This window comes from Larkinella soli (genome assembly GCF_003703975.1).
Classification (GTDB): domain Bacteria; phylum Bacteroidota; class Bacteroidia; order Cytophagales; family Spirosomataceae; genus Larkinella; species Larkinella soli.
The window spans coordinates 1-57,671 of the sequence record NZ_QTJY01000015.1; the positions used below are offsets into that span (position 1 = coordinate 1).

Sequence of the window (57,671 nt, forward strand, 5' to 3'; positions counted from 1 at the left end):
TGCAGCAGGAGCAGCCCGAGGACTTCGTCATTGCCACCGGTGTCACTACCACCATTCGGGATTTCATCAGAATGGCTTTCGGCGAGGTGGGGGTAGAACTGGAATTCAAGGGGGAAGGCGCGAAGGAAGTCGGCCTGATCGCCAAATCCACGAATCCGCAATTCCCGCTGGAAGCGGGTAAAGAAGTGGTCTGTATCGACGAGCGGTATTTCCGGCCGACGGAGGTGGATCTGCTGCTGGGCGACCCCACCAAAGCCATGACCAAACTGGGCTGGCAGCCTAAGTACGATCTGGTTGCGCTGGTGAAGGAGATGGTTTCCGCCGACATCGACCTGTTCCGTCGTGACCAGTTGCTGGAACAGGGCGGTCACCGCGTCATGAATTATTACGAATAACCCGACTAACGAATATCAAATAGAAAAAGCCCGCCGAACGGCGGGCTTTCTTGTATAGTTTAAAGCGCCCTGGCGCTTACACCTTTCAGCTTAAACAGGAACTGCGTAGTAGTACATCCGGGAACTATTCGGATACATACCGATCAGCATCAGGCCTTCCCCTTCTTTGGTAGTGGTCATGGCAGCCTGAAGGTCTTTCACCGTCTTCACAGCTTTGCCGTTGGCTTTCAGGATAATAAACCCTTCTTCAATGTCGGTTTCAGCCATTTTTCCGTCACCGATCCGTTTTATCCGGACACCTCCGCTGACACCGAGCCGTTTGGCATCGGCCGCAGAAAGGTCTTCAAAATCGGCGCCCAGCGAGCCGAGGCTCGTGGAAGCGGTGGTGACTTCACTGCGTTTGATGATGTCACGGCCACCGTTCCGATTGCGGAGTTCTACACGGAAGTCGCGCAGTTCACCGTTCCGGTTTACGGTCAGGGCGATCACGTCACCCGGACGACGACGGCCGATGATTTCACGCATCTGAGCGTCGGAATCCAGAGGCTGACCTTCCATCTTCACGATGACGTCGCCTTTTTTCAGCCCGGCGGTAGCGGAAGCACCGCCTTCGACCACTTCGTTGACGTAGATACCGCGACCCACTTTAGCGCCTACTTCCTGAGCACGACGGCTGTCCAGTTCGATGGGGATAATGCCCAGATAACCGCGCTGTACGTTGCCGTATTTCAGAAGGTCGGCAGACACTTTCTTCACCAGTGACACCGGCACGGCAAAACCGTAACCGCTGTAATAACCGGTGGCGGAAGCAATGGCGGAGTTAATACCGATCAGCTCACCGCGGAGGTTGACAAGAGCTCCACCGGAGTTACCGGGGTTGATGGCGGCATCCGTCTGGATAAAGGCCTCGACCGGAGAATCCGGTTTCGGGTCGTTCTGATTGACGTTCTGGTCCAGAATACCGATCCGGCGACCTTTGGCGCTGACGATACCGGCCGTTACCGTTGACTCCAGGTCAAGCGGATAACCGACGGCCAGCACCCATTCGCCCAGTTTCAGGGCATCGGAATCACCCAGCGTAATGGCCGGCAGATTCTTGGCATTGACCTGAATGACCGCAAGGTCGGTCAGGGGGTCGGTACCGATCACTTTGGCTTTGAAGCTGCGTTTGTCGGTCAGAATCACTTCCACCTCATCGGCATCCTGCACCACGTGGTTGTTGGTCACGATATAACCGTCCTGGCTGATAACCACACCCGAACCGGATGCCTGCCCGCGCTGACGCTGCGGAGCGCCCCCACGGCCACCACGTCCGAATTCCTCACCGAAGAAGTCACGGAAAATATCCGGAATCTGCTGCTGGCGGACCGTACGGGTTACGGTAGTCTTGATGTGAACGACCGCCGGCGTTGCCGCTTCGGCCGCATAGGTGAAATCACCCGGAGCTGCCTGCGGACCGGTCAGAGCGGCCAGTCGACCCAGGGGCGCCGAAGCGGGTGATCCTGATTCGTTAAAAATGACATCCCGCTTATTGAACCCTAAGAAGTTATAGGCGGCAAGGGTGACAAAGCTCGACAAGAGAGCGATGACCGTTAAGATTTTCCAGTTGCTTTTCATTTGACTTGATTCAGAAATAGGTCGTCTACTGCTTTGTTTCAACTAATGGGATAACGAAATCCGCTCTCCTGAAAATTCGCTGACGTATCCCAATTAACAAAATTTAACAGCTGAATGTTAAGGGCCGGAGGCCTTGTTTCTGCGGATTAAATTTAAAGACTTATCCGAATTTTCGGGCATTGAAAGTAAAAAAGCCTGTGGGGATTCACACAGGCTATGTCCGTCGGTCAGGGCCGGCTCAGCCGCCGATTTCGATCTGGCGGGCCGGTTTGACCTTTGCCTCTTCCCGTTTTGGCAACTCGATCTTCAGCACACCGTCATTATAGGAAGCCTGAATCTTCTCGGTGTCGATGGACGTCGGAAGCGTAAAGGTCCTCTGAAATGAGGAGTAGCTGAACTCACGGCGGGTATACTTCTCTTCCTGTCTGGCTTCACTGGTTTCTCCGGAAGCCGAGATCGTCAGGTTGTTGTGATCGAGGTTCAGTTTGAAGTCTTCGCGCTTCAGACCGGGCGCGGCCACTTCGATCCGAAAACCGTCCTTATGTTCGGCGACGTTCACGGCCGGCAGATGGTTCACAGTCTGGTTCGCGGCAAAAAAGCCGTCCAGATCACGGCCGAAGAAGTTCTCGATCAATGAAGGCAGATGGCTGTTTTTTAACATCGGATTCATGGCGTTATCCTCCTTTTAATGGTTTGATTTGTTGTTTTGAGATACAGACACTACCCGTTTTGACAACATTCATACCAATCGAAGGTTGGTCCGGAGACTACGCCAATTTGACTGTTTTATGTACGGTTCAGGGAAAAACACAATGTCAGACTGTCAGTTTAGGTCTGCAACGGCCTGACATTTAGAGACATACGGAAATGTTCTTCTGCCGCCCTCAGCAGAGTATGATTTAAAGACAGGCTTTTAAGAGGTAATCCACGGAAAGGAGTTGAAGAGGCAATGGTTCCCGGCGCTCAGTTAGCGGCCTGTTTGAGCTGGAGCTGTTCGCAGGCTTTTTCGGCCGCCGACTGTTCGGCTTTTTTCTTGCTGTAGCCGCTGCCCTGGGCGAACGGTTCGTCGTTGACCGTCACCTGGGCAATAAATTCACGGAAGTGATTGTTTCCCCGTTCGGAAACAATGGCAAACTCGACCTTTTTGCCTTCCCGCTGCGCCCATTCGATCAGGCGGCTTTTGTAATTGGCGTTGTTGTTGATCAGCGCATCGAGGTCATAGTGTCCCAGAAGCTCCTTGAGAATGAACCGGCGCGTGAACCGGAATCCCTTGTCGAGATAAATCGCGCCGACCAGGGCCTCCAGGGCGTCGCCATACATGGACGTACGGGCAGGCACCATGCCCCGGTTCCGGCTTCCGTCGTATTCGATCAGGTTTTCCAGACCAATCTTACGGGCAATGCCGTTCAGCGTCTCGCGGTTGACGATCCGGGAGCGGATTTCGGTCAGGAAGCCTTCATCCTTGTACGGAAATTTCTTGAAGAGAAATTCGGCGATCACCATACCGAGCACGGCATCGCCCAGGTATTCCAGACGCTCGTTGGATTCCTTGAAACCCTTGATGGCGGTTTCCTTGGAAGCGGAGGTATGGCGGAAGGCCAGCTGGTACAGGCCGACGTTGGAAGGAGCCTCGCCGATGATGTGTTCCACGGCACGCCGAAATTTACGGCGCTCGCTATTACCCGACCGCGACCGGAAAAAACCCAGGATTGGCCCGAAGACGGTGTTGGTTAAAGCAGCTTGCACGCGGCTGGTTTTGACTCAAAGTTTACGAAATACTACGGAGAAATTGTGTCCCCCGAAGCCGAATGTATTGCTCAGGGCCACGTTGACCGCGCGTTCCTGTGCCTTGTTAAACGTAAAGTTCAGCTTGGGATTGAATTGTTCGTCGTCGGTAAAATGATTGATGGTGGGCGGAACCAGGTTATGCTGCATGGCCATGAGACACGCGATGGACTCGATGGCCCCGGCAGCGCCGAGCAGGTGGCCCGTCATCGATTTGGTCGAACTGATATTCAGTCGGTACGCATGTTCGCCAAACACTTTCTCGATGGCCGTTGCTTCACTAACATCGCCCAGAGGGGTCGAAGTTCCGTGAACATTGATGTAATCGATGTCTTCAGGGCCGATTCCGGCGTCGTTGAGGGCATCTTTCATGACGTTCAGGGCGCCGAGTCCTTCGGGGTGCGGGGCGGTAATGTGGTAGGCGTCGGAAGACATCCCTCCGCCGATGAGTTCGGCGTAAATTTTAGCTCCCCGCGCTTTGGCGTGTTCGTATTCTTCCAGAATGATGGCTCCGGCGCCTTCCCCCAGAACGAAGCCGTCGCGGTCTTTGTCGAAAGGCCGGGAAGCGGTTTCGGGGGAGTCGTTCCGTTCGGAGAGCGCCCGCAGGGCATTGAACCCGCCGACCCCGGCTTCGGTCACGGCGGCTTCGGACCCTCCGCTGATGGCAATGTCCAGACGGCCGAGCCGGATGAAGTTGAACGCATCGATCATGGCGTTGGTCGCCGAAGCGCAGGCCGAGACCGTTACGTAGTTGACCCCACGAAATCCATAGCGGATCGACAACAGGCCCGAAGCACTGTCGGCAATCATTTTCGGTATGAAGAACGGATTGTAGCGGGGGGAGCCGTCGCCGGTGGCATAATTCTTCACTTCGTCCTCGAAGGTCTTCAGGCCCCCGATTCCGGAGCCCCAGATCACACCGGCTTTGTCCAGATTGATTTGTTCGGGATTCAGCCCGGCATCGGCAACGGCCTCGTCGGCCACGATGAGCGCATACTGGGCGAAGGGGTCCATTTTACGAGCCTCCTGGCGAGGGATGAACTGGTTGATGTCCAGCCCTTTGACTTCACAGGCAAACTTGGTCCGAAACTTCTCGGCATTGAATTTAGTAATCGGGCCGGCGCCACTCACACCGGCAGATAAGCCGTTCCAGAACTCTTGTACTGTATTACCAATCGGCGTAAGCGCGCCAAGACCTGTGATTACTACTCGTTTAAAAGGCATAAAATGAACTGCAAAAAGGAAAGCTTATTTCACATTCTCTTCCAGATACGAAATCGCCTGACCCACCGTACCGATGTTCTCAGCCTGATCGTCCGGAATCGAGATGTTGAATTCTTTTTCAAACTCCATAATCAATTCGACCGTATCGAGCGAGTCAGCGCCCAGGTCGTTGGTGAAGCTGGCCTCCGGCGTTACCTCCGACTCCTCAACACCCAGTTTCTCAACAATGATAGCCTTTACTTTGTCTGCAATTTCTGACATTTCTGTATGCGTTTGGGGTTAAAAAAACTGTGCAAAGAAAGAGATTTAAAATAGTATTGTCAAATAATTTTTTCGACCAAAAACCGCTGAAAAAACGCCTGATTTTTAATTAATTATTCAGATTTACAGGCGATTATAAAATTAAACTCCGTTCGTTTCACCCTGCCTCCCAATTGCTCCCGGCTCCCATCCCGGAGATGAAAGCCTACTATATAAGTATACCAAGTTGCTTTTTACACCCCGGAAGACAAAGCCGATCCGATTGTGTAGTTTTGCATCAAAATCTGAAAAAACGTGGACATCCCCAAGCTGAAGCATACCGATTCCGGCCGCTTTTTCCTTATCGCCGGCCCCTGCGCCATCGAAAGCCGCGACCTCGCCCTGCAAATCGCCGAACGAATCGTGGAGATCACCGACCGGCTGCGGATTCCCTATATTTTTAAAGGCTCCTACCGGAAAGCCAACCGCACCAAACTCGACTCCTTTACCGGCATCGGCGACCTCCCGGCCCTGGAAATCCTGAAGGAAGTGGGCGACACCTTCGACGTACCGACTCTGACCGACTTTCACGAGTCCCATGAAGCCGACATGGCCGCCCCCTACGTGGATGTCCTTCAGATTCCGGCTTTTCTCTGCCGCCAGACGGATATGCTCGCGGCAGCCGCCCGAACCGGCAAGGTCGTCAACATCAAGAAGGGACAGTTCATGGCCGGCGATTCGATGGGATTTGCGGTCGAAAAAGTGAAATCGGTCCGCCCCGACTCCGTCGTTTTCCTGACCGACCGGGGCAACTCCTTCGGCTATGGGGACCTGATCGTCGACTACCGGAACATTCCGGCCATGCAGGCCCAGGGCGTGCCGGTCGTGATGGACTGCACGCACTCGCTTCAGCAGCCGAACCAGTCGTCGGGCGTGACCGGCGGAAAACCCGCCCTGATCGCTACCATCGCCAAAGCCGCCATCGCCGTCGGGGCCGACGGTCTGTTCATTGAAACCCACCCCCGGCCCTCCGAGGCCAAATCGGACGGGGCCAACATGCTGCCGCTGGACCGGCTGGAAGGGCTGCTCGAAAAGCTGGTGCGGATTCGGGAGGCCATCGCCGGATAATCGGAATTTCGATGGGTCCGGCAGTAGAATCACTTTCGCCGGCACTCTCTCCCATGAAGCCTGATCCAAGCTCCGATGCAGACCCGTTACACCACCAATCCGACCGATTTCCGGCAATACGATACCGAGCGCATCCGCCGGGAGTTCCTGATCGAACGTTTGTTCGAACCGGATGCCTTTTCCTTCGTCTATTCGCACTACGACCGCATGATCGTCGGAGGAGTGATGCCCGTCACGGACCGGCCGGCGCTGCCGACCTATGACGAACTGAAGGCCGATTTCTTCCTCGAACGCCGGGAAATGGGGGTGATCAACATCGGCGGAGCCGGAACGGTGACGGTCGACGGGCGGAGCTTCGATCTGGATAAGAAAGACTGTCTGTATGTCGGCCTGGGCAGCCGCGAGGTGGTTTTTACCAGCCGCGACGCCGGCCATCCGGCCCGGTTCGCCCTGATCTCGACCCCCGCACACCGCCCGTGTCCTACCGCCCGGCTCACGGCCGCCGAAGCCTCCCCGGCCGACATGGGCGCCCCGGAAACCGCCAACCAGCGGACCATCTACAAATACATCCATGCCGGTGGGCTGGCCGGCAGCCAGCTGGTGATGGGGCTCACTACGCTGAAGCCCGGCAACGTCTGGAACACCATGCCGCCCCATACGCACGACCGCCGGATGGAAGCCTACATTTATTTCGACCTTTCGGAAGACCAGCGGGTGTTTCATTTCATGGGTCACCCTCAGGAAACCCGCCATCTGCCGGTGGCCGACGGGCAGGCCGTGATCTCCCCGCCCTGGTCCATTCACGCGGGGGCCGGAACCACCGCCTATTCCTTTATCTGGGCGATGGCCGGTGAGAATTATACCTTTACGGATATGGATTTCGTTTCCGTGAAAGACCTTCGGTAGGAGGGAGTGGCAACAGGCCGGGCACAAAACTTTTTAATAAAACGGAAAGTTTTGTATGCAATCTTTGGCTATTTTTAGATATTGTTGCCTTTTAACAACTCTCAACCCGATCAAGCTTCTTCATGCACGTCCGACGATTACAAGCTCGGCCGAGTCAGGACTCTGAGACAGACGTCACCCTGCGGCTCAAGGCGGGGGATGAACAGGCTTTTGAAGAGGTCTTCTTCCTCTATTATAAGCATCTCCACGCCATCGGAATCAAGTTTCTGAAAGACCCCGAGCGGGCCGAAGACGCCGTGCAGGACATCTTCCTGAAACTGTGGGACCATCGCGACGCCCTGAACGAAACCTGTTCCATCAAGGGCTTTCTGTCGATTTCGATGAAAAATCACGTCCTGAACGTGATCCGCGACAGCCACCAGTCCATCTGGGAGTATCTGTCGGCCGAAACCGAGGAGGCTTATGGGGAAGACACCACCGGCAACGCCTTCCAGCTTCAGGAGTACGGCGAAATTCTGGAGCAGGGGCTGCGTCAGCTGCCGCCCCAGCGCGCCCGGGTGTTCCGGATGCGGGTGTTCAACGGGCTCGATAACGAACAGGTGGCCCGGCAGCTTTCCATTTCAGTCAACACCGTCAAGTTTCAATTCTCGCAGGCTTCCAAATTCCTGAAGGAATACCTCGGCAGGCACGCCGACCTCGAAGGCATCGTGCCGATGCTGCTCCTCTTTGAACTCTTCTCCTGACCGGTTTACAATTTTTTTTTCTTCCTGATCATACTTCCATCCCGGCTTTGTGTATCTATTAAGGAATGAATTGAATAATTCCTGAACTCATCCCAATGGATGCACAACTTTTACAGAAATATTTAAAAAACGAGTGTAGCCCCGACGAAGCGCTGGTCGTGCTGGCCTACCTGTCCGGAACCGATGGACAGCAGCATCTGAAACAGCTTCTGGATGTGGACCTGCAATCGCTGGAGGCTCTGCCCCTCGACGAGGCCGAAAACCGCACCGCCCGGCAGCTGTTCAACCGGATGCAGATCCGGAAGCAGGCCACGGCCGGGGTGGTTCGTCCGCTCCGGCGTCCGGAACGCCGGTTTACGTGGCTGGCTGCGGCTGCGGTCACGCTGCTTCTGCTGGCGACCGGCGGCTGGTGGGCCTACCGGCAATTGACTCCCCCCGAAACCGTCACGCTCCGGACCGATTACGGCCAGACCCGGCGGGTCGTTCTCCCGGACCGGTCGGTGGTGACGCTGAACGGCAACACCTCCATTACGTACCCGGAAGAGTGGTCGCCGGAGACGCCCCGGGAGGTATGGGTCGAGGGCGAAGCGTTCTTCGAAGTAGTTCACACCCTTAACCACCAGCGGTTTACGGTACACCTGCCGTCCAACATGAACGTGGAGGTTCTCGGCACCCGCTTCAACGTCTACACCCGAAAATCCAGAACCCGCGTGGTGCTGAACGACGGACGCATTCAGATGAAGGTGTCCGACGATCCGAACAACCACCTCGTGATGAAGCCCGGCGAGATGTTCTTTGCCGACACCCAGGCCAAAGTTTTTTACAAAAAAGCCGTCAACGCGCAGGCCCAGTCGTCCTGGCGCACCGAAAAACTGGTGTTCGACGGCACGACCCTGCAGGAAATTGCCCAGTTGCTGGAAGACACCTATGGCCTGGAGGTCGTGATCGCCGACCGCGAACTGCTGCGCCAGAAGTTTTCCGGAACCATTCCCGGCAAAAACGTAGAAACCATTCTCAACGGTTTATCCCGCCTGTTCGACATGAAAATTACGCGCCAACCTGATCGAATCATTATTCAGCAAAACTGAACCCTCTATGAAAAAAGCAGTATCCTTTCTGATAGGAGTCATTCTGGCCGGAACCTTACCGGCCTATTCCCAGATGCTGGTGTCCTACAACCATCGGGGTGCGCCCCAGGCTAAAGAGATCGAAGCGCCGGTGGTTACGCTGAAAGCGGCCCTTTCTGAACTGGAACGGCAATACCGGGTTTCCTTCATTTACCGCACCGATCTGGTCGATACGAAAGTCATGATGACCAGCCACCGCGAGCGGAATGTCGAAGACGCCCTGTCGAACCTGCTCGCCGACAAGGGCCTTACCTACGAAAAAATCCAGAACAACTTTTATATCATTCTGGCCAGCCGGGACCGCAACGCCCGGTTTCTTAGGAAGGTCAGCCAGATCGAAAAACGCGGGCTCCCCACCGCCCCCGAAGGGGAAGTCGCGGTTCCGACGGAACTGAACGTGAGCCGGCTGGAGCGGATCGGCTTCTCGATGCTGTCGGCCGAGCGCCAGGACATTCAGGTGCAGGGCCGGGTGTCGGACCGCAGCGGGCAGGGAATCCCCGGCGTGAGCGTCGTCATCAAGGGAACCACCCGCGGTACGACCACCAACGGCCAGGGCGAATACTCGCTCAGCGCCCCGAACAACGCCACCCTGGTATTGAGCTTCGTCGGCTATTCCTCGCAGGAGATTCCGGTCAACGGCCGCTCGACGGTCAACGTAACGCTTCAGGAAGACATCCGGGCGCTGAGTGAAGTGGTCGTAGTCGGATACGGTACGCAGAAGCGGGCCGCCGTTACGGGCGCCATTTCGTCGGTGACGTCCAAAGAAGTGGCCGAGTTGCCGGTCGTCAACGTGCAGCAGGCCATCCAGGGCCGGGTGCCGGGGGTGTCGGTGGTGAGCAACGGGGCGCCGGGCGAATCGCCGGTGGTCCGCATCCGGGGCATCGGGTCCATCAACTACGCTTCCAATCCGCTGTATGTCATCGACGGCTTTCCGACCGGTGACCTCAATAACTTCGACACGCGGGACATTGAAACCGTCGATGTGCTGAAAGACGCATCGGCCGCGGCCATCTACGGATCACGGGCGGCCAACGGCGTCATCATCATCACGACCAAGCGGGGCAGCACCGACGGCCGGATGCACGTCAGCTACGACGGCTACGTGGGCACCCAGAGCGCCTGGCGCACCCTCGACGTGCTGAATACCGAAGAGTACATCCGGTACGGCACCGCCCTGCGGACCAATGCCGGCCAGGCCCTTCCGGCCCGGTTCAATGCCATGAACGATCCCATTTATCCGGGCGCGACCCAGACGTATGCGCAGACGAATACCGACTGGCAGGATCAGCTGTTCCGCTCGGCGCCGATGACCCAGCATAACATATCGCTTTCGGGCGGAAACGACCGGTCGCGGTTCTATTCGTCGGCCGGGTATTTCAGCCAGGAGGGGATCATGCTCGGAACCAGCTACCGGCGCGGTAACTTCCGGATCAACTCCGACCACAAGATCAGCAAGCGGTTCACCTTCGGTCAGTCGCTGACGATTTCCTACGACGATAAGTATAACGAGAACAACAGCGGGGGACGGACGCAGATCAAGCACATGCTGCACATGACCCCATATATGCCCGTTGAAGACCCGACCAGAGTGGGCGGCTACCGCGGTCCGGACGGCTCCGACGGCAGTGACCCGCAGAACCCGGTGCGGATTGCCGTGCAGGACCGGGACAACACGCAGCGGCTGAAGTTCCTGGGGAGCGCCTTCCTGGAGGTCGGCATCACCGACTGGCTGAAATACCGTTTCACGGGCGGCATCGATTATGTTCAGGCCCGGCAGTACATCTTCCTGCCGATCTACAACGAGAGCTTCAACGCCCGGAATCCGGCCGTGGTCACCGACAACCGGACGACCTACACCTCTCCGCTGTTTACCAACCAGCTCACCTTCGACAGAAACTTCGGCCAGCATCACCTGAACGTGGTGGCGGTCGCCGAGCGGCAATCGGGAACGTCCATCATCCTGAACACCAGCGGCCAGGCGGCTTCCAATACCATCCGCGAGCTGACCGGTCTGGCCAACCAGACGGCGCAGGGCAGCCGCGAGAAATACGTGCTGTTCTCCTATCTGGCCCGGGCCAACTACGATTACGCCAACAAATACCTGTTGAGTGCCTCCTTCCGCCGGGACGGTTCGTCGCGGTTCGCCCCCGGCAAGAAGTGGGGGAACTTTCCCTCGGTTTCAGTGGGCTGGCGGATCAGTGAGGAAGCCTTCATGAAGAACTCGCCCGCCGTATCCGAACTGAAGGTGCGGGCCAGCTACGGCTCGATGGGCTTTAACGAGATCGGTAACTATCCCTGGCAGGTGGCCGTCAGCCAGACGACCAACGCCGTCCTCGGCGGTGCCGTGACGCAGGGCACGTACTTCGACCGTCTGGGCAACACCGATCTGCAGTGGGAGGTGACGAAGATGGGCAACATCGGTATAGACCTCGGTCTGTTCAACAACAGCATCACGCTGTCGGCCGAAGCTTATGACCGCAAAACCGACGGGCTGATTCTGAACCAGCCGGTAGCGCCCTCCATCGGGTATTCCAACTCACCGATCGCCAACGTGGGCAGCATGCGCAACCGCGGCTTCGAGCTTCAGCTGGGGTATAATAAAACCTCCGGCGACTTCCGGTTCAATGCGTCGGCCAACCTCGGCCTGGTTCGGAACAAGGTGCTGAGCCTCGGCCCCGAGATTTCCCCGATCCTGACGGGCAGCAACGCCGACTACGGCGGCTACGACATCACCCGCACCGAAGCCGGGCAGCCGATCCAGTACTTCTACGGCTGGAAAGTGGCCGGTATTTTCCAGAGCGACGAAGAGGTCAAATCCGCAGCGAAGCAGGATAACGCCAAACCCGGCGACATTCGCTTCGTCGACATCGACGGCAACGGGGTGATCGATGCCGGCGACCGGACCAATCTCGGTAACTTCATCCCCGACTTTACCTACGGGGCCAACTTCTCGGCCAATTACCTCGGCTTCGACCTGTCGCTGTTCCTGCAGGGGGTGCAGGGGAACAAGATCTTCAACGGAACGAAGGTGCTGCGTCAGGGTATGCTGCGGCTGTTCAACGCCGGCACGGAAGTGCTGAACGCCTGGACGCCGACCAACACGAATACCGACGTTCCGCGGGCGGTCGACGGCGACCCGAACCGCAACAGCCGGACCTCCGACCGGTTCATCGAAGACGGTTCCTACCTGCGTCTGAAAAACCTGAGCATCGGGTATTCCATCCCGGCCGACCGGCTTCAGTCCTGGACCCGTTCGACGCTCTCCCGCGCCCGGATCTATGTATCAGGACAGAACCTTCTGACGTTTACCAAATATACCGGCTACGACCCGGAAATCGGCTCCCGCTACAACCAGACGCTGACCAATGGGATCGACTACGGGCAGTATCCGGTGGCCCGGAGCTTCACGGTCGGGATTCAGATCGGTTTTTAATGGAGAACTTCACCAACATAATTTGAACGATAGAATTTAAATTGATAAACACCATGAGAAATAAGTTCATAGGAAAGGGAATCCTTCTGGTTGGGCTGCTCCTGGGATGCAGCGAAAGCGACCTGGATCAGGTGAACCCGAACCAGATTCTCACCGATCAGTATTTCAAGGATTTGTCGGAACTGACCAAGGGCGTCAATTCCATCTATGCCATCCAGCAGTCGGCTAACCTCCTGGGCCGGGAATACTGGTTCCTGCATGACCTGCGCAGCGACGACGTGGCGACCGGCGGTGGGCAGCTCGAAACGCCCCGGAACCAGTTGCTTACCGGCGTCCATGACCCGGCCAACGGGGTGATGAACAGCGTCTGGAACGGTCTGTACCGGATGATCCACCGCGCCAACGTGGTGATCGACCGGGCCGCCCAGGTGACCGACGGCACCGCCGAACAGCGCAATCAGGTGGTGGGCCAGGCCAAGTTTCTGCGGGCCTGGGCCTACTACGAACTCGTCAGCCTGTGGGGCGGGGTGCCGCTCTATAACAGCTACGTCACGTCGGTCGGCGGTTCACAGCCCCGGGCCACCGAGGATCAGGTATACCAGCAGGTCATCGCCGACCTGAAAGACGCCCAGGCGGCCCTTCCGCTGAAGTTCGAGGGAGCCGACCTCGGCCGGGCCACCCGCGGAGCCGCCAGTACCCTGCTCGGCCGGGTGTATTTGCAGCGCGGGGAGTACGCCAACGCCAAAACCGAGCTTCAGAAGGTCATCGACTCGAAACAGTATTCCCTGGTCGATAACTACAACGACAACTTCCTGGAAGAAACGGAGTATAACCCCGAGTCGATCTACGAAGTGGCTTTCTCCAAAGTCGGGGACTTTAACTGGGATGCGGACGGCAACGGGAACGGGAACGAAACTACCCCGCGCAGCCAGGAATATGCCGCCATCGGCTGGCGCAACCTGATTCCGTCCAACAAACTGCTGGCCGAGTATGAAAATACGGCCAAAGGCGACGAGAAAACCGATCCGCGGCTTCTGTACTCGTTCTATTTCATCGGCGACAAGTTCAACGGCGACAAAAACACCCTGACCGACGCCCAGGTACAGGGCAACACCTCGGTGCTGGCCGGTAAGGAGCAGAAGATCAGCTGGCGGAAATATTCGGCCATGTATAAAACCGCCGATACCTATTATACTTCCGGGATCAACTTCCGGCTCATGCGCTACGCCGACGTGCTGCTGATGATGGCCGAGGCCGAAAACGAAGCCGGGACGCCCCAGGCCGCCATCGGCTACCTGAACCAGGTCCGCGCCCGCAAGAGCGTGGCCATGCCGCCGTATCCGACCAAAAGCTTCCCGGTGAACTCCAAAGCCGAAATCTTCCGGGCCGTTCAGCACGAGCGGGAAGTGGAACTGGCCGGCGAACAGTTGCGGAACCGCGACCTCCTGCGGTGGCGGAAACAGAACAAGCTGACCGCCGAACCGCTGACCTACTTTCAGAAAGGCAAACACGAACTGCTGCCGATTCCGCAGGCCGAAATCGACAACAACGATAAACTGGAGCAGAAAGACCAGAACCCCGGTTATTGATCCTTTATTCCTAAACCGATATTCCTGAACTGGAATTTACCTAAACCGAAATCCGGAAAGCCCTTACCGCCTGGTGGGGGCTTTTTTGTGCAAACTGGATTTTGGTAACTTACCGCCGTGTCGCCGAGAAACCCTATGATCCTGAGATTTGCCACGCTGCTGCTCACGCTGCTTTCCCTGACGGCCGGCTGCCGGAAGGAAACCCGCTTCGAACTGCTCGACGCCGGTGAGTCAGGCATCGACTTCGCCAATACCATCACCGAATCCGACACGCTGAACGTGCTGGCTTTCGAATATATCTACAACGGCGGGGGTGTGGGCGTCGGGGATGTCGACGGCGACGGGTTGTCCGACATTTTCTTTGCCGGAAATACCGTGTCCAGCCGGTTATACCTGAACAAAGGCGGCATGAAGTTTCAGGACGTTACCATCCCCGCCGGTGTATCCACAACCACCTGGTGTACGGGCGTTTCCATGGTCGACCTCAACCAGGACGGACGGCTGGACATCTACGTCTCCACGATCCACCCGAAACCAACCGGGTCGGTGCCGAATCTTCTGTTTATCAACCAGGGAAACGGTTCCGACGGGGTTCCGCGCTTTCAGGAGATGGCCGGCCGGGCCGGGCTGGCCGATTCCAGCTACTCGACCCAGGCGGCTTTTCTGGACTACGACCGCGACGGCGACCTCGACTGCTACCTGCTCACCAACGCCCTCGAATCCTATAACCGCAACAACGTCACCGGCCCCCGCAACGACGGCAGCGCCCGCAGTCTGGACCGGCTCTACCGCAACGACGGCCCTGCAGCCGGAAAGGGCAGCCTGCCGGTATTCAGGGACGTCTCGAAGCAGGCCGGGATCGTGCACGAGGGCTGGGGGCTGGGCGTGATCGTCAACGACATCAATCAGGACGGCTGGCCCGACGTCTACGTCGCCAACGATTTTCAGTCGAACGACGTGATGTATATCAACAACCAGGACGGAACGTTCCGCAACCGCATCGCCGACGCACTCAAACACCAGAGTCACAACAGCATGGGCGTGGATATGGCCGACATTAACAACGACGGTCTGAACGAGATCGCCGTGGCCGACATGCTGCCCGATGATAACCTGCGGCAGAAAACCATGTTCTCGATGGTCAACTACGACCGGTTTCAGATGGCCCGCCGGCTCGGCTATCAGCCCCAGTACATCCGCAACGTGCTTCAGTTCAACCGGGGGGCCTTGCCGGAGGGTTCGGCCGGAGCCGGAAAGGAAGCCGGCCGCGACGTTCCGCGCTTTTCGGACATCGGGTATCTGGCCGGAGTGGCCGCCACGGACTGGAGCTGGAGCACGCTGTTCGCCGATTTTGACAACGACGGTTTTCGGGATCTCCTGATTACCAACGGCTACCGAAAGGACGTCACGAACCTCGACTTCGCGAATTACAATCAGAATGCCTCCATGTTCGGGACCGACGAGACCCGGCGCAAGCGGATCACCGATCAGTTGAAGGACCTGGAAGGGGTCTACAAGCCCAAGTTCATGTACCGTAACGACAACGACGGCCGGACCTCCTCGCTGACCTTCACCGACCAGGCCGCCGCCTGGGGCCTCGACCAGCCCTCCTATGCCAACGGCACGGCCTATGCCGACTTCGACAACGACGGCGACCTGGATCTGGTCATGAACAACATCAACGACCGGGCTTTTCTGTACCGGAACCGAACCATCGACGGCGCCGGAGAAGAGGCCGGCAAAAAAGCCGGAAATTACCTGCGCATTCAGCTACGGGGCAAACCGGGAAACCTTTCCGGGCTGGGCGCCAGAGTGAGCCTGTTTTACCATGATGCCGGTCGGACCTCGCTCCGGCAGTATGCCGAGCAGGCGGTGCAGCGGGGTTATGAATCGACCGTCGAGCCGGTGCTGCATTTCGGGTTCGGCTCCGTCGCAGCGATCGATTCTCTGAAGATCGTCTGGCCGGACGGAACCGGGCAGCTTCTGGTCCGACCGGGCATCAACCGGATGCTGACCCTGGCGCAGGCCCAGGCGAACCCGGTGCCGACTGATTTTCTGACGCGAAGGCCCGGGCCGCGGGCGACGAGACCGCTTTTTGAGGAAGTTTCGAAGATTTCCGGTCTGGCCTTCCGGCATGACGAGGACGATTTCGTCGATTACAAGATGCAGCAGACGACGCTCCACCAGAAACACTCGCAGATCGGGCCGGGGGTCGCCGTGGGCGACGTGGACGGCGACGGGCTGGACGATCTGTATCTGGCGGGAGCCGCCCGCAAACCCGGGACCCTGTTTCTTCAGAAAGCCGACGGCACCTTCCGCCGGTCCGACCTGCCGGCCAAAACCGAGGAGGAAACCGGCGTGCTGCTGTTCGACGCCGACAACGACGGCGACCTGGATCTGTATGCGGCTTCGGGCAGTACGGAATTCGGCAAAGATTCGACCCGATACCGCGACCGGCTGTACAAAAACGACGGCAAAGGCCGCTTCCGACCCGACACCCTGGCCCTTCCGCCCGATGCATCCAGCGGCTCCTGCGTGACGGCCGCCGACTACGACCGCGACGGTGACCTCGACCTGTTCGTGGGCGGCCGCATCATCCCGCGCGAATATCCGCGCCCGGCCCGCAGCGGCCTGCTCCGCAACGAGGGCGGGCGGTTTACCGACGTCACCGAACAGGTGGCCCCCGGCCTGTCGCGGATCGGGCTCGTCTGCGCGGCCCTCTGGACCGACACCGACAATGACGACTGGCCCGACCTCCTCCTCGCCGGCGAATGGATGCCGATCACCCTCTTCAAAAATAACCGGGGGCAAACATTCAATCATTCAGCAACTCCATCATTCAATCATTCCACCGGCTGGTGGAACAGCCTCACCGCCGGTGATTTCGACAACGACGGCGACATGGATTACGTGGCCGGAAACGTCGGGCTGAACGGCCGCTATCGGGCCTCGGAACAGCAGCCGGTATCGCTCTACGCCAATGATTACGACAAAAACGGATCGCTCGATCCCATCATGAGCGCCTACAACGGCGGGAAGGAATACCCGGTGCATCCGCGCGAAACCCTGACCGACCAGATGCCCTCGTTCCGGCAGAAGTTTCAGCTTTTCTCCGTTTACGGCAGGAGCGGCCTTCAGGAGGTGCTGCCCGAGCCTACCCGCGCGGGGGCCATCGTCCGGCGGGCCACCTGGTTTGCGTCGACCTACATCGAAAACCAGGGAGCCGGGCGGTTTGCGCTGCGGCCCCTTCCGGTGGAAGCGCAGCTGGCCCCCGGCTTCGGAATGCGGCCCATCGACTTCGACCGCGACGGCCACCTCGACCTGCTGATGGTGGGCAACAACTACGCGTCCGAGGTGCTGACGGGCTGGTACGACGCCGGAATCGGCCTGTGCCTGCGGGGCGACGGGAAGGGCGGTTTTGTGCCGCTGCCGCTTTCCCGAACCGGCTTTCTGGCCGACGGTGATGCAAAGGGGCTGGCCGAGGTCGCCCTGAAGGACGGCCGTTCGTTGCTGGTGGTGACCCAGAATCAGGACAGCCTGCGGGCGTTCCGGCACACCGGCCACCCGCCCGGGCAGCGGGTGACCCTGCGCCCGGATGACCGGTATGCGCTGGTTTCCCTGAAAAATGGCCGCCGGCGGAAAGTAGAATTTTCGTGGGGTTCGACTTATCTGTCACAATCCACCCGATTGTTTGCCGTGCCGCCGGGAGCCGTCTCTCTGATGATTGTTGCGCGGAACGGGGCAAAACGCCGGGTGGCAGCCGTGCCTTAAACCGGCGGGCAGACCGCCCGCCAAACCACCGCATGAACCGTCGTCATTTTACCCGAACCTTATCCGTACTTCCCCTTTCTCCGGCCGTCAGTCAGGCAGCGGCCCGGAATGAACTTTTGGCCGGGCCGCCGTCGGGCGCGGAGGACCGCGCCTACTGGCTGCGCACTCTGCTGAAAGTGGCCGAACCCGTTCTGAATGCCATGGCGCAGGGCCGTTTGAAGGCGACCATGCCGGTCGAGTCGGCACCGAATCAGCAGGAGGGCCGCCGGAAAGTGACGCACCTCGAAGCCCTGGGCCGCACGCTGGCCGGTCTGGCGCCCTGGCTCGGGCAGCCCCAGGTCGGGGCCGAGAAGACCCGGCAGCAGCAGGTGGCCGAACTGGCCCGGAAAGCCATCGGTCACGCCGTCAATCCAAAATCGCCTGACTTTCTTAATTTTACGCAGGGGGGGCAGCCGCTGGTCGATGCGGCTTTTCTGGCCCACGGCCTGCTGCGGGCGCCCGCCCAGCTTTGGGAGCCGCTGGCTTCCGACACCCGACAGCAGCTGACCGAGGCCCTGAAGGCAAGCCGGGTGATCAAACCGGGTTACAACAACTGGCTCCTGTTCAGCGCGATGGTGGAAGCCGCCCTGCTGAAGTTTACCGGCTGGGGTGACGAGATGCGGATGGACTACGCCATTCGTCAGCATCTGAACTGGTATAAAGGCGACGGTGTTTACGGCGACGGGCCGGATTTCCACTGGGATTATTACAACAGCTATGTGATCCAGCCCATGCTGCTCGATGTGGTCGGGACGCTGCGGGAAGCCAAAAAAGCGGACGATACCCTGTACCAGACCGTACTGGCCCGGGCGCAGCGGTATGCGATCGTGCAGGAGCGGCTGATCGGGCCGGACGGTTCCTTTGCGGCCTTCGGGCGGTCGCTGGCCTACCGCTGCGGGGCTTTTCAACTGCTGGCCCAGATGGCTCTGATGAAGCAGTTGCCTGCTGAAATTTCACCGGCCCAGGCCCGCGCGGCCCTGACGGCCGTGATCCGCCGGACGATGGATGCCCCCGGCACGTTCGATGCGAACGGCTGGCTGCAGATCGGTCTGTGCGGCCATCAGCCTTCGATCGGGGAAACCTATATTTCAACCGGCAGTCTGTACCTCTGTTCGGTGGCCTTTCTGCCCCTCGGGCTGCCCGCCGACGACCCGTTCTGGCAGGCTCCGGCCGAGGACTGGACCGCAAAAAAGATATGGTCGGGGCAGGACGTAAAGGCCGATCATGCCGTCAAAGGCTGACGAAAAACAGGACGGATCATAGGTTCAGAAGGGGGCTTCTGGATAGAAATATGAAAAAAATGAAAGATTGATTCAATGGTAATCTCTGATTATCAGAGCCTTGTGTTGGAAGATTGATGGATTGAACCCATGATACTTTGTGCGGATTATAGTTATTAACCTGTGAATGAGATATTTTTGATTATACCACTTCACGAATCATGTCAATTTTCAAGAGAAGTATTGCTAAAGCTCAAAAGGTTTACGGCAAAATTTTCCCTGCACCTGTCCTAACCGACTTCCACTACCAGACAATGCCGTGGATCGACAAAAAAGACCCGGATATTGACGGTTTTGTCAGAAGTTTTCCGAAAGCCCCTCATTTGCCCTACGACCTTGCGGAAAAACTGAAGTCGTGGCGGAACGACGGTTTTGTCATTCTGGAGAACGTCATCTCGCAGGAACTGCTGGACGCTTACCTGGCCGACGTTCAGGAACTCATCGAACGACACAAGGAGTTCGACATCAGCATTCGGATCGACCGGCCCGAATACCAGCGTCATCCGGTCATGAAGATCAAAGAGGTACCCCGTGAGATCATCGAAGGTCAGTACATCAAGATCATGGACTTCCACAATGCGTCGGTGGCCGGCAAGAAGCTGATGCTGCACAATGCGATCGTGAGCTTTCTGCAGGCCGTTTTTCAGGAAAAAGTGGTCGCTATGCAGAGTCTGACCTTTCTGTACGGCTCCCAGCAGGAAACCCACCAGGACTTCCCGTATGTGGTTCCGCAGGTGCCGAGCCATCTGGCGGCCGCCTGGATTGCCCTGGAAGACGTTCGGCCGGGATCGGGAGAACTGCACTATTACGTCGGTTCACACAAGATCCGGAAGTTCAACTGGGGGAACGGTATTTTCTTCAATGGCGAATCCACGAAGAACCCGACGGATTTCGGCCGGTATCTGGTGGCCGAATGCGAGCGGATGGGTCTGGAGAAAAAAACGCTGCTGATCAATAAGGGAGATGTGCTGATCTGGCATGCCGCCCTCGCCCACGGCGGAGAACCCATCCTCGACGGCGAACTGACCCGGAAATCATACGTGTGTCACTATTCTTCCGCGCAGGGCTACTATCGGCACCGGCACGATCTGGTCAACGAACCCGTTCGTCACAGCTACAACAATGCGGACGTGTTCGCCGATCCGAACCTGCCGCAGTATGAAAATAGCTTCAAACGGGGCGAAGCCGTCGAAGAGAGCGCGCCGACCGTTCCGGCAGGACAAAAAAATGCGCTCTGAAGACCGAGCGCATTTTCTACTTACCAATCTCTATGTTCAAATAAAAAAGTTGATTCAGCGGTCTGAACTCCGGACCGAACTGGCCCCGGACGTATTGGCCCGGATGGAAGCGGAGCCGCGGTAGGTCACACTGCTGGCTCCGCTGGCCTGGGCTTCCAAGCGGTCGCTGACGGTCAGGCGGGCGTTGCTCGCCCCGGATACGTCCACGGCCGCACTGGCCAGTTTCAGATCGTAAGCCCGCAGCGAGGTGGCACCCGACACCTCGCCTTCAAGCCGTTTGGCCTGCCCGTTGAGGTTGATGGTCGACGCGCCCGACAGATCGACCAGGACCCGTTCGGCATCCACCTCGATGGTGGAACTGGAGGCTCCCGAAATCTCGATCGCCAGTTCTTTCAGGTTCCGGAAGCCGGTGACCGTCGAGCGGGAGGCTCCGCCGAAATCGATGGCGCTCACCGTCGGCATCGTGATGTCGATCGTCACGCGCTGGCGGTTGCGGTTCCAGGTTTTGTCTTTGTAGCGGATAGACAGTTTCCCGCCGGTGACCCGCGACTCCAGGTCGTCGAGGTCGGCCGGGCGGCCGGACGCAACGACCTTGTAGCCGCTGCCCTGCCGGACGTTGATGACGAAGGCACTGCCTAAATCCAGTTTATCGAAGTTGCTGACGGAGAAGGTGCGGCTTTCGTCCTGCATGGGCAGGTTGCTGACGATTTCGACCAGCGGGCTGCCGGAGGGGTCGACGGCCGCCATCGTTTTCGTCTCCGTCGGGATCATGAGGGAAGTAAGCGCGATCAGGGCAAGGGCGGTTTTCATACGGATAGTGTTTTGAGATGTTCGGGTAAAAGATGCAGGTCAGGCGGTAAATGTTGCACCCGACCCTTTATTGTTCCGATTTATTTGGTCCGTTGACGCTGCTGGCCCCGGACGTTTCCGAATTCAGGTCCTGAACGGTGCCGAAATCGGCCGAACTGGCTCCGGTGGCGTTGATGTCGGCCCGGCCCACCTGCATGGCGGTGGCATCGAGCTTGCAGGCGCCCGCCAGCCGCGCCGACAGACGGCCCGAACGGCCCCGCAGCGTCGCCTTCGACGCGCCGGTCAGTTCAAGGTCCAGATTGTCTGCCTTCACGTCGAGCAGCGACCGGCAGGCGCCCGTCAGACCGACCCGCAGTTTGTCGAGGTTATCGAAGTCGGTGATGATGGCCTGGGTGGCGCCCGAGAACTGGAGCGCATCCACGTCCGGCATCGTGATCGTCAGCCCGACCCGCCGGCGGTCTTTCAACTGGAAAAGGCCCTCGTTCCGGTAGTCGACGTGCAGTTCTCCGCCTTCCACCCGCACCCGCAGATCGTCGACGTCTTCCTCGCGGCCGTCGGCCACCACCTTGAAGGCGGTCCCGCGTTTTACCCGGACGGCGAAGGCCCCGCCGATGTCGACCCGGCTGAAGTTGTTCACGTCGAATTGCCGGGTATATTCCCCTTTCTGGAAAAAGTCGTCGCCCAGTTCGTTCCGCAGCACCTCGTCGATGGCGTCATTGGTGGTCAGGTCGTCGTCGTAGCGATCGTCGTTCAGCTCGCGGGGGTAGTTGATCGACACCAGTCCGTCGGTTTTGGTAAGCTTCCAGAGGGTGGCTTTCATGCGTTCAAACTCCTTGCCGCCGAACTCGTTGCGGATATGACGCGCAAACTGCTCGGTCATCCGGAACGGCCGCTCGTAGGGAACGTAGATGATCAGGTCGATGTCCTGGCCCCTGTACCGGCTGTCGGCCTTCAGCTCGAAGCTGTTGTCGAACACCAGGATGGAGTCTTTGACCGCCCATTTGTAGGCGATGGTCCGGGCGTTTCGCTGCGCCTGCTGACGCGACGGCCCCTGGGCGCTCAGGCGTTTGAACAGCTTCCAGTCCTGGCCGTCGATGCCTTCCAGTTCGATGGAGGTATGCAGTTCGTTGTTGTCGTTATAATCGTTCACATCCAGCGTCGGGATCGGAACAGGCGGCCGAACGATCTCCGTTTCTTCCACGACGCCCCGTTTGCTGAACTGGTTCACCAGTTGCGGAACCGTAGCCGCCAGACCGATGATGCCCAGAAACCAGATGCTCAGGAGCGCCAGCGAAACGCGGGTCGTTACCAGGGCCCGCTGCGAGATCAGCATGACGCCGATGATGGCCAGGGCCAGACCCGGAATGAAGATCGTCACGAAAGCCGCCAGCAGCATCGGCGGGTTAACTTCCTGCTGAAGCATCGTAAACGGCAGGCTGTCGCCGTCGAAATTGATGCCCCTCAGACCGAAAGCCGTGCCCAGCACCGCCAGCGAACCCATCATGATCCCAAAACCGACCAGGATCAGAAACACCCCGGCCAGCACCCGGACGATGGCGAAAATCCCGCGTGCCAGCGGCCCTACGGCGCTCGCCAGACCGTTGAAGATGGTGGCGATCAGCCGAAAGGGAAAGAGCAGAACCTTGGCGACGGTGCTCTCTTCGGCGGCTTCGTTCAGGTTGAGGCTGCGCTTGATGTTGCTCTCAATGTTGGAGAGCGTAATCGGCTCCCCCTGCATTTCCATTTTTTCGGTGAGCGTATTGGCCTGCGGGGAGATGATCCAAAGGATGATATAGGCCAGCAGACCCGTACCGAACAGGAAGATGAAGAGCACGAACAGGAGCCGCACTACGCCCGAGTCGATGCCGAAGTAGGCGCCGATGCCCGAAGCCACCCCGCCCAGTACCTTGTCGTCGGGGTTGCGGTAAAACTTCTTCACGCTCTTGTCGTCTTCGAGCGTCGTCGAACCCGGAAAAGCGATCCACATGGCGATGTACAGCACGACGGCGAAGCCTGAAATGCCGGCCAGAAAATCCTGTCCGAACGGCGGCAGGGCGAAAATCAGCGTGACGAAGATCAGCCGCACCCAGACCGGGTCGATGTTGAAGTAGTTGGCGATCCCGGCCGCCACCCCGCCGACCACCTTCCGGCGCAGGTCGCGGTAAAGTTTGCGCGGAGGCTGCTGCGTCGTGGAGGAAGCCGAAGCGGTCGTGGCCGAAGCACCCGCGGACGGGCCGCCCGCCGAACCGGTCGATTCATAGGCCGACTGCGAACGTGCCGAACCGGCGGAAGCCGCACCGATAATATCCTCTTCTTCGATGGCTTCAAAGTCGGCAACCGTGCCCATCGACTGAATCAGTTCCTGAACGTCCTCGTCGGTTACCGCCTGTTTTTCGCCCGTTTTGAGCTTTTTCAGAAGTTTTTCGGCAATCCGGTTTTCTATATCGGTAATAATTTCCTGGCTGTCCTCGTAAGTCGAAAAATAATGCTGGATCGACGTCAGATAGCTTTTCAGTTTATCGTAGCCGTCTTCCTCAATATGAAAGATAACTCCGCTGATATTGATACTGATGGTCTTTTTCATGACAAAAACGTGTGAAAGAGTCAAAAGGGAGTTTAGGTCAGCTATCGGTCGTTGGAGACTCCGGGTTGGTTCCTGTCGGAACGGGGGTATGGCCGTTGACGGCGCTGCGGTGCTGTTCGGTCTTGCTGACGATCAGATTGACCGACTCGGCCAGCTCCAGCCAGGTCTCGTTCAGAGCCCTCAGGGAAGACTGTCCCAGATCGGTCAGAACGTAATATTTGCGGGGCGGGCCGGAAGTCGACTCAACCCATTTGTAATCGAGCAGTCCGGCATTCTTGAGCCGGGTGAGCAGGGGATAGAGCGTGCCTTCCACCACCATGATCCGGGCCGAGGTCAGCTCGTCCAGCATATCGGACGCATAAACCTCTCCCCGTGAGATGATGTGTAGAATGCAGAACTCCAGGATCCCCTTTCGCATCTGCACCTGAGCGTTTTCAATATTCATAGCTGTATGTCGAAATAGGAATGACGAATTGCCGCCGATCGGCCGGTCGGATTCAGGAAGACCATCCGGCAATTCGATTTTAACGATTCAAAGGTAAACAAAGGTACTATGTATCGCAAGGTACTTTAGAATTTTCTTGACGCCCAAATGACGAACGGAAAAAAGAACCGGTTGAGTGGCATTTGGTCGGGGCCGGAAAGTTTCCGTATTTTTGGGCCTCCCATCCGCTTCGTAAAGACGCATGAAATTCCCCGGTCTGACGGTCGTTCTGTTTGGTTTATTTCAAACATTGTTTGCGCAACCAATAACAAGATTCGAAAATGAATGGATTCAGTACGATCAGACGTATCTGCGTCTTTCGGTAACGGCCCGGGCCACTTTCCGGTTGACGACCGGTGACCTGGAAAAAGCCGGTTTTCCGACAGCCGGCATCGACCCGCGGACCCTGCAACTCTTCCGGCGGGGGGTGGAACAGGCCGTTTATGTGGCCGGGGAAGCGGACGGACGGTTTGATCCTTCCGATTATATCGAATTTGTCGGGGAGGGCAACGACGGCCGGCAGGATTCGCTGCTGTACCGCCCGGCAGGCACCCAGCCGCATCGCCATTACAGCATGTATTCGGATACGGCGGTGTATTTCCTGACCTGGCGCCCGGCCGGAAAGCCGGGGCTGCGAATGCGGGAAATTGGCCCGTCCGATCCAATCGGTCTGCGGCCCGAACCGTATCATCTGGCCGAACAACTGATCCTGCTGACCGACGAGCCGTCCTGGAACCCGGCCACCGGCCCGGCCCCGTATCCGTCGGCCAACGAAGTGTTTTTTGCGGAAGGCGCGGGCTGGACGGGACCGATGCTTCGGAAAGACAGTCTCGTCAGCCGGACGTTCCGGCTGGAAAACCGGGTACCGGTCGCGGGCCGACCACCAGAGGTAGAACTGCTGCTGAACGGTCGCGACAACAGCAGCCATGTCGTGGAGGTTTTTGCCGGAATCCGGCCCGAAAGCCGCCGGCCGCTCGGGACGGCCCGGTTCGATCTGTTCCAGGCCCATACACTGACCGTTCCGCTCGATCCCGCCGACCTGTCGGCGGAAGGAGAGGTGACGCTCTCCACCCGCTCATCCGGCCCGTTCCTGACCGACCGGTATTCCGTCGGCTATTACCACCTGCGGTATCCCGGGTCGTTCAGCCTCCGGAACAGGCCGGAATGCCGGTTCCAGCTGCTTCCGAACCCGGCCGGTCGTTCTTATGTCGAATGGACCGACGCGCCCGACTCCCTCCGGCTGTACGACCTGACCGACCCGAACCGGCCGCGTCGTCTGCTGCCTGCCCGCAGCGGTTCTCTGGCGCGGCTGGTGGTGCCGGATACCCGGAATCCGCGGAAGTTGTGGGCCACGACGGCGGTACGAAAGCCGGACCGAATCGAGCGGGTGAGGTTCCGGAAGATCGACCCGGGTTCGTCTGACTACGTGTTCATCAGTCACGAAAGGCTCATGAGGCCCGTCGGGGCGGTGGCCGATCCCGTCCGGGCTTATGCGGCTTACCGGGCTTCGGCGGCCGGGGGCGGTTTTGATACGCTGGTGGTGACGGTCCGGGAAGTGTTCGACCAGTTCAGTTTCGGGGAGCGGACACCCCTGGCCCTCCGCCGGTTTGCCGATTACCTGCTGTCCAACGGCGGCAAACCCGGCTTTCTGCTGCTGGTCGGGCGGGCTAATGTCTACTACCCGATCCGGAAAAGCCCGAACCGGGATGCGCTCGATCTCGTGCCGACGATCGGGGTCGTTCCGGGTTCCGACGTGCTGCTGACGGCCGGCCTGGGCGGTTTTCCCGAGCATGTGCCGGCCATCCCGACTGGCCGCATCAATACCCTCGATCCGAAAGACGTTCTGAATTATCTGAATAAGGTGAAGGAATATGAAGCCCTTCCGCCGGCCGAACCCTGGCGGAAGGAGGTGCTGCACCTGAGCGGAGGCCGGTCCGTCTACGAACTGGAGGCTTTCCGGGCCATCCTCGATGCGGTCGGACCGACGGCGCAGGGCCAGTATACCGGCGCTCACGTCAGCCTGCGTTCCAAAAAAACCGACGAACCCGTCGAGCGCATCGACATCAGCGACCGGGTCAACGAGGGAGTGGCCCTCATTACGTTCTTCGGGCATTCGTCGCCCGTCGTTACCGATCTGGACATCGGGTATGCCTCCCGGCCGGCTTCGGGTTTTCGCAACAAAGGGCGGTATCCGCTCATGTTCTTCAACGGCTGTGGGGTCGGCAACATTTTTTTCGGGGCTACCAATAACCTCAGCACCGACTGGCTGCTGACGCCCGACCGGGGGGCCATCGCCGTATTAGCCCACGGTTATTCGGGCTATACCGGCCCGCTGGAATCGTTCACCACCCGGTTTTATCAGCTGCTGTTTGCCGACAGCGTCCTGCACCACCGCCCGATCGGCGTCATTCATCAGGAAACCACCCGCCGGACGCTGGAGCAGTACCATACCGCCTACGATATCTCGAATGCCCACGAAATGGTGTTGCAGGGCGACCCGGCGCTGCGGCCGTTTCCGGCCACCCGGGCGGATTTCCGGATTTCAGCGGAAGACGTCGTGGCAGTTTCCGGCCGGAAAGACTCGGTGGCGCTGAACGTGGCGGTGTTCAATGCCGGCCGCTTCGACCGCCGGGAGCGCGTGGGACTGAGCGTGCGGGAGCGGCTTCCGGGCGGGGGCGTCCGGTCGTTCGGAACCCGGATGCATGGGGCGGTGGCTTACCGCGATACCCTCTATTATGCCTTCCGGCCCGATACCGCCCGACCGGCGGAAACGAAGTACGAGCTGATGGTAGATCCCGGGAACGAAGTAACGGAAACCGACGAAGGAAATAACCGGGTGGTTTTTTCGATCCGGTTTGAAGAAGGAAGGGCAAGGGTGGTGCTGCCGGACTCGGGGCAGCGCTTTCCGCCCGACCACTTCAACCCGCTGCTGGACGTTACCTTCGACGGGGTGCGGATTCCGGACGGCGCGCTGGTTTCGGCCAGTCCGCTCATTCAGGTGGTGTTGCAGGACGAAGACCCGTACCGCATCCGCCAGGATACCGTCGGTATCGATTTGTACCTGAAGAAACCGTGTGATGCCTGCGGGGCGGAACGGGTGCCGCTGGGTTCAGCGGAGGTACGCCGGCAGCCTGCCGGCCCCGATAACCGCTTCGTCCTGACGTATCAGCCCCGGAACCTGACCGACGGGACGTATACTTTTCAGGTGCAGGCCACGGACGCAGGCGGCAACCGGGCCGGGACGCTGCCCTATGAAATCCGGTTCCGGGTTCGGCGGGAAAACAGCCTATCGGCGGTGCGGCCGGCCCCCAACCCACTGACGAGCGGGACCGGGTTCACGTTCACCCTGGCGGGCCGGGAAGCGCCGGGGTGGGGCACCATCACCATCTGGAACCTGAGCGGGCAGGTGGTCCGGACGCTGCACCGGCCGGTGCGGATCGGCGAGAACCGGTTTTTCTGGGACGGCGGAGACCAGGGCGGGGTGCCGCTGCCGAACGGCCTGTACCGGTTTCGGCTCCGGCTGGACGACGGGCGGGAAAAAACCGGAAAAGTAGTAATCGGTCGGTGACATTCCGGGAAAGTGTTCTATTTTTACACCTGATCCTATCCGGAACACCGTAAGAACCAAATGAGTAAACGTTTACCGCATCTCCTGCTGACGGCACTCCTGCTGACGGTCGGCTGGGCTATGGTGGCCCATCGGCTTCGGTCGGCCGCCCCGGCCCGGCACCCGCTGAAGCATCCCGGCTTCGCGCTGTCCTTCGACGACCGGTCGGTGGAGGAATGGTACGGCCTCCGGCCGATTTTTCTCCGCTATCACGGAAAAGCCACCTTCTACGTAACCCAGCCCGACAGTTTGAAGCCGGAAGAAATCGACCAGCTGCGGCAACTGCAGCTCGACGGCAACGAAATCGGCAGTCATGGCCTGATGCACCTCCACGCCAATTCCTACGCCATGATTCACCCGGCGAAGGTGTATATGGAGGAAGAAATCCATCCTTCGGTGAAAAAACTGGAGGATTTCGGCTTTCAGATCGATACGTTTGCCTATCCCTACGGGGCCAATAACCACTGGGTAGACCGGAAACTGGAGGAGCATTTCGTGCTGATGCGCGACATCTACGCCCTTCGACGGAGCTTTTTCGGGATTCCCCTCAACCGGTCGATCACCGACCTCGACGCCATCTACTGCGGGCCGGAATCCCGGAAGCGGGTGGAAGCCCTGTCCATCGACCACGAAAGCCGGATTACGAAGGAGGAACTGACCCAGGCACTGAAACGGGCCAGGGCGCGGGGTGAAATCGTCCTGTTTTACGGTCACCGGCCGATAACCGCCGGAGAGCCGGCCGGCGCCAATACGGTGGACGTGGCACTGATCGAACACCTGTATAAAACCGCCCGGGAACTGGGCCTGCGGTCTTATACGATGGAGGAGGTGGCCCGGCGTAAATAAGCGGGGCGCTCAGTCCCAGCATTCCATCAGCAGCAGATCCCCGGTGCGGTAGCGAATCTTCACGAACCCGTCTTCCGCAGCCTCGTTGCTGCTGCCGGTTCGGTAGCCCAGCGTCAGGCTTTCATTCCGGAGGTTGTATTTCAACCCCTCCGTTTCCAGACCGTCCACCGTCCCGACCGGAATCAGGGAAATGGGCGTGCCCCGCGTATACCACTTTTCAAACGTTTTGCCGAGCGGAATGATCTTCGAATGGTCGTCGAGCAGCACGATCCGGATGCGATCCCGGTATCGGACGACGTCCGTCATGTTCGTGATGGCGTGATCGGCGCGCCGACCCGTGGCCCAGACGATGTTCACGGCCGGAAAACCGCGCCCGATCAGGAACTCGATGCCTTTGTCGAGGTCGGTTTTGTTCTGATCGGGCGTGTGGATGATTTCGATGGGATACTGCCGCTGCCGGATCAGGTCGAAATCATGAGGCTGATCGAAGTCGCCCAGCAGGACGTCTACCTTGATTCCCAGGTCCAGCACCCGCCGGATGGCATTATCCAGAACGACGACGAACGGGTTCCATTCCAGCAGTTGACCCAGCAGTTCGGGGTCGCAGCTTTCGCCGTTGGCGATGAGCAGCGCCGGTTCCTGTTTGTCGCGGACGATATGATGAGAAGACATAAGGGGCGTCAATACCGAATTTTATCCTGTTTCTCCAGCCATTGCCCGAATACCGTCCAGGCCTCGTCGGGCAGGAGCTGCTGCATCGGGATACTGCGGGATTCCCGCGATTTGTCGAGTTCCCGGTAGATGAACTGATCGTCGAAGCCTGCCCGGGCCGCGTCCGAGTGCAGACAGCCGTACACGATGCGCTCCGGGCGAGCCCAGTAAATGGCACCGAGGCACATGGGGCATGGTTCGCAGGAAGTATAAAGGGTGCAGCCCGTCAGCTGAAAGCTGTTCAGACGGCGACAGGCGTCGCGGATCGCGACCACCTCGGCATGGGCGGTGGGGTCGTTGGTGGAGGTCACCTGATTGAAGCCTTTCCCGACAATCTGGCCGTCCTTCGCGATCACCGCGCCGAACGGACCGCCCTGCCCGGCGTCCATGCCCTCCTTCGCCAGTCGGAAGGCTTCCCGCAAAAAAATCTCGTCTTGCATAAAAAAGCGCCGGTCGATACTGCCGGCATTTATCGGTTTATACCGTATCCGGATTCCATGGTTTGCCAAATCGTTGAACGGCCACCGGATCATTAAAGTTGCTCAATTCCCGAACATCGTCGATCTCTACCAGTTGAACAGGACCGTTCATCAGCACCCGGCGCGGGTAGGGCGTCCGGTCTTCGATCGCTTTCAGGAGGGCCGGGTAGGCGGCCGGCTCCCAGATGCAGACCGAAGGCTCCGGAAAACGGTGGTCGCTGTCCCAGAAGGCCGTGGCGATTTTGTCGGTTCGACGGTGTTCGATCAGTTTCCGGATCGACCCTTCCGAAAGCAGGGGCAGGTCGCAGGCCACCACCAGCCAGGCCGGGGCGCTCCGTTCGGAAGCCGACGGCCGCTGAAAGGCCGACAGGATGCCCGCCATCGGCCCCTCCACGGGTGCCTGGTCGAGGATCAGCCGGAACCGGCTTCCGGCCAGGTCGGCGGCCTGCTCCGGGTTGACGGACAGATACACTTCACGGCAATACGCCGACAACCGGTCGTAGAGGTACTCCCGCTGCGGCCGGCCGTGGTAATCGATGGTGCTTTTATCGAAACCCATGCGGCTGCTGCGGCCTCCCGTCAGCACCAGCCCGAACAGGGCAGGAGCGGGGTCAGGGAACATGGTGGAATTCGCTTTTTCCGCCGGTTTTATCCAGCAGGCGGGTTTCCCGGATGACGATGTCGTGCGAGAAAGCCTTGCACATGTCATATACGGTCAGGGCGGCCACCGACGCGCCCACCAGCGCTTCCATCTCCACCCCGGTCCGGGCTTCGACGGAGGTGATGCAGTCGATGATGACTTCGTTGCCTTCCGTGGTGACGGAGAATTTGCAGCCGTCCATGCCCAGGGGGTGACAGAGCGGAATCAGGTCGGAGGTTCGTTTGGCGGCCATGGTCCCGGCGATAATGGCGGTCTGAAAAACCGGGCCTTTCTTCGTCTGGATGTCCTGACCGCTGAACTGCGCCATGATGTCGCTGTTCAGCACCACGATGCTCCGGGCGCGGGCGGTCCGCCGGGTGACTGCCTTGTCGCCGACGTCGACCATCGACGGGTTGCCCTGCGGATCGATATGGGAGAATTCTTTCATTGCTTTTCAAATAACGAATGATGGATAGCGAATCCTGAATAATGAATAACGAATATCGAATAACGAAGTTATGAACGGAGGGCGGGGCCGGCTGCGGGAAGGGCGTATCTCCGCAGGGCTTCATACACCCGGTGAACCGGCAGACCCATGATGGTGTAGAATGAACCTTCGATGCGTTCGATGCCGATCATGCCGATCCATTCCTGCACGCCGTAGGCACCGGCCTTGTCGAACGGGCGGTACTGGTCGATGTAATACCGGATTTCTTCCGCATCGAGCGGCTTGAAAACCACCTCGGCCGTGTCCGTAAACGATTCCGTGGCCTCGGCCGACAGCAGGCATACGCCCGTCATGACCTGGTGGGCGCGGCCCGACAGCCGGCGCAGCATGTCGGCGGCTTCGACGGCATCGGCGGGTTTGTTCAGAATGCGGTCGTCGACCACCACGATGGTATCGGCGCAGAGCACCAGCCGGTCGGCCAGATCGGGGCGAAAGCGGTCGGCTTTCTGGCGGGCGAGAAACGAAGGAACTTCCGCCACGGGAAGACTTTCGGGGAAGGTTTCCTCGGTGGGCCGGACTTCCGTGCGGAAGCTGAAGCCCAGTTCGTTGAGAAGCTGGCGACGTCGGGGCGAGTGGGAGGCCAGAACCAGCGGCCGGGTCAATTGCATGGTTTATTCAAAAAAATTACGTAAACTTTAACCTGCTTTCTAACTGAAAACCGTCTTTTCAGTACAAACATAATAGCTAAACCGTCTTGGAAACACCCTTTCAGATCCGATCCGCTACACCGGCCGACGTCAAGGAACTGACGGCCCTGGCGATCCGGACGATGCGCGATGCCTTCGGTCCCCCGCTCAATCCCGCCGAATACGTGGAAGACTACATCCGGAAGGCCTTTTCGGTGGAGCAGTCGCGACAGGAACTGGCTGATCCTGAGGCATCGTTTCTGGTGGTCTGCGGGCCGGAGCAGGAACTGATCGGGTATGCAAAACTGCGCCGAAACCGCCCCCCGCGACAATTAAAAGGCCAACACGCCATCGAGATTCAACGGTTTTACCTTCAGGAGGGTCGTATCGGGAAAGGGCTGGGCCGCCGGCTAATGGAAGTCTGCCTGGACCGGGCCCGGAACGAGGGGTTTGGGGCGGTCTGGCTGGGCGTCTGGGAACGAAACCACCGGGCCATCGGCTTCTACGAGCGCATGGGATTCGTCCGCTGCGGCTGGCACTACTTCCAGTTTGGCCCGGAACGGCAGCGGGATTACTGGATGAAAAAAGAATTGTAACGGAGTGAGATCATCAAAACGTCGGCAGATACTGGCAGTGCTTTTGGCCCCCGGCAGGTGGGTGCGGGGGCTGTTCTGTCTTCTGCTGACGGTTTCGACGGTTTTCGCCCAGGATATTAAAATACCGGTTCCGGAACCGGAGGTGGATTCCCTCTCCCGGGCCGACTCCCTTTCCCGGGCCGACCGGGACAGCGCCCAGGCCATCCGCGACAGCGTTTTCTACTCCCAGCTGAAAATCCGGATGTACAAGCGGAAGCTTACCCGCCAGGTTTACGACCTGCTGTTCCACGATATGTACAACAGCCGGCTGAAAACCGGGGAGGTCAACGAGATCGAGGCCAACCCGTTTGCGCGGTACGAAGGACGGGTCATCAGCAAAATCTACATCCGGCGGCTCGACGTGTTCGGGCAGAGCGTGTACGATACCCTGCGGAGGTCGCGGAGCTGGCTCGAACGCTTCGGCAACCGGCTCCACGCCGACACCCGCGAGGGCGTCATCCGGCGGTCGTTTCTGCTGTTTGAGGAGGGCGACCGCGTTAGCCCCGATACCCTGCGCGACAATGAGCGGCTGCTGCGGAACTCCAACGTCTTTCACGACGCCCGGATCATCGTGGTGCCGCACCCCGGCAGCCGGGGCTTCGTCGACGTCTACGTGATCACGCAGGACGTGTGGTCGCTGCTGCCCTCAGGAAGCATCGGCAGCCTGAACCGCTTCAACCTTCAGCTCGAACAGCGCAACTTCCGGGGGCTGACCCATACCGTCATCGGGGCCGTCGCCTACAACGGAGCCGATCCGTTCCAGAAGGTCGAATACCGGGGGCGGTATATCGTGCCGTACATCGGAAAACGAACCTTTCTGACCGGTCAGGCCGACCTGATCAACCAGCGCGACCTGAAGCAGTATTCGGTGCGGGTGTTCCGGCCGTTCCTGACGCCGGATACCCGCTGGGCCGGGTCGATGGAACTGAGCCACGTCCGGCTGCCGCGCTATCCGCTGTTTTCGGAAGACACCGCCCGGCTGATCAAGCTGCACTACAACTACAACGATGCCTGGGTCGGGTATGCGTTCCGGCCGTTCTTCAGCTTCCTGGGCGAGGGCGACGACCGGACGCGGCTCGTGGTGGCGGCCCGGTTCACCCGGCTGACGTTCACCAACCGCCCGGAGGTGCGGAGCGATACCAACCAGTTGTTCCAGAACACGAACGCCACCCTGTTCAGCATCGGTCTGTCCCGACGGCGGTACGTGCGCGACGTATTGATTTATGGTTTCGGCCGAACGGAGGACGTACCGTACGGAAGCCTGTTTTCGATCATTTCCGGGTTCGACAACGCCGAACTCGGGCAACGGGTGTACGTGGGTTTCAAATACTCCAGGGCCCACTACATCAATCGATTCGGGTATCTTTCCGGGGCGCTGAACGTCGGCAGCTACCTCCGTAGTCACCGCGGCATCGAACAGGGCGTGATGACGCTGGAAACGAACTATTTCAGCCGGCTCCGTACGACGAGCTGGGGCAACTGGCGGCATTTCATCGACCTGCGGTATACGATGGGGTCGCAGCGGTTCAGCAACGAGTACATCACCCTGAGTGGCCGGGACCTGATCGGCGTCAACAACAACGCCCTGCGCGGGACCAAGCTGCTGCTGACCAACATCGAGAACATTCTGTTCTCCAAGCTGAATATCATCGGCTTCCGGGTCGCCATCGTCACCTTCGCCAATCTCGGGCTGGTCACCTACCGAACCAGAAACTTCCTGCGGGGGCCGCTGTATCAGGGTTACGGCATCGGGTTCCGGCTCCGTAATGAAAACCTGACGTTCAACAGCTTCCAGATTCAGCTGGCCTGGTATCCCAACCTGCCCAACAACCCGCAGCCCCTCCGGTTTGCGTTCGAGGGCGTCCCGACGGCCCGGTTCCGCGATTTTGCCATTTCCGCCCCCGAAATTATTCCCTACCGCTGACCACCCCCCGGCCCCCTCCTAAAACAGGAGGGGGTGGCTTCGCAGGGTTTGAATCAGGCAGCGCTCTCCCCCTCCTTACCAAGGAGGGGTCGGACCGGCGCTCCGGCTGGGGGTGGTGAAAATTTTCCGGAGCAGGAAACTTTTTTGTATATAATGTTGTTACATTAATTGTAAAGACACTATATTTGCAACGTTAAACGACGGAATGCAGATTACCGGCTAAATCGCTAATTTGCGGACCGGCTGATTCAGAGGCCGTTTCCCACTTCGGTGAACCGTCAATAACACCAATGACCAATGTCCATAGAGAATGACATTAAGCAAGCTTCTTTCAGAACGGCGCATCACCGCATGATCGTCAATCTGATGTACACCAATAACTGGGCCTGCGACGAGCAGATGCGGTTACTAAAACCCTTCGGGCTGACGTTGCAGCAGTATAATGTACTTCGGATTCTGCGGGGTCAGTTTCCCAGCCCGATCAAGGTAGCCGAGATTACGGAGCGGATGCTGGATAAAATGTCCAATGCGTCGCGTCTGGTCGATAAGTTGCTGGCGAAAGAACTGGCCCAGCGTACGGAATGTCCGAACGACCGGCGGGCCGTCGATGTGGTGATTACGGAAAAAGGGCTGGACCTCCTCCAGAAAATCGATCAGTACCAGCTTCAGTGGGAGAAACGGTTTCACACTCTGAGTGAAGAGGAAGCCGCCGAACTGAGCCAGCTGCTGGATAAACTGCGCGGATCGGAATAATGCCTGAATAGTTGAATTTTAACAACCAATCAATAACCTAACGTAAAACCGAGTATGTTGACCAAACAATTATTTGCCGGATTCCTGGCTGCCGCTCTGCTGGCCGGAAGCCCTGCTCTGGCGGGCGGACCTGACAAAAACGCCAAAAAAACCGTCGCCAAAACGACGACCTACACCGTTGATGCCGAAAGAAGTACGCTGACCTGGAACGGTAAGAAAGTAACGGGCGAACACCACGGCCCGGTCAAAGTGGAAAAAGGAACGCTGACCGCCAACGGTAGCCAGCTGACCGGCGGAACGGTGACCGTCGACCTGCGCACCATCGCCAGCACCGACCTGAAAGACAACAAGGAATACCACGACAAACTGATCAATCACCTCAAGTCGGACGATTTCTTCTCGGTGGAAAAATACCCCGTCGCCACCTTCAAAATCACGAAAGTAAGCCCGAAAGGCGGTAATGTGGCCGACGTGACCGGTGACCTGACCATCAAGAACATCACCAATCCGGTGACCTTCCCCGTCACGCTCAAAGTGACCGGCAATACGCTGGAAGCCAAAGGTAAAGCAACCATCGACCGGGCCAAGTACGACATGCGTTTCCGTTCGAAGTCGTTCTTTGAAAACCTGGGCGACAAGATGATCGAAGACGAATTCACGCTCGACCTGAACATCGTCGCCAACGCCGGTGCCGCCACCAGCTCCGCCAAAGCGAAATAAGGTTTCAATACCGTACGCCGTAACGAACCGCGCCCTCTCCGGAAGGCGCGGTTTTTTATTACCAGTTTTTACGGCGAAGCCCTTCCGGGTTCAGTACCCGAATCTGGCCCTCGGTCGTTTCGATGAGCTTGTCCTGCCGGAATTCGCTGAGCGTCCGGATGAGCGACTCGGTGGCCGTGCCGACCATCGAGGCCAGGTCGTCGCGGGAGTACTGGATGGTTTGGCCGTGGTGCTGCTGGTGGAGCCGCAGCAGGGTGTCGGCCACCCGCCGGCGCAGGGAGTTGTAGGCCATGCCCAGGAGCTGCTGCTCCCGCTCGCTGACCCGGTTCGCCAGCAGCCGGATAAACTGCCCGGCCACCTCCTGATTGCGATTCAGCAGATCCATGAACTCCTCCTTCGGAATGTAGATCAGCTCGGAATCTTCCATCGCCACTGCCGAGTCGGTCTGGTCGGTATCTTCGAGCAGGCTGACGTAGCCGAAAAACTGGCCCGGCTGAAAAAGGCCGGTAATCAGCTCCTTGCCGTCGGGCGTGCTTTTGAAGGTTTTGACCTTGCCGGATTTCAGAAAGAAAAGCCGCGTCGGCTCATCCCCTTCACTATATACGTATTGTTTTTTCCGGACCTGATACACCTTCCGGTCGGCGGAGAGCGACTCGAGTCCGGCCACGGTCCGGGCGTCGTGCAGAAAGGGACTCAGGCCCTCCTTCGCGGGGTCGTAGTCGCCCCGCATCTGCGTAAACCGCCTGAACCGGCCCTCGACGGCGCTGAGCAGTTCGCTTTCGTCGAACGGTTTGGTGAGGTAGTCGTCGGCGCCCAGTTCCATGCCGCGCCGGAAGTCGCTCCGCTCGGTTTTGGCCGTCAGGAAGATGAACGGGATGGTCGACAGCTCGGGGTTCTTGTTGAAAATGTGCAGCACGCCGTATCCGTCCAGCACCGGCATCATGATGTCGCAGATGACCAGATCGGGCCGGGTTTCGAGCGCCTTTTCCACGCCGATTTTGCCGTTTTCGGCGGTGATGACCTTATAATTGGCCAGTTCGAGGATTTCGGCCGTATTCTCGCGAATATCGTCGTTATCCTCAATGAGCAGAATGGTTTTCATTGGGGAAGGTAAAGGTGACTGTGGTGCCCTGATGGAGCTGACTTTCAAGATCGATGGTGCCGTTGAGCAGTTCGATGTATTTGGCGACGATGTGCAGGCCGAGGCCCGTTCCCTGAATGTTGGTGGCGTTTTTGGCCCGGTAAAACCGTTCGAACAGGTGTTTCTGGTCTTCCTCGGAAATCCCGATGCCCTGATCCCGGATGGAGATGCGCGTCATTTCTTCGTCGCAGTGCCCCGACAGAAGAATCTCCCTGTCGTCACTGGAATATTTGATGGCGTTGGACAGCAGGTTGACCAGAATCTTCCGGATCAGCGACTTGTCCGACCATACCTGGCTCCGGCAGTCAAACTCGACCCGGATGGTCTGGCCGGCTTTCCGCATGCCCTGCACGTCGGCGACGACATCGCTGATCAGGTCGCCGAGGTCGAAAACCGCGCAGGAGGCCTTTACCCGGCCCTCTTCCAGCCGGCCGACCGACAGAAACTCTTCCAGGATGTCGTTGAGGTGGTTCACCGACGACTTGATACGCTGGATATGCTTCTGACGCTTGTCCTGCTCCTCCGAGGTTTTGTATTTTTCGAGCAGGGCCGCCGAGGTCAGCACGGCCGCGAGGGGCGTCCGGAACTCGTGCGAGGCCATCGAGACGAAGCGGGATTTCAATTCGCCCAGTTCGCGCTCGGCCGCCAGCGCCTTCGACAGTTCATCGCGGGATTCTTCGAGCTGGTGGAGGGTGGTCATGAGCGCGTGCGTCCGGTCGGCCACTTTCTGCTCCAGCTGTGCGTTGAGCTGCTCGATGCTGTTCTTCTGCTCGATCAGCGTGCGCTCGGCTTCTTTTTTATAGCTAATGTCGATGATGTAGGCAACGACATACAGCTTTTCGTCCTGGTAAAAATAGCTGAGACTGATTTCGGCCGGAAACACCGAACCGCCTTTTCGTTTGGCGTAGAGGTCGCGGCCGTGGCCCATTGCCCGCACCTGCGGGTCGGCATTGAACGACTCCCGGAGCCGTTCGTGGCGGCCCGAAATGGAATCGGGCACCAGAATTTCGATGGGCTGGCCCACCATTTCGGCCTCGGTATAGCCAAACAGGTTCAGGGCAAACTGGCTGACCGAAAGCATGCGCCCGCTGCTGTCGGAAAGGATAATTCCAATGGTGGCATTGGCAAAAACCGCGGAAAAAAGATCACTCACCATATCATCCGGTTCGAGGGTATATACATCAGTAAACGCCGGAACCTACCGCAAGTTACTGAACGCATGGCAATATAATGTGCCGTAAAAAAAGGAGGGTTCTGATTTTTATCAGCCTTCCGGCTAAGGCCCCTCATGTCGGCTACCCGATAAAACCCGCAATTTTACGTCATTGGATAGTTACCGGAGTTATTATGGAAACGCCCGCATATCAACCCATTTTTGTCCCGACCAAAACGGCAGTGCTGCTGGTTTTTATGCCGGGGCAGCCGCCCGACCGACGATCGACCGAGGGGCTGCTGCAGCGTGTGCAGGGGATCCTCGGAAATGCCGTGCGTATTACGAAAGTGGAGACGGGTCTGCATCCGGATGTCGTCAGTACCTTTGGCGTCCAGTCGTTTCCCTCGTTCGTCCTGGTGAAGCGGGGCGTGGAGGTCTGGCGGCACAGCGGCCTGATCGACCGGGACGAACTGATCCTACTGCTTTCAGGACATTTAGGCATGGCCGGAATCTGATGAACCCCGAGCACCTCAAATGGTAATGAACGCCGGCGCAAGCCGGCGTTTTTCGTTTTTATGTCCGGTAACACCCGGTCGGTCAGACGCCGTGGCATATCGGGACTTCCGGCCGTTCCGTATCGTGCCGGTGGCCGGCCGAATATCCGATCAGCCCCCGCCCGATGAGCAGGAGCGCCAGCACAATCGTCATCACCGGCAGGGCGGCCTGAAACCGCTGCCGCACCTTCAGCGGGAAAGCCGACGGAATCAGCCGCACCCCGAGCAGCGCGGGAAGCGTTCCCATCCCGAACAGGGCCATGTACAGCGCCCCGTCCAAGGCCGTCGAATGGGCCAGCGCCCCGGTCATCGCCACATAGACGAAACCGCAGGGAAGCAGGCCGTTGAAAAAGCCGACCGCCAGGAAATTGCCCGGAGTCGGGTGGGCCAGACTCCGGGCGATCGGGGCCGTCAGCCGCCGGCCGAGGGCCGAGTTGCGCAGGGCCTGCGGATACGTCCGGCTGGTGATGGTCCAGATCAGGAGCAGCACCCCGGCCCCGATCGATACCGGCCGCTGCAAACCCGTCAGCAGCAGCGCCTGTCCCGTCAGCCCCATCATCAGCCCCAGCAGGGCGTAGGCGCCGATGCGCCCGCCGTGATACAGCAGCAGGGCGGGCACCCGCTGATACCGGGGCAGCCGCCCGACCGGCAGGGCCATCGCCAGCGGCCCGCACATGCCGACGCAGTGCAGGCTCCCGGCCAGACCGGTGAAGAGGGCCGTCAGGTGCCACATGGTCTTATCGGATAAACAGTTCTTCTTCGCTGAAATAATCGACCTGCCCGTCGGACCAGACCACCTGAATTTTCCAGTAGCCTCCGGCAAGCCGGGCGGTGGAAACGATCTGCCGGGCGTCCCGCACCGGGATGCGGACGTCCTGCCGCCGGTCGGAAGGCCGGTAGAGGGTGATTTCCCCCCGGCTGACCGGGCCGGGCAGAGAGACCAGAATCTGCTTCCGTCCGGGTTCGTAGGCGAACAGGCCGGCCGTGTTCAGCATCGCCGTTCGCGCGGCCCGGTCGATCTGGTGCTGATAAGCCATCTCGGTCTGGTAGTAGTCGTCGCGGACCAGATCGACCCGCTGGCGGCACATCCAGTAGACCATGCCGCCGATGAACGAGGCAAAGAGAACGAACGTCAGCGTGATGGCACCGCCCCAGTTCATCCGGCGGTTGGGAGTGTGTGTCGTATTCATAATCAATGGGTTGGTCCGAGGAAGCTGGTCTGGATCCGGTCGATCACTTTGCCGTTCGATACCACTTCCACCTCCAGTTTGGTGTTGCTGTCCCGGAGGTTCTTCTCCGGAATCAGGATGAAAAAGACGCCTTTGGTCAGGGCATCGGGTGCGGCCTGCCCGACGGGCTGAACCAGCCGGATGCGGGCGCCCGGATACGAAACACGGAACGATACCGGCAGGCTGCGGGTCGTTTTATTGACGAATTCAATGGTATACAGATTCGAGACATAGCTCCCGGCTTCGCGCTGGAACAGCTGCCCCGGCGCCCGCAAAACCGTGGTTTCCAGATCCGAACGGCTCACCAGCAGGTAGGTCAGCAGACCAACGAGTGCCAGCAGGACGGCCGTGTAGGCTTTCATCCGGCCGGTAAATCGCAGCGGCACTTTTTTCTCGATGCCTTCGAGCGAATCAAACCGGATCAGGCCCTTCGGGCGGTTGACCTTTGCCATCACGTTGTCGCAGGCGTCGATGCAGGCCGTGCAGTTGATGCATTCGAGCTGCGTGCCGTTCCGAATGTCGATCCCGGTTGGGCAAACCTGCACGCAGAGGGCGCAGTCGATGCAGTCGCCGGTTTTCAGGGTCTCACCTTTGCGGATCTTCCCGCGCGGCTCCCCCCGGACGTGGTCGTAGGCCACGACCACCGAGCTTTTGTCGAGCAGAACCCCCTGTAGCCGTCCGTACGGGCAGATGGTGATGCAGACGATTTCCCGAAGCCGGGCGAACACCAGGTAAAAGACCCCGGTAAATACCACAATGGAAGCAAAGCCGCCGAGGTGGTTGCGCACGTCGTCGGTCATGATGGCGAACAGTTCGTCCTTCCCGATGAGGTAGGCCAGGAACGTATTGCTGATGAGGAACGAGATCAGCAGAAAGAGGAAGTGTTTGCTGACCTTCTTCGTGATCTTCGAATTGGTCCAGGGGGCGGCATCGAGCCGCTTGCGGGCGTTATGATCACCTTCGATCCAGATTTCGATTTTCCGGAACACCATCTCCATGAAAATCGTCTGCGGACAGGCCCACCCGCACCAGACACGGCCGTAGACCACCGTAAAAAGCGAGATGAACAGGATGAACGTGATCAGCCCGATGGCGACCAGGTGAAAGTCCTGCGGCCAGAACGGAACGCCGAAGAAGATGAACCGTCGTTCGATCACATTGAACAGGAACAGCGGATGTCCGTCGACGCTCAGGAACGGCCCCCCGAAAAGGGCCGCCAGCAACACCACGGCGACCACCGTCCGCCGGCGAAGCAGCGGGCCGTTCTCGACCCGGGGGTACAGCCAGCGCCGTCCGCCGTGGTCGTTCTCGAAAGACAGGTGATCGCGGAAGCGGTCGTTTTCGGAGGGGTTCTGAACGGAGGTTTCCATGGTTTCAGCGGGCGGCTACCGCTTCCCCGTTTTTTTCGCCCTGCGGTTCTTTGGCGTTCGGCGGGTTGGTGCCTTTTAGGTTCAGGATGTAGCTGGCCACTTGCTGAATCTGAAGGGGATTCAGCTGTTTTTTCCAGGGAACCATTCCTTTTTCGGGAACGCCTTCGGCAATCGTGTGAAACACGGCCTTGATGTTACCGCCGTGGAGCCAGTACTCGTCGGTCAGGTTCGGGCCGACTTTCCCTTCGGCGCTCTCGCCGTGGCAGGCCGTGCAGTATTGATTGAACAGCGCCTTGCCGGATTCGATGGCCGGTGCGTCTTTCACCACCGTAACGGTGTTTTCGTTGATCGAGCCGGCTACCTTCTTCAGGTAGATTTCCCGCTGCCGTTCGGCAATGGCCACTTCCTGCGTGTATTCCTGCACCATCACGTCGCCGTCCCCGATGACGTGGTAGACGACCAGATAGACCAGGCCGATGGCAATCGTACCGTAAAAGAGCAGCATGAACCAGGGGGGCGTCGGGTTGTCGAGTTCCTGAATGCCGTCGTAGCTGTGTTCCATCATCAGCTCGTTCTCGCGTTTCAGGGGGACAAGACCTGCAAACCGCTGCCAGAGCGTCAGCGGCTCTACGGCCGGTTTGGCCTCCCCGGCGGGTTTGATCCACTCGCGAACCGAAAAGTAGAGGCCCAGGGTGACCACCAGCAGCAGGCCGGCCGCCATGGCGAGCAGCCCCAGAATGACCGCCAGCACTAAATCTTCGGTGGTTTTGATCTGAATCAGCGGACTTTCCGCGCCCGGTGCGGCAAAACCGGGCAGATTCGTAAATAAGGTCGTTGACAGATTCATGAGGATCGTTACGGTTAGGAATGAGAATCGTCCAGCGGCAGCTGGCGGCTGTGTTGCAGGTAGTTTTTATCGACCACCAGCAGGTAGATACCCACCAGCACAAAGAAGACCATGAACGTCAGGAAGGAAGTCACCATGTAGACGTCGGCTCCCGGGATTTTATCGATGAATTGCTTGAACATGTCGGTCGGATGGTTTTGGGAGAGGGCCGGACGTCCGGCCCTCCCGGATGCTTATTTTCGGATGTCGGTACCCAGCCGCTGGAGGTAGGCGATGAGCGCAATGATCTCGCGGTCGGAGGCTACCTTAACGCCTTCTTTTTCCAGCCGGGCGCTGATATCCTTCGCCTGGTTCTGGGCTTCGGCTTCGGCATTGTCGATGTCGATGTTGTCATACGGCACCCCGACGGCTTTCAGCGCCTTCAGCTTGGCCCCGGTGGTCGAAACGTCCAGTTTCTGATCCAGCAGCCAGGGGTAGGCGGGCATGATCGAACCGGGCGACATGGACGAGGGGTCGCGCATGTGGTGGTAGTGCCAGGAGTCGGGGTACTTGCCGCCTTCGCGGTGCAGGTCCGGCCCGGTCCGCTTCGATCCCCACAGGAACGGGTGGTCGTAGACGAATTCACCGGCCTTCGAGTATTCGCCGTAGCGCTCGGTTTCGCTCCGGAACGGCCGGACAAGCTGGCTGTGGCAGCCGACGCAGCCCTCGCGGATGTAGAGGTCGCGGCCCTCCACTTCGAGAGCGGTGTACGGCTGAACGGAAGCGATCGTCGGCACGTTGGACTCGACCATGAAGGTTGGGATCAGTTCGATCAGGGAGCCGATCAGGATCATCACCAGCGAACCGACCAGCAGCGGGAACGGCCTGCGCTCGAACCAGCGGTGCCAGTAGGTATCCTGGCCGGTCGGCACGTAGGCTTTTTCCAGGGCCGGGGCCTCGGCCGGCTCGTCGGCGACCAGCGAGCCGGCGGCCATCGTTTTGAACAGGTTGTAGGCCATCAGGATTGCCCCGGTCAGGTAGAACAGCCCGCCGAAGGCCCGCATCATGTGCAGGGGCAGAATCTGGATGGTGGTTTCGAGGAAGCTCGGGTATTTCAGGACCCCTTCCGGCGTAAACTCCTTCCACATCATGCCCTGAATGAAACCGGAGATGTACATCGGAACCGCGTAGAACAGAATGCCGAGGGTGCCGATCCAGAAGTGGGCGTTCAGCAGCTTTTTGGAATACAGCGGGGTGCGGTACAGGCGCGGGATCAGCCAGTACAGGACGGCGAAGGTCAGGAAGCCGTTCCAGCCCAGCGCCCCGACGTGAACGTGCGACACGACCCAGTCGGTAAAGTGGGCGATGGCGTTGACGTTTTTCAGTGACAGCAGCGGGCCTTCGAAGGTGGCCATCCCGTAGGCGGTGACGCCCACGACCATGAATTTCAGAATGGCATCTTCCCGAACCTTATCCCAGGCGCCCCGCAGCGTCAGCAGACCGTTGAGCATCCCGCCCCAGGACGGCGCGATCAGCATCACGGAGAATACGACCCCCAGCGACTGCGCCCAGTCGGGCAGCGAGCTGTAGAGCAGGTGATGCGGTCCGGCCCAGATATAGATGAAAATGAGCGCCCAGAAGTGCAGGATCGAAAGCCGGTAGGAGTAGATGGGCCGGTTGGCCATTTTGGGCAGAAAGTAATACATCAGCCCCAGGAACGGCGTCGTCAGGAAGAAGGCCACGGCGTTATGACCGTACCACCACTGCACGAGGGCATCCTGTACCCCGGCATAGAGCGAATAGCTTTTCAGGGCGCTGACCGGCATTTCCATCGAGTTGACCAGGTGCAGCACGGCCACCGTGATGAACGTGGCGATGTAGAACCAGATGGCCACATACAGGTGGCGCTCCCGGCGTTTGATGATCGTGCCGAACATATTGATCCCGAACACGACCCAGATCAGCGTGATGGCGATGTCGATGGGCCATTCCAGTTCGGCGTATTCTTTCGAGGTCGTATACCCGAGCGGCAGCGTCAGGGCGGCTGCCACGATGATGGCCTGCCAGCCCCAGAAGTGGATTTTGCTCAGCAGGTCGGAGAACATCCGGGCTTTGCAGAGCCGCTGCAGGGAATAATAGACGCCCATGAAGATGGCGTTGCCGACGAAGGCGAAAATTACCGCGTTGGTGTGCAGCGGCCGGATGCGTCCGAAGGTCGTGTACTGGTTGCCGAGGTTCATCGAGGGCGAGAACAGCTGCGAAGCGATCAGTACCCCGACGAGCATCCCGACGACCCCCCAGATGATGGTGGCGACGGCGAAGTTCCGAACGATCGCGTTGTCGTAGGCGAATCGCTCGATGACCGGCGCTCCCTCGACCGGATTCCGGCGCCCGGGCCTTTCGGCGGTGGTTGGTTGAGAAGTTACGTTCATATACTCTGATTGATTACGGGATGAAAGTTTGGGCGTTTCGGGGTTTGGGCGTCGGCGAATCCGGGGGCGGCTCGGCCGGGTCGGTGTCGTCGAGCAGCATCCGGATCGACGGGGTATAGAGGTCGTCGTTCTGGCCGTGTCGCATGGCCCAGAAAAACGCGCTGAGAAAACCCAGCGCCAGCACCAGACTAATCCCGATCATGAAGAAGATTACCTGCATCGTTGTAATGGTATCTTTTGCGATACCAAAATTGCAGAATCGGGAAGGGGGGAAATATGAGGGAAATCAGGAGCGGGGGTGATTTGGGTCAGACCACCCCCAGCCCCTCCTTGATAAGGAGGGGAGTACTCTGCCTTTTTTTAAACTCTGCGAAGCCACCCCCTCCTTGCTAAGGAGGGGGTTGGGGGGTGGTTCACCGGCTCACTTCCACGACCCATTCCGGGCCGCTGTAAACCTTATGGTGTTCCGAGAAATTGCCCATGTTGACGGCGAAGGAGAGGTTCAGCAGGCTGTTGAGGTAGGCGAGGTTGCTGCCTTCCGGCACGGAAGCGAAGGTGGAGACGAAGGGCATTTTTCCGTCGAATACCGTCTGGGCACCCTTCCGGATGCGGACGTTCAGCACGTCGCCGTGTTTGATGGAAAGCTTCCGGAAGGTGTCTTCGCCGATGTTGGTCCAGATGTTGCCGTACTGGATGTCGAGGACCGGAATGGAGCCTTTGATGAGCCCTTTTTCGAAAACCGGCGGCTGGTGCGGAATCCGGACGACCTCCTTCGCCAGCTCCGGCCCCACCTGTTCGAACGTGATGGTGCCGGCCGCCAGCCGGGCCGCCGTATAGGCATACACGTCCCGGCCGTGAAAGGTGTAGGATTTGCCCGAATCCCTCCGGCGGTTGACGGCCTCGTCGATCTCCCGGACGCTTTCGATGCCCAGCAGCGGGGCGACGAGCGTGAGCGTTCCGTTGTCGGGCGTAACGAAGTAGTGACCGCTCCGGGTCTTCAGTACCACCGACTTCCGTGCCGAACCGACGCCCGGATCGACCACCGAAACGAACACCGTGCCTGCCGGCCAGTAGGGGGCCGTCTGCTGAAGCCGGTAGGCGGCCTCCCAGATGTTATAGGCCGGAATTTCGTGGGTGAGGTCGAACAGCCGGAGGTCCGGGGAGACGCCGAAAGCCACCCCCTTCATGGCCGAGACGGCCCCGTCTTTCAGACCGAAGTCCGACTGAAAGACGACGGCTTTGTTCTGCGCGAGGCAGAGGTTGACGGCGAGGACCCAGCCGATCAGGCTGGACAGCAGGCGGTTTCGTTTCATGGCAGTCGGCGGGAAAAAGCAGGCAGTCGGAGAACATTTTCCGACTGCCAAAAATACGCATTTCCCCGATTCTCCGTCAATCCCGGTTTTCCGGAAACAGTTTCCGGCCTTTCCAGCGCATCCCGAGCGTGGCGATCAGTACCATCGTGGTCGAGCTGAGCGGCATCAGGATGGCGGCCACGATGGGCGAGAGGTTGCCGGTGATGGCGTAGGAGACACCGACGAAGTTGTAAATCAGAGAAATACAGAAACTAAATCGGATCAGCTTCATCCCGAACCGGCTGTAGCGGAGCATATCCGGCAGGCGGCTCAGGCTCCCGGCTTCCAGAATACCGTCACTGGCGGGCGTAAACTGAATGGTGTCGTCGGTAACGGCGATGCCTGCGTCGGCCTGTCTGAGCGCCCCGGCGTCGTTCAGGCCGTCGCCCACCATCAGCACCCGCCGGCCGTTGGCCTGGAGCGACCGGACGAAATCCAGCTTTTCCTGCGGGTGACACTCGAACACCATCTGCCCGTCGTTCGGGAACCAACGCTTCAGGTCGGCCCGGGCGGCTTCGTTGTCACCTGACAGCAGGTACAGGGAATGGCTTTTCTTCAGGCTGCTCAGCACCCCGGTAATGCCGGCCCGGTACTGGTTCGGGAAGCGGAAACAGCCCCGGTAGACGTGGTCGATACTCACATGGACCGCCGACCCCTCCGTATCGAGTGTTTTCCCCGGGGAGGGATGCACGAATTCCCGCGAACCGATCTTGACGAACTGGTCGTACACCAGCCCTTTGATGCCCTGCCCCGGCACTTCGGTAAAGTTGTCGACCGGCAGAATCATCGCGTCGTACAGGTAGCCGGCCACTTTCCGGCTCAGCGGGTGGGCCGAGTGCCGCACCAGCGAGGCCACGAGCGAGAGTTCCATCTCGTTGAGCGGTACGGCAAACGTCTCGACAGGCTGGGCGGTCGCGCTGGACGTCAGCGTCCCGGTTTTGTCGAACACGATCGTGTCGCAGGCCGCCATCTTCTCGATCACGTCGGCATTTTTCAGATACAGTTTCAACCGGCTGAGCAGCCGCATCCCGTTGCCCAGCGCAAACGGGTAGGAAAGCGACAGTACGCAGGGGCAGGCGACGATCAGAATGGCCGTGAAGACGTTGACGGCCTTCGACGGCTCGGTCACGTACCAGTAGGTGCCGGCGACAAGAGCCAGCGCCAGCACGCTGAGGGTGAAGTACTTCCCGACGACATCGGCGAATGTCCGGATGCGGTCCGACCACTTGCGCCCGCCCTCGTCCTTCCGGAAGGCGTCGTTGTTCCAGAGCTGGGAGAGGTAGCTGTGCGATACCGACCGGACCACCTCCAGTTCGATGGCTTCGCCGACCTGCTTGCCGCCCGCATAGAGCAGCGCCCCCGGTTTGCGGCTTTCCGGCTCCGATTCGCCCGTTACGAAGCTGTAGTCGATCAGCCCCTGGCCTTTATACAGAATCCCGTCGGCCGGGATGAGTTCCTGGTTGCGGATGCGGATGCGGTCGCCTTTTTTGAGTGAGGCAATCGGAACGGGAGTTTCGGTTTTTCCCCCGATCAGCGTAGCCGCCAGCGGAAAATAGGACTTGTAATCCCGCTCGAAGGAAAGAAAATCGTAGGTACGCTGCTGAAACCATTTGCCGATCAGCAGAAAGAAAATCAGGCCCGTGACCGAGTCGAAGTAGCCGGCGCCGGTGTCTGTAACCACTTCATACATCCCCCGGAAATAGGCCGTCAGGATGCCGAGCAGAATAGGCAGGTCGATGTTGATCATCTTCCGGCGCAGGGCCGCCCAGACCGATTCGAAATACCCCCAGCCGGAATAAAACACGACCGGTGTCGCCAGCATGAGGTTGAGATACAGGAAAAGCCGCCGGAACGAAGGGTCGTCGAGCCCGAGGTATTCCGGAAAACTGAACAGCATGATGTTGCCCGCGCAGAAACCCGCCACCGCCAGCTTATACAGCAGCGGTTTGTAGGTCGGCCGGTTCTGCTCCTCCACCACGTCGTTCAGGCTGATGAGCGGTTCATAGCCCAGCGAAGTCATCAGTTCGGCCACCTGGCGCAGGGAGATGTCTGTCTGCCGGAAGCGGATATGGACGTTCTTCTTCAGGAAATCGACCCGCGACTGGAGGATGGACGGGGCGATCCGGTACAGGTGTTCGAGCAGGTACAGGCAGGAACTGCAATGGATGGCCGGCACATAAAAAGTAACGTGGGTCTGCGTATCGTCCGAAAACCCGGTCAGTTGGCTGATGATGTCGGGATGGTCCAGAAATTCCAGCCGGGCCAACCGGGGCGTCTGGCCCGGGTTGGGCGTTATTTCGTAATACCGGCAAAGCCGGCTGTCGTTCAGCACTTCGTAGACGGTCTTGCATCCGTCGCAGCAGAACGCCTTGTCATTGAGGAGGATCGGGTGTGGCGGGCAATCGCTGCCGCAGTGATAGCAGGTAAGTTTCGTAACCGTTGCCGTATTCATATTCTCAAAATTTTCATAAAACTCGCGTTTTGCCGGCCGGAAATGCATGACAACAATCAGCAGGAGGGGTGAGAATGGTTAGGTGCGGTCTGCCGGGGTTGGGAGAGATTTGTAAAAAAAGACGATGAACAGCGCCGAACTCAGCCGAAAATACAACGTTCCCGGACCCCGCTACACCTCCTATCCGACCGTACCGTTCTGGGAAGCCGGCACCTTCAGCGAAGCCGTCTGGATCGGGCGGCTGCAAACCGCCTTCATCGAAAGCAACCGGCGGCAGGGCATCAGCCTGTACATCCACCTGCCGTACTGCGAAAGCCTCTGCACGTTCTGCGGCTGCAACAAGCGAATTACCCGAAACCACACCGTCGAACGGCCCTACATCGATGCGGTGCTGAAGGAATGGAAACTGTATACCGACCTGTTGCCGGGGCGGCCCCGGATCGCGGAGCTGCACCTCGGCGGGGGCACGCCCAGTTTCTTCAGCCCCGCCGAACTCCGGCGCCTGCTGGAAGGTATTTTCAGGCTGGCCGACCCGGCCGACGAAACCGAATACGGCTGGGAGGGGCATCCCAACAATACCACCCGGGAACACTTGCAGACGCTTTACGACTTCGGTTTCCGGCGCGTCAGCTTCGGCGTACAGGATTATGACCCGGCCGTCCAGAAAGCCATCCACCGCATCCAGCCGTTTGAAAACGTCCGGAAGGTAACCGAATGGGCGCGGGAGATCTGCTACACCTCCATCAGCCACGATCTGGTGTACGGCCTGCCGTTTCAGCGGCCGGAAAGCGTCGAACAGACTGTCCGTCAGACGCTCCGGCTCCGGCCCGACCGCATCGCCTTCTATTCCTACGCCCACGTGCCCTGGCTGAAAGGCACCGGCCAGCGCGGTTTCCGCGATGAGGATCTGCCCGCCGGGGAGGCCAAACGGCTTCTTTACGAAACCGGCCGGGCGCTGTTCGAAGCGGGCGGCTATTCCGAAATCGGTATGGACCACTTCGCCCTGCCCGCCGACGCCCTGAGTAAAGCCGCCGGGCAAGGTACGCTGCACCGGAATTTCATGGGGTATACAACCACCCGGACGCAGGTGCTTCTGGGGCTCGGCGTGTCGTCGATCGGCGACATCTGGACGGCTTTCGCCCAGAACGAAAAGGACATCGACCGGTATCTGGAAAGGGTCGATGCCGGGATGCTTCCTTTAGTGAAAGGCCACGCCCTCGATGCCGAAGACTTGTTTTTACGAAAACAAATCCTGAATATCATGTGCCGCTTCGAAACCCGCTGGAACGGGAACGACTGGACCGGTGAAGAATGGTCCGGGCTTCAGGAAAGCCTGGAAGAGCTGCGCCGGGACGGCCTGATCGACTTCAGCGAAACCGGGTTACGGGTGCGGCCCGCCGGACGGCCTTTTCTGCGGAACGTCTGCATGGCGTTCGACCAGCGCATGATCCGCAGCCGGTCGGCGCAGCGGTTATTTTCCACGACCTTGTAACCACCTCTCTCCACGACGCATGAAAGTGGCTCTTTTCAGCTGCCGGAATTACGACCGGCAGTTCTTCGAGCGGATGAATACCGCCCACCAGATCACCTATATCGAAAACCCGCTAAACCCACAGACGGTGCCGCTGGCCGCCGGTTCGGAAGCCGTCTGCGTCTTCGTCAACGACCATCTCGACCGCCCCACGCTCGAAGCGCTGGCCGGGTTGGGCGTGCGGCTGGTAGCCCTGCGGTGTGCGGGTTTTAACAACGTCGATCTGGCCGCGGCTACTGAACTGAATATGAGAGTAGTGCGGGTGCCGGCTTATTCTCCGCACGCGGTGGCCGAACACGCCGTGGCGCTCCTGCTGACTCTGAACCGCAAGATTCACCGGGCCTATAACCGTATCCGGGAAAATAACTTTTCGCTGGAGGGACTGCTGGGTTTCGACCTCTACGGCAAAACGATCGGGGTGATCGGCACCGGGAAGATTGGGGCGGTATTTGCGCAGATTATGCTCGGCTTCGGCTGCCGGGTCATCGCCTTCGACCAGTACGAAAATGAAGACCTGAAAACAGCCGGCGTCGGCTACACCGACCTGCCGACCCTGCTGCGGTCGTCGGACGTCATTTCCCTCCATTGCCCCCTGACGCCGGAAACCCATCACCTCATCGACGCCGAAGCGCTGGCGCAGACCAAACCGGGCGTCATGCTGCTCAACACCAGCCGCGGGGCGCTGGTCGATACGAAAGCCGTCATCCGGGCGCTAAAAACCGGGCATCTGGGCGCGCTGGCGCTGGACGTGTATGAACTGGAGGAGAATGTGTTCTTCCACGACCTCTCCGGGCAGGCCCTCGAAGACGACCTGCTGGCCCGGCTGATGACCTTCCCGAACGTGCTAATTACCTCCCACCAGGGATTTTTTACCCACGAAGCCCTCGAACAGATTACCCGCACCACCCTCAACAGCATCACGGCCTTTGAACGAGAGCATTCCGCCATCCCGGCGGAGTGTGTCGTGGTGTAAAACCGCCTACTCATCCTGAAACCGGGGCAGATCCTGCAAAAAACGGACGGTGCCTTCGGCATGATCGACGCAGCAGCAGAAGTGGACCAGGCCGTTGGTAACGACCAGATAGGGCGCCTGATGAACGTGGTTGTAGCGGGCGACCTGGTCGAACACCTGCTGCGTCAGGGCCACGGTCGGCGCCTTGCATTCGACGAGCAGATACGGTTTGCCCGACCGGTCGTAAACCAGCAGGTCGGTGCGTTTCTGAAGCTGATTCAGCGTCATTCCTCCTTCCCCCCGGATCAGGGCTTTCGGGTATTCATACTGGTTGATCAGCAGATGCACCACGTGCTGGCGGACCCACTCCTCCGGCGTCATGCGGACATACTTCTTCCGCAGCACGTCGAAAATGTAGGGTTTTCCTTCGACCTGTTTGATTTTATAATCAAAAACCGGCAGATTAAGGGAGGTCAAATGGTTGAATGATTGAGTTGTTGAATAATTGAATGACGGTTCGCCGTAGCGATTGAATAAGGCTCCGCCGGGGGGCCATAGACAAATTTATTCAATTCGGTTAAAACCGCGAAGCCCACTCAATCATTCAGTTATTCATTCATTCTGTAATTGTATGAAAACCAAGGAGGAAATCGTCGAGAACTGGCTGCCCCGTTACACCGGGACACCCATCGAGCAGTTCGGAGAATATATTTTGCTGACCAATTTCATCAACTACGTTGAGCTGTTCGCCCGGAAGTTCAATACCGAGATTCACGGTCTTGGGCGGGCCATGCAGACGGCGACGGCCGAAAACATCACGATCATCAACTTTGGCATGGGCAGTGCCATGGCGGCCACGGTCATGGACCTGCTGACGGCCATTCATCCGAAGGCGGTGCTGTTCCTGGGCAAATGCGGGGGGCTGAAGAAAACGCAGATCGGCGACCTTATTCTGCCGATCGCGGCCATCCGGGGCGACGGAACCAGCGACGACTATATGCGCCCGGAAATCCCGGCCCTGCCCTCCTTCCGGCTCCAGCGGTCGGTTTCGTCCATGATCAAAAAGCACGAACTCGACTACTGGACCGGCACCGTCTATACCACGAACCGGCGCATCTGGGAGCACGACAAAGCCTTCAAGGAATACCTCCGCGAAATCCGGGCACTGGCCATCGACATGGAAACCGCCACCATTTTCATCGTCGGATTTGCCAACTCCATCCCGCACGGCGCCCTCCTGCTGGTTTCCGACAACCCGATGGTTCCCGAAGGGGTCAAGACCGAGGAAAGCGACCGGAAGGTAACCGGCCTTTTCGTCGAAAAACACCTCCAGATCGGCATCGACGCCCTGCTGGAACTGGCCTACTCCGGCGAGTCGGTAAAACACCTGCGGTTTGAATAGTTTGGGGGTTTGGGGTTAGGGAGTTTAGGGGTCGGGAGTTCTCGGTTCCGGGCGTTGCTGTCGGCCTCTTTTTTCCGCCGGACCACCCCCCAGCCCCCTCCTAAAACAGGAGGGGTGGCTCCGCAGGGTTTGAGTCGGGCAGCGCACTCCCCCTCCTTGCTAAGGAGGGGGCCGGGGGGTGGTCCATAGCACCCAACCCCTCAACCCCCAAACTCCTCAACTCAATTACAATAATCACTGATCACCTTATACGCCGGGGTATAGCCCAGTTCGCCGGATTTGCTCAGGTCGAGGCAGCCCCCATTCTCGTCGCCGAGGCTGTGGCGGATGATGCCGCGGACGTAGTACACCTCCGGGTATTTCGGATTCAGCCGGATGGCGCTGTTGCAGTCGAGGAGGGCGCCTTTCTGTTCGCCCTGCTGCGAGCGGATCAGCCCCCGGGTGAAATAAGCTTCGGCGTAGGTCGGGTTTAGTTCGATGGCTTTGCTGAGGTCGGCGATGGCGCCTTTGATCTCGTTCACCTTGCCCTTGCTGACGGCCCGGCCGAAGTAGGCTTCCGAACGGTCGGCCGACAGCAGGTCGATCCGATTTTTCTGCTGGACCGCATTCCGCAGCCCGTCGAGGACCGGCCGGGAGATTTTTCCATTATATACGATTTTGGCATCGACGTCGGCATTGTTGGTTTCGATGGCCGCGTCGAAGTCCTGAATGGCTCCGCGCTGGTCGCCCAGTTTACCCCGGCAGAAGCCCCGGCCGTAGTAGGCCCGGAAGTTGGCCCCGTTGAGGGCGATGGCCCGGTCGTAGTCGGCGAAAGCCCCTTTATAATCCTCCAGTTTACTTTTTGCAAAACCCCGGAAATAGAACGATTCGCCGTCTTCGGGAGCCAGTTCGATGGCTTTGTTGAGGTCTTCGACGGCCTTCTGGTAATTGCCCAGACGAACCTGCGATTCGCCCCGGCCGGCGTAGGCCTGCGCCCGTTTGGGATTCAGGTCGATGACTTTCGAGAAGTCGGTCAGGCTGCCGGCGTAATCCTCCAGTTTCTGACGGATGACGCCCCGGGCCGACAGAGTCTGGATGTTGTTGGGGTCCAGTTCGATGGCTTTGGAAAAGTCCTGCAACGAACCGCGGTATTGTTCGAGACGGCTGCGGCTGACGCCCCGGTTATAATACGCCTGCGGATCGTCGGGGGCCAGTTCGATGGCCCGGCTGAAATCCATCTGCGCCGAACGGTGGTCGTCCTGCTTGCTTTTGCTGACGCCCCGGCCCAGGTAGGCCATGGCGTCTTTGGGATTTAGCTCGATGGCGCGGTCGTAATCGAGGATGGCACCCCGGTGGTCTTTCAGATTGGCCTTGGCAAGGCCCCGGTTGTAATAACTGGCCGCATTCTCCGGATTGATACCGATGGCCAGACTGAAGGCCTGGAGGGCGCCGGTGAAATCGCCCGACTTACTTTTGGTGAGGCCCGATTCGAAAAAATCGGAAGCGGTTTGCTGGGCGTGCGCATAGCTGAAAAAGAGAGAAAGCAGGAACGCCGGAAGGAGGTAAAGTTTTTTCATAGACAACCCGTACGGTAGGAATTTTTATTCGAGGGCCTAAAAATAGAAGATGCCCGTCGATGCGTCAACAGGTAATGATCATAAAATTTTTGTATCGGACTGATAATTAAGGGAAAGCGCATGAAGGATAACAGGCGGCCCAGACCAGTGATTTGATGACGTAGATTGTATTCAGACAAAATGTCTTACGAAAAAGCCGGAAATGTCAAGTTAACTGACAGGATGGCCGGTTTTTCCAGGATTTCGGGGCTGGTACACCATTTGAGTAAGAAGTATCGAAGTCAATCAATAACGAAAAGAAACCATGACAACCTTAGTTCGATACAATCGCCTGCCGTCGCTCTTCGACCGGATGGTGGCTCGTGAATTCAACCGATATTTCAGCGCTCCGGCCGTTTCGGCTAAAACCAATACCGTCGTTCCTGCCGTCAACGTGAAGGAAGACGACAAGGCGTATCACATTGAAGTAGCCGTTCCGGGCCTGAAGAAGGAAGACTTTACCGTCAACCTGGAAAACAACTACCTGACCATCGCTTCCCGTCAGGAGCAGAGCAACGAAGAGAAAGCGGAAAACTTTACCCGGAAAGAATTCAGCTACAGCTCTTTCCAGCGCAGCTTCCGGTTACCGAAAAACGTAAACAACGAACAGATTCAGGCCGCCTACACCGACGGTATTCTGAAAATCGAACTGCCCAAGGCCGAGCCGAAGGCCGTTGAACCGAAACAGATTGCAGTAGCATAACCGGCGTGTGACGAAAGGTCAGCGTATAGAAGGAAAGACCCGGCCGTGGCCGGGTCTTTTTAGTTTAGTGCCTGTCTGAAAAACCGCTCCAGCTTCTCGGGATCGAGCTTTCCGTCGGTCCTGACCCCGCTGCAGATGTCGAGGCCGTAGGGCTGAACGGTGTCGATCGCTTCCCGCACGTTCTCCGGCCGTAGCCCGCCGGCCAGAAAAACCGGCACCCGGCTCTGCTCGACGATCCTCCGGCTGATGCTCCAGTCGTGCCGGCGGCCGGTCCCGCCCAGTTCCTTCACGGCCAGTTTGGGATTGCCCGAGTCCAGCAGCAGGGCGTCTACCTGTTCGGCAGCCGCCAGCGCTTCGTCCAGACTGACCTCGTCGAGAACATGAATGACCTGAACGAGTTTTATACCCGGCAGGGCGGCCCGCAGCACGCGGTAACTGCCCTCCGGCATCGCATCGACCAACTGTAGCGTATTGGTATGCACCCGGCGGTGGTGCTCGATGACGGCTTCGGCGGTCGGTTCGCTGGTCAGCAGGAAGGTCGCGACCGGCGGAGGAACCGACCAGGCGATGGTCCGGATCAGTTCGTCGCCGATGACGCCCGGCCCGCTCGGCATCCGCCCGACGAGGCCCAGCGCCGACGCCCCGGCCCCAACGGCCGTGCGGGCCTCTTCCACGCTGCTGATGCAGCAGACTTTAATACGCATAACTTAATACCTATCGATTAAATAAATTGATTGCTGCGGTGAAACTGCCTGCAAAGAAATCACTGTTACTCAATTAATCGGCAGATTCCCTTTTCAAAGTTTACTTTTGACGTATGATTGCAGCCAGTCCGACGGATACCTACGCTTCCCTTCGCTACCCGGAATTCCGATTTTTTATCGCCAACAGCTTTCTGTTCACGGCTACGCTGCTGATTCAGGAAGTGATTCTGGGGTACGAGCTTTATAAAATGACGCATGATCCGCTGGCGCTGGGCTTCGTGGGTCTGGCCGAAGCGCTGCCCTTTATCGGTCTGTCGCTCTTCGGCGGTCACCTGGCTGACCGGCGGGAGAAGCGCGGCATTCTCCAGATCAGCCTGACGGTTATTATTCTGGGTTCCATTATCCTTTATCTGGTTTTCCAGCCCGCCGTGGTCGAGCACCTGTCCCGAACCGCTCAGCTGGCGGTAATTTACGGGGTGCTGATGCTGATCGGAACGGCCAAAGCCTTCTACTCCCCGACCAGTTCGTCGCTGAAGCCGTTTCTCGTTCCGCGCGAGCTGTACACCAATTCCTCCACCTGGAGCAGTTCTGCCTGGCAGGCCGGAGCCATCGCCGGGCCGGGCATCGCCGGTTTTCTGTACGTCTGGCTGGGCTTCGACAATACCCTGCTGGTGGTGATCGGGCTGCTGGTCGTCTGTCTGGGGCTGCTCTCCCGGCTTCGGAAACGGCCCGCCGTGAAGATGGAAGGCCATCAGGACGGTATCTGGACGAGCCTGAAGGAAGGCATCCGGTTCGTGTTCCGGACCAAGATTATTCTGTATTCCATCTCCCTCGACCTGTTTTCGGTGCTGTTCGGCGGGGTGGTGGCCATTCTGCCGGTTTTCGCCGAAGACATTCTGAGGGTCGGCGCCGAGGGGCTGGGTATCCTGCGGGCCGCGCCTTCGGTCGGGGCCATCGGAACGATGCTGCTGCTGGCCCGCTATCCGCCTACCCGCCACGCCTGGCGAAACATGCTGATCGCGGCCCTGGGTTTCGGGATTTTCACGCTGGTATTTGCCGCATCGACCCACTTCTGGCTTTCGGTGGTGGCGCTGTTCCTGACGGGCGCGTTCGACAGTATCAGCGTGGTGATCCGCAACACCATTCTTCAGGTTTTCCCGCCCGACCACATGCGGGGCCGGGTGGCCGCCGTGAACGGAATTTTCGTTTCTTCCTCGAATGAGATCGGGGCTTTCGAATCCGGAGTGGCCGCACGGCTGTTCGGGGCCGCTCCCTCGGTGATGGCCGGTGGCGTCGTGACGATTCTGGTGGTGGCCTACGTTTATTCCCGGTCCAGGGAACTGTTCGCCGTCCGGTTAAGCTGATCGGAGCCAATCCAGCCAGTGGTTTGCAGGAATGCCGGGCGTGTCGTTATTTCAGCGCCGGAACAAAGAACCATTTTCGATCTGAACCATGCGCATTCTTACCCTCGCCCTCGGCGTCGGCCTGCTTCTGAGCGCCACCCTGACGGCATTTTACAAACCTCCGAAAGAGAAGAAACTGGTAAAGGTCTGGGAAACCGACTCGACGCTGCGGATCCCGGAATCGGTTCTGTTTGATCCGGGCGGGCAGATGCTGTATGTCGCCAACATCGACGGCAAGTCCGACTCGCTGGACGGCAACGGTTTTATTTCCCGCGTCTCGCTCGACGGCAAGATCGAAAACCTGAAATGGACCATCGGCCTGAACGCTCCGAAGGGCATGGGCATCCATAAAAACCGGCTGTATGTCACCGATGTCTACCGGCTGGTTGCCCTCAACCTGTCGAACGGACAGGCCGAGCAGACCTGGGACGCCGTCGATAAAAAAGCGTTTCTGAACGACGTGACCATCGATAAGCAGGGCACGGTGTACGTTTCGGACAACCGCAACAACAAGATTTACCGGCTGAAGGACGACAAGTGGGAGGTCTGGATCGACGGCGGGGGCATCAACAACCCCAACGGGCTGCTGGCCGTCGGCACGAAGAAGCTCATGGTCGGCAGCACGAAGATCGGTGCGCTGCAGGTTCTCGACGTGGAAACCAAAAAGCTGACGAAACTGGCCGACGGCATGGGCAACACCGACGGCATCGTGGCTGAGGGCAAAAAGAACTTTATCGTCTCGGACTGGAACGGCCAGATTTTTCACATCACCGCCGACGGGCAGAAGCGGCAACTGCTCGATGCCCGGGCGCAGAAGATGAATACCGCCGACCTTGAATACATTCCTGGCCGCAGGCTGCTCATCGTCCCGACATTTCTGAAAAACCGGCTGGTGGCATACCGGCTGGAGTAGGGTTCAAAAACGGAAGGGCGGTGATTGAAATCAATCACCGCCCTTCCGTTTTTTTTGGATCGGATTCATGATAGCGTGTTGATCAGGATCATCGCAACATGCGCGATCAGGCTGATA

At 59.0% G+C, this 57,671-nt stretch carries 51 protein-coding genes (1 of these 51 running past the window's edge); 23 read left to right on the forward strand and 28 right to left on the reverse strand.

Going from position 1 to position 57,671, the window contains the following annotated elements:
• Nucleotides 1-395 (forward strand): GDP-mannose 4,6-dehydratase (locus tag DX909_RS22475; RefSeq protein ID WP_206513035.1); only part of this gene is annotated, 395 nt, incomplete at its 5' end.
• A gap of 90 nt (nt 396-485) precedes the next feature.
• Here DX909_RS22475 and DX909_RS22480 read toward each other — a convergent pair.
• From DX909_RS22480 to DX909_RS22500, 5 genes are all read right to left on the reverse strand, one after another.
• A complete protein-coding gene (locus DX909_RS22480; protein WP_128547481.1) occupies nt 486-2,012 on the reverse strand; it encodes a Do family serine endopeptidase in 1,527 nt (508 codons plus the stop codon).
• A 238-nt stretch (nt 2,013-2,250) separates the two neighbouring features.
• A complete protein-coding gene (locus DX909_RS22485) occupies nt 2,251-2,682 on the reverse strand; it encodes an Hsp20/alpha crystallin family protein (protein WP_128547482.1) in 432 nt (143 codons plus the stop codon).
• 293 nt (nt 2,683-2,975) lie between these two features.
• Nucleotides 2,976-3,758, reverse strand: coding sequence for a ribonuclease III (gene rnc / locus DX909_RS22490; RefSeq protein ID WP_128547483.1), 783 nt, complete (start codon nt 3,756-3,758; stop codon nt 2,976-2,978).
• 15 nt (nt 3,759-3,773) lie between these two features.
• The gene (fabF, locus tag DX909_RS22495) at nt 3,774-5,021 is read right to left on the reverse strand and encodes a beta-ketoacyl-ACP synthase II (RefSeq protein WP_128547484.1); all 1,248 of its coding nucleotides are present in this window, start codon (nt 5,019-5,021) and stop codon (nt 3,774-3,776) included.
• 24 nt (nt 5,022-5,045) lie between these two features.
• A complete protein-coding gene (locus tag DX909_RS22500) occupies nt 5,046-5,282 on the reverse strand; it encodes an acyl carrier protein (protein WP_128547485.1) in 237 nt (78 codons plus the stop codon).
• 294 nt (nt 5,283-5,576) lie between these two features.
• On the opposite strand from DX909_RS22500, the gene kdsA reads away from it, so the two are divergent.
• From kdsA to DX909_RS22545, 9 genes are all read left to right on the forward strand, one after another.
• The gene (gene kdsA, locus DX909_RS22505; protein WP_128547486.1) at nt 5,577-6,389 is read left to right on the forward strand and encodes a 3-deoxy-8-phosphooctulonate synthase; all 813 of its coding nucleotides are present in this window, start codon (nt 5,577-5,579) and stop codon (nt 6,387-6,389) included.
• A 75-nt stretch (nt 6,390-6,464) separates the two neighbouring features.
• Nucleotides 6,465-7,295, forward strand: coding sequence for a 5-dehydro-4-deoxy-D-glucuronate isomerase (gene kduI / locus DX909_RS22510; protein WP_128547487.1), 831 nt, complete (start codon nt 6,465-6,467; stop codon nt 7,293-7,295).
• A gap of 122 nt (nt 7,296-7,417) precedes the next feature.
• Nucleotides 7,418-8,038: an RNA polymerase sigma-70 factor gene (locus DX909_RS22515; protein WP_128547488.1), complete on the forward strand. Its 621-nt coding sequence runs from the start codon at nt 7,418-7,420 to the stop codon at nt 8,036-8,038.
• Nucleotides 8,039-8,133: 95 nt separating this feature from the next.
• Nucleotides 8,134-9,126 carry a FecR family protein gene (locus DX909_RS22520; protein ID WP_128547489.1) on the forward strand — a complete coding sequence of 331 codons (993 nt, stop codon included), beginning with the start codon at nt 8,134-8,136 and terminating at the stop codon, nt 9,124-9,126.
• A gap of 7 nt (nt 9,127-9,133) precedes the next feature.
• A complete protein-coding gene (locus tag DX909_RS22525; RefSeq protein WP_128547490.1) occupies nt 9,134-12,598 on the forward strand; it encodes a SusC/RagA family TonB-linked outer membrane protein in 3,465 nt (1,154 codons plus the stop codon).
• A gap of 53 nt (nt 12,599-12,651) precedes the next feature.
• Nucleotides 12,652-14,187, forward strand: coding sequence for a RagB/SusD family nutrient uptake outer membrane protein (locus DX909_RS22530; RefSeq protein WP_128547491.1), 1,536 nt, complete (start codon nt 12,652-12,654; stop codon nt 14,185-14,187).
• A 135-nt stretch (nt 14,188-14,322) separates the two neighbouring features.
• A complete protein-coding gene (locus tag DX909_RS22535; RefSeq protein WP_128547492.1) occupies nt 14,323-17,958 on the forward strand; it encodes a VCBS repeat-containing protein in 3,636 nt (1,211 codons plus the stop codon).
• A 32-nt stretch (nt 17,959-17,990) separates the two neighbouring features.
• Nucleotides 17,991-19,238, forward strand: a complete 1,248-nt coding sequence (locus DX909_RS22540) for a DUF2264 domain-containing protein (protein ID WP_128547493.1) — start codon at nt 17,991-17,993, stop codon at nt 19,236-19,238.
• 293 nt (nt 19,239-19,531) lie between these two features.
• Nucleotides 19,532-20,515, forward strand: a complete 984-nt coding sequence (locus tag DX909_RS22545; RefSeq protein ID WP_229311151.1) for a phytanoyl-CoA dioxygenase family protein — start codon at nt 19,532-19,534, stop codon at nt 20,513-20,515.
• Nucleotides 20,516-20,569: 54 nt separating this feature from the next.
• Here the strand turns inward: DX909_RS22545 and DX909_RS22550 are convergent, their stop codons facing one another.
• From DX909_RS22550 to DX909_RS22560, 3 genes are all read right to left on the reverse strand, one after another.
• Nucleotides 20,570-21,325, reverse strand: coding sequence for a head GIN domain-containing protein (locus DX909_RS22550; RefSeq protein WP_229311152.1), 756 nt, complete (start codon nt 21,323-21,325; stop codon nt 20,570-20,572).
• 67 nt (nt 21,326-21,392) lie between these two features.
• Nucleotides 21,393-23,909 (reverse strand): PspC domain-containing protein, encoded by a 2,517-nt coding sequence (locus DX909_RS22555; RefSeq protein ID WP_128547495.1) that lies wholly within the window; start codon nt 23,907-23,909, stop codon nt 21,393-21,395.
• A gap of 37 nt (nt 23,910-23,946) precedes the next feature.
• Nucleotides 23,947-24,354: a PadR family transcriptional regulator gene (locus tag DX909_RS22560; RefSeq protein ID WP_229311153.1), complete on the reverse strand. Its 408-nt coding sequence runs from the start codon at nt 24,352-24,354 to the stop codon at nt 23,947-23,949.
• 241 nt (nt 24,355-24,595) lie between these two features.
• On the opposite strand from DX909_RS22560, the gene porU2 reads away from it, so the two are divergent.
• Nucleotides 24,596-27,961, forward strand: coding sequence for a putative type IX secretion system sortase PorU2 (gene porU2 / locus DX909_RS22565; RefSeq protein WP_128547496.1), 3,366 nt, complete (start codon nt 24,596-24,598; stop codon nt 27,959-27,961).
• Between the two features lie 60 nt (nt 27,962-28,021).
• A complete protein-coding gene (locus DX909_RS22570; protein WP_128547497.1) occupies nt 28,022-28,846 on the forward strand; it encodes a polysaccharide deacetylase family protein in 825 nt (274 codons plus the stop codon).
• A 9-nt stretch (nt 28,847-28,855) separates the two neighbouring features.
• Here DX909_RS22570 and DX909_RS22575 read toward each other — a convergent pair whose 3' ends face one another.
• From DX909_RS22575 to DX909_RS22595, 5 genes are all read right to left on the reverse strand, one after another.
• Nucleotides 28,856-29,518 (reverse strand): thiamine diphosphokinase, encoded by a 663-nt coding sequence (locus DX909_RS22575; RefSeq protein ID WP_128547498.1) that lies wholly within the window; start codon nt 29,516-29,518, stop codon nt 28,856-28,858.
• Nucleotides 29,519-29,526: 8 nt separating this feature from the next.
• Nucleotides 29,527-29,997 (reverse strand): nucleoside deaminase, encoded by a 471-nt coding sequence (locus tag DX909_RS22580; protein ID WP_128547499.1) that lies wholly within the window; start codon nt 29,995-29,997, stop codon nt 29,527-29,529.
• A gap of 37 nt (nt 29,998-30,034) precedes the next feature.
• Complete coding sequence (gene mobA, locus DX909_RS22585) at nt 30,035-30,658, reverse strand: molybdenum cofactor guanylyltransferase (RefSeq protein ID WP_128547500.1); 624 nt, start codon at nt 30,656-30,658, stop codon at nt 30,035-30,037.
• A complete protein-coding gene (gene moaC / locus DX909_RS22590; protein ID WP_128547501.1) occupies nt 30,648-31,124 on the reverse strand; it encodes a cyclic pyranopterin monophosphate synthase MoaC in 477 nt (158 codons plus the stop codon). Before moaC ends, mobA begins: the two co-directional genes overlap by 11 nt.
• Nucleotides 31,125-31,192: 68 nt before the next feature.
• Nucleotides 31,193-31,792: a Maf family nucleotide pyrophosphatase gene (locus tag DX909_RS22595; protein ID WP_128547502.1), complete on the reverse strand. Its 600-nt coding sequence runs from the start codon at nt 31,790-31,792 to the stop codon at nt 31,193-31,195.
• An 86-nt stretch (nt 31,793-31,878) separates the two neighbouring features.
• Here DX909_RS22595 and DX909_RS22600 point away from each other — a divergent pair, with 86 nt between their 5' ends.
• The 4 genes from DX909_RS22600 to DX909_RS22615 all read left to right on the forward strand — a co-directional run bounded on the left by DX909_RS22600 (nt 31,879) and on the right by DX909_RS22615 (nt 35,842).
• A complete protein-coding gene (locus DX909_RS22600; protein WP_229311154.1) occupies nt 31,879-32,406 on the forward strand; it encodes a GNAT family N-acetyltransferase in 528 nt (175 codons plus the stop codon).
• Between the two features lie 4 nt (nt 32,407-32,410).
• Entirely contained in the window at nt 32,411-34,369 is a 1,959-nt protein-coding gene (locus tag DX909_RS22605) for a BamA/TamA family outer membrane protein (RefSeq protein WP_128547503.1), read from the forward strand.
• Nucleotides 34,370-34,666: 297 nt separating this feature from the next.
• Nucleotides 34,667-35,122, forward strand: a complete 456-nt coding sequence (locus DX909_RS22610) for a MarR family winged helix-turn-helix transcriptional regulator (RefSeq protein WP_128547504.1) — start codon at nt 34,667-34,669, stop codon at nt 35,120-35,122.
• Nucleotides 35,123-35,176: 54 nt separating this feature from the next.
• Nucleotides 35,177-35,842: a YceI family protein gene (locus DX909_RS22615; RefSeq protein ID WP_128547505.1), complete on the forward strand. Its 666-nt coding sequence runs from the start codon at nt 35,177-35,179 to the stop codon at nt 35,840-35,842.
• A gap of 58 nt (nt 35,843-35,900) precedes the next feature.
• Here DX909_RS22615 and DX909_RS22620 read toward each other — a convergent pair whose 3' ends face one another.
• Complete coding sequence (locus DX909_RS22620) at nt 35,901-36,944, reverse strand: response regulator (RefSeq protein WP_128547506.1); 1,044 nt, start codon at nt 36,942-36,944, stop codon at nt 35,901-35,903.
• Complete coding sequence (locus DX909_RS22625) at nt 36,922-38,139, reverse strand: PAS domain-containing sensor histidine kinase (RefSeq protein ID WP_128547507.1); 1,218 nt, start codon at nt 38,137-38,139, stop codon at nt 36,922-36,924. Before DX909_RS22625 ends, DX909_RS22620 begins: the two co-directional genes overlap by 23 nt.
• A 191-nt stretch (nt 38,140-38,330) precedes the next feature.
• Between DX909_RS22625 and DX909_RS22630 the strand changes: the two genes are divergently transcribed.
• The gene (locus tag DX909_RS22630) at nt 38,331-38,651 is read left to right on the forward strand and encodes a thioredoxin family protein (RefSeq protein WP_164851373.1); all 321 of its coding nucleotides are present in this window, start codon (nt 38,331-38,333) and stop codon (nt 38,649-38,651) included.
• Nucleotides 38,652-38,733: 82 nt separating this feature from the next.
• On the opposite strand, the gene DX909_RS22635 is transcribed toward DX909_RS22630, so the two are convergent.
• The 9 genes from DX909_RS22635 to DX909_RS22670 all read right to left on the reverse strand — a co-directional run bounded on the left by DX909_RS22635 (nt 38,734) and on the right by DX909_RS22670 (nt 48,351).
• Nucleotides 38,734-39,423 carry a sulfite exporter TauE/SafE family protein gene (locus DX909_RS22635; protein ID WP_128547509.1) on the reverse strand — a complete coding sequence of 230 codons (690 nt, stop codon included), beginning with the start codon at nt 39,421-39,423 and terminating at the stop codon, nt 38,734-38,736.
• Between the two features lie 4 nt (nt 39,424-39,427).
• Nucleotides 39,428-39,880: a FixH family protein gene (locus tag DX909_RS22640; RefSeq protein WP_229311155.1), complete on the reverse strand. Its 453-nt coding sequence runs from the start codon at nt 39,878-39,880 to the stop codon at nt 39,428-39,430.
• Between the two features lie 2 nt (nt 39,881-39,882).
• A complete protein-coding gene (gene ccoG / locus DX909_RS22645) occupies nt 39,883-41,289 on the reverse strand; it encodes a cytochrome c oxidase accessory protein CcoG (protein ID WP_128547510.1) in 1,407 nt (468 codons plus the stop codon).
• Between the two features lie 4 nt (nt 41,290-41,293).
• Nucleotides 41,294-42,136 (reverse strand): cbb3-type cytochrome c oxidase N-terminal domain-containing protein, encoded by an 843-nt coding sequence (locus tag DX909_RS22650; protein WP_128547511.1) that lies wholly within the window; start codon nt 42,134-42,136, stop codon nt 41,294-41,296.
• 14 nt (nt 42,137-42,150) lie between these two features.
• Entirely contained in the window at nt 42,151-42,318 is a 168-nt protein-coding gene (locus DX909_RS29625) for a hypothetical protein (protein WP_164851374.1), read from the reverse strand.
• A gap of 51 nt (nt 42,319-42,369) precedes the next feature.
• A complete protein-coding gene (ccoN, locus tag DX909_RS22655; protein ID WP_128547512.1) occupies nt 42,370-44,547 on the reverse strand; it encodes a cytochrome-c oxidase, cbb3-type subunit I in 2,178 nt (725 codons plus the stop codon).
• Between the two features lie 13 nt (nt 44,548-44,560).
• On the reverse strand, nt 44,561-44,767 hold the full coding sequence (ccoS, locus tag DX909_RS22660) for a cbb3-type cytochrome oxidase assembly protein CcoS (protein WP_128547513.1): 207 nt from the start codon (nt 44,765-44,767) through the stop codon (nt 44,561-44,563).
• A 193-nt stretch (nt 44,768-44,960) separates the two neighbouring features.
• Complete coding sequence (locus DX909_RS22665; RefSeq protein WP_128547514.1) at nt 44,961-45,860, reverse strand: SAM hydrolase/SAM-dependent halogenase family protein; 900 nt, start codon at nt 45,858-45,860, stop codon at nt 44,961-44,963.
• A 76-nt stretch (nt 45,861-45,936) separates the two neighbouring features.
• Nucleotides 45,937-48,351: a heavy metal translocating P-type ATPase gene (locus tag DX909_RS22670; RefSeq protein WP_128547515.1), complete on the reverse strand. Its 2,415-nt coding sequence runs from the start codon at nt 48,349-48,351 to the stop codon at nt 45,937-45,939.
• A 124-nt stretch (nt 48,352-48,475) separates the two neighbouring features.
• Between DX909_RS22670 and hemN the strand changes: the two genes are divergently transcribed.
• Together hemN and DX909_RS22680 are read left to right on the forward strand one after the other, a co-directional pair.
• Nucleotides 48,476-49,843: an oxygen-independent coproporphyrinogen III oxidase gene (hemN, locus tag DX909_RS22675; RefSeq protein WP_128547516.1), complete on the forward strand. Its 1,368-nt coding sequence runs from the start codon at nt 48,476-48,478 to the stop codon at nt 49,841-49,843.
• Nucleotides 49,844-49,862: 19 nt separating this feature from the next.
• The gene (locus DX909_RS22680) at nt 49,863-50,855 is read left to right on the forward strand and encodes a 2-hydroxyacid dehydrogenase (RefSeq protein ID WP_128547517.1); all 993 of its coding nucleotides are present in this window, start codon (nt 49,863-49,865) and stop codon (nt 50,853-50,855) included.
• Nucleotides 50,856-50,861: 6 nt separating this feature from the next.
• On the opposite strand, the gene DX909_RS22685 is transcribed toward DX909_RS22680, so the two are convergent.
• Nucleotides 50,862-51,311 (reverse strand): type I restriction enzyme HsdR N-terminal domain-containing protein, encoded by a 450-nt coding sequence (locus tag DX909_RS22685; RefSeq protein WP_128547518.1) that lies wholly within the window; start codon nt 51,309-51,311, stop codon nt 50,862-50,864.
• 154 nt (nt 51,312-51,465) lie between these two features.
• On the opposite strand from DX909_RS22685, the gene DX909_RS22690 reads away from it, so the two are divergent.
• Nucleotides 51,466-52,236 (forward strand): AMP nucleosidase, encoded by a 771-nt coding sequence (locus DX909_RS22690; RefSeq protein WP_128547519.1) that lies wholly within the window; start codon nt 51,466-51,468, stop codon nt 52,234-52,236.
• Nucleotides 52,237-52,457: 221 nt separating this feature from the next.
• Here the strand turns inward: DX909_RS22690 and DX909_RS22695 are convergent, their stop codons facing one another.
• The gene (locus DX909_RS22695) at nt 52,458-53,792 is read right to left on the reverse strand and encodes a tetratricopeptide repeat protein (RefSeq protein ID WP_128547520.1); all 1,335 of its coding nucleotides are present in this window, start codon (nt 53,790-53,792) and stop codon (nt 52,458-52,460) included.
• A 304-nt stretch (nt 53,793-54,096) separates the two neighbouring features.
• On the opposite strand from DX909_RS22695, the gene DX909_RS22700 reads away from it, so the two are divergent.
• Nucleotides 54,097-54,534: an Hsp20/alpha crystallin family protein gene (locus DX909_RS22700; protein ID WP_128547521.1), complete on the forward strand. Its 438-nt coding sequence runs from the start codon at nt 54,097-54,099 to the stop codon at nt 54,532-54,534.
• 59 nt (nt 54,535-54,593) lie between these two features.
• Here the strand turns inward: DX909_RS22700 and DX909_RS22705 are convergent, their stop codons facing one another.
• Nucleotides 54,594-55,238: a phosphoribosylanthranilate isomerase gene (locus tag DX909_RS22705; protein ID WP_128547522.1), complete on the reverse strand. Its 645-nt coding sequence runs from the start codon at nt 55,236-55,238 to the stop codon at nt 54,594-54,596.
• 113 nt (nt 55,239-55,351) lie between these two features.
• Between DX909_RS22705 and DX909_RS22710 the strand changes: the two genes are divergently transcribed.
• Both DX909_RS22710 and DX909_RS22715 read left to right on the forward strand, forming a co-directional pair.
• The gene (locus DX909_RS22710; RefSeq protein WP_128547523.1) at nt 55,352-56,602 is read left to right on the forward strand and encodes an MFS transporter; all 1,251 of its coding nucleotides are present in this window, start codon (nt 55,352-55,354) and stop codon (nt 56,600-56,602) included.
• Nucleotides 56,603-56,690: 88 nt separating this feature from the next.
• A complete protein-coding gene (locus DX909_RS22715; protein ID WP_128547524.1) occupies nt 56,691-57,554 on the forward strand; it encodes an SMP-30/gluconolactonase/LRE family protein in 864 nt (287 codons plus the stop codon).
• Between the two features lie 65 nt (nt 57,555-57,619).
• Here DX909_RS22715 and DX909_RS22720 read toward each other — a convergent pair whose 3' ends face one another.
• Nucleotides 57,620-57,671, reverse strand: the end of a protein-coding gene (locus DX909_RS22720; RefSeq protein WP_128547525.1) for a hypothetical protein. The gene runs 278 nt beyond the window's last position; only the last 52 of its 330 coding nucleotides appear in the window; the start codon falls outside the window, past its right edge; it ends in the stop codon at nt 57,620-57,622.

Coding starts and splice junctions, on each gene's coding strand:
- DX909_RS22615 (WP_128547505.1), top strand. CDS start 35,177: ATGTTGACCAAACAATTATTTGCCGGATTCCTGGCTGCCGCTCTGCTG.
- fabF (WP_128547484.1), bottom strand. CDS start 5,021: ATGCCTTTTAAACGAGTAGTAATCACAGGTCTTGGCGCGCTTACGCCG.
- moaC (WP_128547501.1), bottom strand. CDS start 31,124: ATGAAAGAATTCTCCCATATCGATCCGCAGGGCAACCCGTCGATGGTC.
- DX909_RS22700 (WP_128547521.1), top strand. CDS start 54,097: ATGACAACCTTAGTTCGATACAATCGCCTGCCGTCGCTCTTCGACCGG.
- ccoG (WP_128547510.1), bottom strand. CDS start 41,289: ATGGAAACCTCCGTTCAGAACCCCTCCGAAAACGACCGCTTCCGCGAT.
- DX909_RS22620 (WP_128547506.1), bottom strand. CDS start 36,944: ATGAAAACCATTCTGCTCATTGAGGATAACGACGATATTCGCGAGAAT.
- porU2 (WP_128547496.1), top strand. CDS start 24,596: ATGAAATTCCCCGGTCTGACGGTCGTTCTGTTTGGTTTATTTCAAACA.
- DX909_RS22640 (WP_229311155.1), bottom strand. CDS start 39,880: ATGAATACGACACACACTCCCAACCGCCGGATGAACTGGGGCGGTGCC.
- DX909_RS22485 (WP_128547482.1), bottom strand. CDS start 2,682: ATGAATCCGATGTTAAAAAACAGCCATCTGCCTTCATTGATCGAGAAC.
- mobA (WP_128547500.1), bottom strand. CDS start 30,658: ATGTTCCCTGACCCCGCTCCTGCCCTGTTCGGGCTGGTGCTGACGGGA.
- DX909_RS22650 (WP_128547511.1), bottom strand. CDS start 42,136: ATGAATCTGTCAACGACCTTATTTACGAATCTGCCCGGTTTTGCCGCA.
- DX909_RS22575 (WP_128547498.1), bottom strand. CDS start 29,518: ATGTCTTCTCATCATATCGTCCGCGACAAACAGGAACCGGCGCTGCTC.
- DX909_RS22715 (WP_128547524.1), top strand. CDS start 56,691: ATGCGCATTCTTACCCTCGCCCTCGGCGTCGGCCTGCTTCTGAGCGCC.
- DX909_RS22670 (WP_128547515.1), bottom strand. CDS start 48,351: ATGAATACGGCAACGGTTACGAAACTTACCTGCTATCACTGCGGCAGC.
- DX909_RS22480 (WP_128547481.1), bottom strand. CDS start 2,012: ATGAAAAGCAACTGGAAAATCTTAACGGTCATCGCTCTCTTGTCGAGC.
- DX909_RS22630 (WP_164851373.1), top strand. CDS start 38,331: ATGGAAACGCCCGCATATCAACCCATTTTTGTCCCGACCAAAACGGCA.
- DX909_RS22695 (WP_128547520.1), bottom strand. CDS start 53,792: ATGAAAAAACTTTACCTCCTTCCGGCGTTCCTGCTTTCTCTCTTTTTC.
- DX909_RS22680 (WP_128547517.1), top strand. CDS start 49,863: ATGAAAGTGGCTCTTTTCAGCTGCCGGAATTACGACCGGCAGTTCTTC.
- kduI (WP_128547487.1), top strand. CDS start 6,465: ATGCAGACCCGTTACACCACCAATCCGACCGATTTCCGGCAATACGAT.
- DX909_RS22535 (WP_128547492.1), top strand. CDS start 14,323: ATGATCCTGAGATTTGCCACGCTGCTGCTCACGCTGCTTTCCCTGACG.
- DX909_RS22515 (WP_128547488.1), top strand. CDS start 7,418: ATGCACGTCCGACGATTACAAGCTCGGCCGAGTCAGGACTCTGAGACA.
- DX909_RS22545 (WP_229311151.1), top strand. CDS start 19,532: ATGCCGTGGATCGACAAAAAAGACCCGGATATTGACGGTTTTGTCAGA.
- DX909_RS22665 (WP_128547514.1), bottom strand. CDS start 45,860: ATGAAACGAAACCGCCTGCTGTCCAGCCTGATCGGCTGGGTCCTCGCC.
- DX909_RS22520 (WP_128547489.1), top strand. CDS start 8,134: ATGGATGCACAACTTTTACAGAAATATTTAAAAAACGAGTGTAGCCCC.
- DX909_RS22635 (WP_128547509.1), bottom strand. CDS start 39,423: ATGTGGCACCTGACGGCCCTCTTCACCGGTCTGGCCGGGAGCCTGCAC.
- ccoS (WP_128547513.1), bottom strand. CDS start 44,767: ATGCAGGTAATCTTCTTCATGATCGGGATTAGTCTGGTGCTGGCGCTG.
- DX909_RS22525 (WP_128547490.1), top strand. CDS start 9,134: ATGAAAAAAGCAGTATCCTTTCTGATAGGAGTCATTCTGGCCGGAACC.
- DX909_RS22570 (WP_128547497.1), top strand. CDS start 28,022: ATGAGTAAACGTTTACCGCATCTCCTGCTGACGGCACTCCTGCTGACG.
- DX909_RS22690 (WP_128547519.1), top strand. CDS start 51,466: ATGAAAACCAAGGAGGAAATCGTCGAGAACTGGCTGCCCCGTTACACC.
- DX909_RS22610 (WP_128547504.1), top strand. CDS start 34,667: ATGTCCATAGAGAATGACATTAAGCAAGCTTCTTTCAGAACGGCGCAT.
- ccoN (WP_128547512.1), bottom strand. CDS start 44,547: ATGAACGTAACTTCTCAACCAACCACCGCCGAAAGGCCCGGGCGCCGG.
- DX909_RS22560 (WP_229311153.1), bottom strand. CDS start 24,354: ATGAATATTGAAAACGCTCAGGTGCAGATGCGAAAGGGGATCCTGGAG.
- DX909_RS22710 (WP_128547523.1), top strand. CDS start 55,352: ATGATTGCAGCCAGTCCGACGGATACCTACGCTTCCCTTCGCTACCCG.
- DX909_RS22595 (WP_128547502.1), bottom strand. CDS start 31,792: ATGCAATTGACCCGGCCGCTGGTTCTGGCCTCCCACTCGCCCCGACGT.
- DX909_RS29625 (WP_164851374.1), bottom strand. CDS start 42,318: ATGTTCAAGCAATTCATCGATAAAATCCCGGGAGCCGACGTCTACATG.
- hemN (WP_128547516.1), top strand. CDS start 48,476: ATGAACAGCGCCGAACTCAGCCGAAAATACAACGTTCCCGGACCCCGC.
- DX909_RS22550 (WP_229311152.1), bottom strand. CDS start 21,325: ATGAAAACCGCCCTTGCCCTGATCGCGCTTACTTCCCTCATGATCCCG.
- DX909_RS22500 (WP_128547485.1), bottom strand. CDS start 5,282: ATGTCAGAAATTGCAGACAAAGTAAAGGCTATCATTGTTGAGAAACTG.
- DX909_RS22530 (WP_128547491.1), top strand. CDS start 12,652: ATGAGAAATAAGTTCATAGGAAAGGGAATCCTTCTGGTTGGGCTGCTC.
- DX909_RS22555 (WP_128547495.1), bottom strand. CDS start 23,909: ATGAAAAAGACCATCAGTATCAATATCAGCGGAGTTATCTTTCATATT.
- DX909_RS22625 (WP_128547507.1), bottom strand. CDS start 38,139: ATGGTGAGTGATCTTTTTTCCGCGGTTTTTGCCAATGCCACCATTGGA.
- DX909_RS22580 (WP_128547499.1), bottom strand. CDS start 29,997: ATGCAAGACGAGATTTTTTTGCGGGAAGCCTTCCGACTGGCGAAGGAG.
- DX909_RS22540 (WP_128547493.1), top strand. CDS start 17,991: ATGAACCGTCGTCATTTTACCCGAACCTTATCCGTACTTCCCCTTTCT.
- DX909_RS22705 (WP_128547522.1), bottom strand. CDS start 55,238: ATGCGTATTAAAGTCTGCTGCATCAGCAGCGTGGAAGAGGCCCGCACG.